Annotated in this window: 51 protein-coding genes, 1 tRNA gene and 1 pseudogene (2 of these 53 cut by a window edge); 21 read left to right on the top strand and 32 right to left on the bottom strand. The window is 69.7% G+C overall.

Annotation, left to right across the window (positions count from 1 at the left end):
- The 3 genes from ACW7G5_RS07785 to ACW7G5_RS07775 form a co-directional block, all read left to right on the top strand.
- Positions 1-1,068 carry the 3' portion of a hypothetical protein gene (locus ACW7G5_RS07785; protein WP_457003322.1) on the top strand. It extends 360 nt beyond the left edge of the window, so the window shows 1,068 of its 1,428 coding nt (coding positions 361-1,428); its start codon lies beyond the left edge, outside the window; its stop codon occupies positions 1,066-1,068.
- A gap of 113 nt (positions 1,069-1,181) precedes the next feature.
- The gene (locus ACW7G5_RS07780) at positions 1,182-1,751 is read left to right on the top strand and encodes a bactofilin family protein (RefSeq protein ID WP_457003320.1); all 570 of its coding nucleotides are present in this window, start codon (positions 1,182-1,184) and stop codon (positions 1,749-1,751) included.
- Positions 1,752-1,804: 53 nt separating this feature from the next.
- Positions 1,805-2,122: a hypothetical protein gene (locus ACW7G5_RS07775; RefSeq protein ID WP_457003974.1), complete on the top strand. Its 318-nt coding sequence runs from the start codon at positions 1,805-1,807 to the stop codon at positions 2,120-2,122.
- Between the two features lie 4 nt (positions 2,123-2,126).
- Here the strand turns inward: ACW7G5_RS07775 and ACW7G5_RS07770 are convergent, their stop codons facing one another.
- Genes ACW7G5_RS07770 through ACW7G5_RS07760 form a run of 3 tightly spaced genes read right to left on the bottom strand, consistent with a single transcriptional unit; the run spans position 2,127 to position 4,497 of the window.
- Complete coding sequence (locus ACW7G5_RS07770; RefSeq protein ID WP_457003318.1) at positions 2,127-2,360, bottom strand: DUF6587 family protein; 234 nt, start codon at positions 2,358-2,360, stop codon at positions 2,127-2,129.
- Complete coding sequence (feoB, locus tag ACW7G5_RS07765; RefSeq protein WP_457003316.1) at positions 2,360-4,240, bottom strand: ferrous iron transporter B; 1,881 nt, start codon at positions 4,238-4,240, stop codon at positions 2,360-2,362. Before feoB ends, ACW7G5_RS07770 begins: the two co-directional genes overlap by 1 nt.
- Entirely contained in the window at positions 4,237-4,497 is a 261-nt protein-coding gene (locus ACW7G5_RS07760; RefSeq protein ID WP_457003314.1) for a FeoA family protein, read from the bottom strand. Before ACW7G5_RS07760 ends, feoB begins: the two co-directional genes overlap by 4 nt.
- A gap of 85 nt (positions 4,498-4,582) precedes the next feature.
- On the opposite strand from ACW7G5_RS07760, the gene ACW7G5_RS07755 reads away from it, so the two are divergent.
- The 7 genes and pseudogenes from ACW7G5_RS07755 (at position 4,583) to yeiP (ending at position 12,839) form a co-directional block, all read left to right on the top strand.
- Positions 4,583-5,365, top strand: coding sequence for an enoyl-CoA hydratase-related protein (locus tag ACW7G5_RS07755; RefSeq protein ID WP_457003312.1), 783 nt, complete (start codon positions 4,583-4,585; stop codon positions 5,363-5,365).
- A 103-nt stretch (positions 5,366-5,468) separates the two neighbouring features.
- Positions 5,469-5,851: pseudogene (locus tag ACW7G5_RS07750) on the top strand (GxxExxY protein).
- Positions 5,852-5,896: 45 nt separating this feature from the next.
- The gene (locus tag ACW7G5_RS07745; RefSeq protein WP_457003310.1) at positions 5,897-7,903 is read left to right on the top strand and encodes an acetyl/propionyl/methylcrotonyl-CoA carboxylase subunit alpha; all 2,007 of its coding nucleotides are present in this window, start codon (positions 5,897-5,899) and stop codon (positions 7,901-7,903) included.
- Between the two features lie 2 nt (positions 7,904-7,905).
- On the top strand, positions 7,906-8,805 hold the full coding sequence (locus tag ACW7G5_RS07740; protein ID WP_457003308.1) for a hydroxymethylglutaryl-CoA lyase: 900 nt from the start codon (positions 7,906-7,908) through the stop codon (positions 8,803-8,805).
- Positions 8,802-11,375: a sensor domain-containing protein gene (locus ACW7G5_RS07735; protein WP_457003306.1), complete on the top strand. Its 2,574-nt coding sequence runs from the start codon at positions 8,802-8,804 to the stop codon at positions 11,373-11,375. The genes ACW7G5_RS07740 and ACW7G5_RS07735 overlap by 4 nt, the downstream gene beginning before the upstream one ends.
- A gap of 116 nt (positions 11,376-11,491) precedes the next feature.
- Positions 11,492-12,262, top strand: a complete 771-nt coding sequence (locus ACW7G5_RS07730) for an SDR family oxidoreductase (protein WP_457003305.1) — start codon at positions 11,492-11,494, stop codon at positions 12,260-12,262.
- Positions 12,263-12,272: 10 nt separating this feature from the next.
- A complete protein-coding gene (yeiP, locus tag ACW7G5_RS07725) occupies positions 12,273-12,839 on the top strand; it encodes an elongation factor P-like protein YeiP (protein WP_343254090.1) in 567 nt (188 codons plus the stop codon).
- A gap of 123 nt (positions 12,840-12,962) precedes the next feature.
- Here yeiP and ACW7G5_RS07720 read toward each other — a convergent pair whose 3' ends face one another.
- From ACW7G5_RS07720 to ACW7G5_RS07710, 3 genes are all read right to left on the bottom strand, one after another.
- Positions 12,963-15,008 (bottom strand): DUF7844 domain-containing protein, encoded by a 2,046-nt coding sequence (locus ACW7G5_RS07720; RefSeq protein ID WP_457003303.1) that lies wholly within the window; start codon positions 15,006-15,008, stop codon positions 12,963-12,965.
- Between the two features lie 528 nt (positions 15,009-15,536).
- Complete coding sequence (locus ACW7G5_RS07715) at positions 15,537-15,839, bottom strand: DUF2388 domain-containing protein (RefSeq protein WP_457003301.1); 303 nt, start codon at positions 15,837-15,839, stop codon at positions 15,537-15,539.
- Between the two features lie 6 nt (positions 15,840-15,845).
- Positions 15,846-17,240: an FAD-binding oxidoreductase gene (locus tag ACW7G5_RS07710; protein ID WP_457003300.1), complete on the bottom strand. Its 1,395-nt coding sequence runs from the start codon at positions 17,238-17,240 to the stop codon at positions 15,846-15,848.
- A 111-nt stretch (positions 17,241-17,351) separates the two neighbouring features.
- On the opposite strand from ACW7G5_RS07710, the gene serA reads away from it, so the two are divergent.
- Positions 17,352-18,593: a phosphoglycerate dehydrogenase gene (gene serA / locus ACW7G5_RS07705; RefSeq protein WP_457003972.1), complete on the top strand. Its 1,242-nt coding sequence runs from the start codon at positions 17,352-17,354 to the stop codon at positions 18,591-18,593.
- A gap of 61 nt (positions 18,594-18,654) precedes the next feature.
- Here serA and ACW7G5_RS07700 read toward each other — a convergent pair whose 3' ends face one another.
- Positions 18,655-19,212, bottom strand: coding sequence for an NUDIX hydrolase (locus ACW7G5_RS07700; RefSeq protein WP_457003299.1), 558 nt, complete (start codon positions 19,210-19,212; stop codon positions 18,655-18,657).
- 237 nt (positions 19,213-19,449) lie between these two features.
- Here ACW7G5_RS07700 and ACW7G5_RS07695 point away from each other — a divergent pair, with 237 nt between their 5' ends.
- The 5 genes from ACW7G5_RS07695 (at position 19,450) to mtnC (ending at position 24,639) form a co-directional block, all read left to right on the top strand.
- Positions 19,450-20,937, top strand: a complete 1,488-nt coding sequence (locus tag ACW7G5_RS07695) for an amino acid permease (protein ID WP_457003298.1) — start codon at positions 19,450-19,452, stop codon at positions 20,935-20,937.
- Positions 20,938-20,958: 21 nt separating this feature from the next.
- Positions 20,959-22,446: a Na+/H+ antiporter NhaC gene (gene nhaC / locus ACW7G5_RS07690; RefSeq protein ID WP_457003297.1), complete on the top strand. Its 1,488-nt coding sequence runs from the start codon at positions 20,959-20,961 to the stop codon at positions 22,444-22,446.
- Between the two features lie 9 nt (positions 22,447-22,455).
- Positions 22,456-23,100, top strand: a complete 645-nt coding sequence (locus tag ACW7G5_RS07685) for a methylthioribulose 1-phosphate dehydratase (protein ID WP_457003295.1) — start codon at positions 22,456-22,458, stop codon at positions 23,098-23,100.
- A 14-nt stretch (positions 23,101-23,114) separates the two neighbouring features.
- A complete protein-coding gene (locus ACW7G5_RS07680) occupies positions 23,115-23,669 on the top strand; it encodes a 1,2-dihydroxy-3-keto-5-methylthiopentene dioxygenase (RefSeq protein ID WP_457003294.1) in 555 nt (184 codons plus the stop codon).
- 274 nt (positions 23,670-23,943) lie between these two features.
- Positions 23,944-24,639 carry an acireductone synthase gene (gene mtnC / locus ACW7G5_RS07675; RefSeq protein ID WP_457003293.1) on the top strand — a complete coding sequence of 232 codons (696 nt, stop codon included), beginning with the start codon at positions 23,944-23,946 and terminating at the stop codon, positions 24,637-24,639.
- Between the two features lie 46 nt (positions 24,640-24,685).
- Here the strand turns inward: mtnC and yczE are convergent, their stop codons facing one another.
- On the bottom strand, positions 24,686-25,378 hold the full coding sequence (yczE, locus tag ACW7G5_RS07670; protein ID WP_457003292.1) for a membrane protein YczE: 693 nt from the start codon (positions 25,376-25,378) through the stop codon (positions 24,686-24,688).
- A 9-nt stretch (positions 25,379-25,387) separates the two neighbouring features.
- On the bottom strand, positions 25,388-26,956 hold the full coding sequence (locus tag ACW7G5_RS07665; RefSeq protein WP_457003291.1) for a calcineurin-like phosphoesterase C-terminal domain-containing protein: 1,569 nt from the start codon (positions 26,954-26,956) through the stop codon (positions 25,388-25,390).
- A gap of 161 nt (positions 26,957-27,117) precedes the next feature.
- On the opposite strand from ACW7G5_RS07665, the gene ACW7G5_RS07660 reads away from it, so the two are divergent.
- The gene (locus ACW7G5_RS07660; RefSeq protein WP_457003289.1) at positions 27,118-28,938 is read left to right on the top strand and encodes a sensor domain-containing diguanylate cyclase; all 1,821 of its coding nucleotides are present in this window, start codon (positions 27,118-27,120) and stop codon (positions 28,936-28,938) included.
- Between the two features lie 12 nt (positions 28,939-28,950).
- Here ACW7G5_RS07660 and hisIE read toward each other — a convergent pair whose 3' ends face one another.
- The 12 genes from hisIE to hisS all read right to left on the bottom strand — a co-directional run bounded on the left by hisIE (position 28,951) and on the right by hisS (position 40,235).
- Positions 28,951-29,556, bottom strand: a complete 606-nt coding sequence (hisIE, locus tag ACW7G5_RS07655; protein ID WP_457003288.1) for a bifunctional phosphoribosyl-AMP cyclohydrolase/phosphoribosyl-ATP diphosphatase HisIE — start codon at positions 29,554-29,556, stop codon at positions 28,951-28,953.
- A complete protein-coding gene (gene hisF, locus ACW7G5_RS07650) occupies positions 29,549-30,322 on the bottom strand; it encodes an imidazole glycerol phosphate synthase subunit HisF (RefSeq protein WP_457003286.1) in 774 nt (257 codons plus the stop codon). The genes hisIE and hisF overlap by 8 nt, the downstream gene beginning before the upstream one ends.
- Positions 30,316-31,101 carry a HisA/HisF-related TIM barrel protein gene (locus ACW7G5_RS07645; protein WP_457003285.1) on the bottom strand — a complete coding sequence of 262 codons (786 nt, stop codon included), beginning with the start codon at positions 31,099-31,101 and terminating at the stop codon, positions 30,316-30,318. The genes hisF and ACW7G5_RS07645 overlap by 7 nt, the downstream gene beginning before the upstream one ends.
- Complete coding sequence (hisH, locus tag ACW7G5_RS07640) at positions 31,098-31,697, bottom strand: imidazole glycerol phosphate synthase subunit HisH (protein ID WP_457003283.1); 600 nt, start codon at positions 31,695-31,697, stop codon at positions 31,098-31,100. The genes ACW7G5_RS07645 and hisH overlap by 4 nt, the downstream gene beginning before the upstream one ends.
- Positions 31,694-32,764 carry a bifunctional histidinol-phosphatase/imidazoleglycerol-phosphate dehydratase HisB gene (gene hisB, locus ACW7G5_RS07635; RefSeq protein WP_457003282.1) on the bottom strand — a complete coding sequence of 357 codons (1,071 nt, stop codon included), beginning with the start codon at positions 32,762-32,764 and terminating at the stop codon, positions 31,694-31,696. Before hisB ends, hisH begins: the two co-directional genes overlap by 4 nt.
- Complete coding sequence (gene hisC, locus ACW7G5_RS07630) at positions 32,761-33,840, bottom strand: histidinol-phosphate transaminase (protein WP_457003280.1); 1,080 nt, start codon at positions 33,838-33,840, stop codon at positions 32,761-32,763. Before hisC ends, hisB begins: the two co-directional genes overlap by 4 nt.
- Positions 33,837-35,132: a histidinol dehydrogenase gene (gene hisD, locus ACW7G5_RS07625; RefSeq protein WP_457003278.1), complete on the bottom strand. Its 1,296-nt coding sequence runs from the start codon at positions 35,130-35,132 to the stop codon at positions 33,837-33,839. Before hisD ends, hisC begins: the two co-directional genes overlap by 4 nt.
- Positions 35,129-36,043: an ATP phosphoribosyltransferase gene (hisG, locus tag ACW7G5_RS07620; protein ID WP_457003276.1), complete on the bottom strand. Its 915-nt coding sequence runs from the start codon at positions 36,041-36,043 to the stop codon at positions 35,129-35,131. Before hisG ends, hisD begins: the two co-directional genes overlap by 4 nt.
- Positions 36,044-36,053: 10 nt before the next feature.
- Complete coding sequence (locus tag ACW7G5_RS07615; protein ID WP_457003275.1) at positions 36,054-36,380, bottom strand: YerC/YecD family TrpR-related protein; 327 nt, start codon at positions 36,378-36,380, stop codon at positions 36,054-36,056.
- A 140-nt stretch (positions 36,381-36,520) separates the two neighbouring features.
- Entirely contained in the window at positions 36,521-36,877 is a 357-nt protein-coding gene (locus tag ACW7G5_RS07610) for a hypothetical protein (RefSeq protein WP_343278509.1), read from the bottom strand.
- Positions 36,874-38,790, bottom strand: coding sequence for an HAL/PAL/TAL family ammonia-lyase (locus ACW7G5_RS07605; RefSeq protein ID WP_457003273.1), 1,917 nt, complete (start codon positions 38,788-38,790; stop codon positions 36,874-36,876). Before ACW7G5_RS07605 ends, ACW7G5_RS07610 begins: the two co-directional genes overlap by 4 nt.
- A complete protein-coding gene (hisS, locus tag ACW7G5_RS07600) occupies positions 38,787-40,235 on the bottom strand; it encodes a histidine--tRNA ligase (RefSeq protein WP_457003271.1) in 1,449 nt (482 codons plus the stop codon). The genes ACW7G5_RS07605 and hisS overlap by 4 nt, the downstream gene beginning before the upstream one ends.
- A 129-nt stretch (positions 40,236-40,364) precedes the next feature.
- Between hisS and ACW7G5_RS07595 the strand changes: the two genes are divergently transcribed.
- Positions 40,365-40,441, top strand: a tRNA-Pro gene (locus ACW7G5_RS07595).
- A gap of 79 nt (positions 40,442-40,520) precedes the next feature.
- Positions 40,521-41,762 (top strand): CynX/NimT family MFS transporter, encoded by a 1,242-nt coding sequence (locus tag ACW7G5_RS07590; protein WP_457003269.1) that lies wholly within the window; start codon positions 40,521-40,523, stop codon positions 41,760-41,762.
- Here ACW7G5_RS07590 and ACW7G5_RS07585 read toward each other — a convergent pair.
- The 3 genes from ACW7G5_RS07585 to ACW7G5_RS07575 form a co-directional block, all read right to left on the bottom strand.
- A complete protein-coding gene (locus ACW7G5_RS07585; RefSeq protein ID WP_457003267.1) occupies positions 41,759-42,301 on the bottom strand; it encodes a hypothetical protein in 543 nt (180 codons plus the stop codon). The genes ACW7G5_RS07590 and ACW7G5_RS07585 overlap by 4 nt on opposite strands.
- 86 nt (positions 42,302-42,387) lie before the next feature.
- Entirely contained in the window at positions 42,388-42,819 is a 432-nt protein-coding gene (locus ACW7G5_RS07580; protein WP_457003266.1) for a hypothetical protein, read from the bottom strand.
- A complete protein-coding gene (locus tag ACW7G5_RS07575) occupies positions 42,804-45,791 on the bottom strand; it encodes an RHS repeat-associated core domain-containing protein (RefSeq protein ID WP_457003264.1) in 2,988 nt (995 codons plus the stop codon). The genes ACW7G5_RS07580 and ACW7G5_RS07575 overlap by 16 nt, the downstream gene beginning before the upstream one ends.
- On the opposite strand from ACW7G5_RS07575, the gene ACW7G5_RS07570 reads away from it, so the two are divergent.
- A complete protein-coding gene (locus ACW7G5_RS07570) occupies positions 45,778-46,092 on the top strand; it encodes a hypothetical protein (protein ID WP_457003262.1) in 315 nt (104 codons plus the stop codon). The two genes, ACW7G5_RS07575 and ACW7G5_RS07570, sit on opposite strands and share 14 nt — an antisense overlap.
- A 28-nt stretch (positions 46,093-46,120) precedes the next feature.
- Here ACW7G5_RS07570 and ACW7G5_RS07565 read toward each other — a convergent pair whose 3' ends face one another.
- From ACW7G5_RS07565 to ACW7G5_RS07530, 8 genes are all read right to left on the bottom strand, one after another.
- Positions 46,121-47,107 (bottom strand): patatin-like phospholipase family protein, encoded by a 987-nt coding sequence (locus tag ACW7G5_RS07565; RefSeq protein WP_457003260.1) that lies wholly within the window; start codon positions 47,105-47,107, stop codon positions 46,121-46,123.
- 120 nt (positions 47,108-47,227) lie between these two features.
- Positions 47,228-48,523 (bottom strand): argininosuccinate lyase, encoded by a 1,296-nt coding sequence (gene argH / locus ACW7G5_RS07560; RefSeq protein ID WP_457003258.1) that lies wholly within the window; start codon positions 48,521-48,523, stop codon positions 47,228-47,230.
- 118 nt (positions 48,524-48,641) lie between these two features.
- Complete coding sequence (argC, locus tag ACW7G5_RS07555; protein WP_457003257.1) at positions 48,642-49,631, bottom strand: N-acetyl-gamma-glutamyl-phosphate reductase; 990 nt, start codon at positions 49,629-49,631, stop codon at positions 48,642-48,644.
- Positions 49,624-50,970: an acetylglutamate kinase gene (locus tag ACW7G5_RS07550; protein ID WP_457003254.1), complete on the bottom strand. Its 1,347-nt coding sequence runs from the start codon at positions 50,968-50,970 to the stop codon at positions 49,624-49,626. Before ACW7G5_RS07550 ends, argC begins: the two co-directional genes overlap by 8 nt.
- Positions 50,971-51,284: 314 nt before the next feature.
- On the bottom strand, positions 51,285-52,394 hold the full coding sequence (locus ACW7G5_RS07545) for an acetylornithine deacetylase (protein WP_457003253.1): 1,110 nt from the start codon (positions 52,392-52,394) through the stop codon (positions 51,285-51,287).
- Positions 52,395-52,434: 40 nt separating this feature from the next.
- A complete protein-coding gene (locus ACW7G5_RS07540; RefSeq protein WP_457003252.1) occupies positions 52,435-53,646 on the bottom strand; it encodes an argininosuccinate synthase in 1,212 nt (403 codons plus the stop codon).
- 109 nt (positions 53,647-53,755) lie between these two features.
- Positions 53,756-54,775: an N-acetylornithine carbamoyltransferase gene (locus ACW7G5_RS07535; RefSeq protein WP_457003250.1), complete on the bottom strand. Its 1,020-nt coding sequence runs from the start codon at positions 54,773-54,775 to the stop codon at positions 53,756-53,758.
- 229 nt (positions 54,776-55,004) lie between these two features.
- On the bottom strand, positions 55,005-55,514 hold the full coding sequence (locus ACW7G5_RS07530) for a hypothetical protein (RefSeq protein WP_457003249.1): 510 nt from the start codon (positions 55,512-55,514) through the stop codon (positions 55,005-55,007).
- A 101-nt stretch (positions 55,515-55,615) separates the two neighbouring features.
- Here ACW7G5_RS07530 and cysS point away from each other — a divergent pair, with 101 nt between their 5' ends.
- Positions 55,616-56,453, top strand: the 5' portion of a protein-coding gene (cysS, locus tag ACW7G5_RS07525; RefSeq protein WP_457003248.1) for a cysteine--tRNA ligase. Its footprint extends 605 nt past the window's final position; only the first 838 of its 1,443 coding nucleotides appear in the window; it begins with the start codon at positions 55,616-55,618; the stop codon falls past the right edge of the window.

Raw genomic sequence — 56,453 nt, 5'->3', positions numbered from 1 at the left:
GTGCGCTGCCACCAAAGGCATCCCGCGGAGTTGTTCGACTGGCTGCATGCGATCGAAGCCCTGTACGACATCGGGTTCAAGCAGGAGGTCGCTGCGATCCTCCATGACTGGCTGGTCCACGACAGCCAGGCACCGATGCTGCGCTCGGGCTGGTACGAGGACCTGGACCGCTTCTTTTCCTTCGACTTCAGCAGCCGGCTGGTGCCCTTGAACGCGGCCCGCTGGGCCGTGGCCAGCGAGAAGACCACGCGCTACGGCGAACGCAGGCCGTTCGCGATCCGGCAGCTGAAACGACCCTTCGCACAGGTGCGCGAGCTGTTGCTGGGCGCCATGCCGGGCATGAACCGGAGGCTGGGCCTGCTGGCATGGGGCCTGGCGCGCGATTTCGGTGGGCTTCCACCCGGGATCGACCAGCGCCAGTACGAGTGGTACACCCGGCTCGCAGATCCGCAGTTCATGGGCCGCGAGCGCTGGCTTTCGATCGCGGTAACGGCCCCGGTCTGGGGCGTCATCATCGCCGGCGCCACCATCGCGGTGCTGGCCATGACCGGTAGCGAGACCCCGGCCGGCCTGATCGCGGGAGTGGGCGCGATCACCGCCGTGGTCGCGGCGGCGCTGCTGGCGGTGCTCGCGCTCAACCGCTGGCTGCGGGGAAACATGATGACCAGCGAGAAGCTCGACTGGTGGCTGGGCGCGGGAGTGCCGCTGGCCTTGGCGGTGCTGACCGTACCGGCGGCGCGGCTGCCCAATCCGGTTCCCGCGTGGCTGCTCGGCGGCTCCGCACTGCTGCTGGCGATGCGCCACCGCTCGCGCATCTTCGACGCCGTGCGCATGTATCTGGCTTCGTCGTGGTCGCTGCTGGCGCTGCTCCCGCCCGACGGCCAGGCGCCGGTACTGGGGACGGCTCTGGCCGCGACGGCCTTCCTGGCCCTCGACGCGGCCTATGCCTGGCGCCACTCGCTGCCGTTCAGGTCCACGCTCGGCAACCGCTGGACCCGCATCGGATCCTACGTCGCATTCTTGACCGTCCTGCTGGTGTCTTTCGCGCTTCCCGTATTGCACCCGTAAGTCCTTGTCGGACTTCGAATTTGGTGAGCCTTGTCACAGGCGCGCGAAGGCGCCTGCATGCTATGTTCGGCCTCCACGAATCCCCCGACCGTCCCTGAGGAACCCCCCGCGCCATGGCCATCTTCCCGCAAGGCTCCGCCAAGAAAGACAGCTCCCTGCCCTTCGGCAAGGATGCTTCCCCCGCACCGCGCGAGCCCAACCCCGCCGTGGCCGATTTCCAGCCGGTCGAACCGCCCTTCCAGCAGCAGGCCGCCAGCCGGCCGGCGCCCGCTCCGGCCGCGCCGCAGGCCAGGGAATCGATCATCGCCTCCGACCTCACCATCGAAGGCAAGATCTCCGGCAGCGGCCACGTCCGCATCGCCGGCAAGTTCAAGGGCGACGTCAACGTCGAGGGCGACCTGACCATCGATGGCGGCGCCCGCCTCAACGGAGGCGTCCGCGCCAAGCGCGTGACCGTGGCCGGCGAGCTCGAAGGCAATATCGAATCCGCCGACCGCGTCGAGCTGCAGCCCTCCGCCGTGGTCATCGGCGACATCTCCGCCGGCACCCTGACGGTCGCCGCAGGCTCGCGCATCCGTGGCAACGTGGAGTGCGGCTGGGACGACGGCGCCACCCCGGGCAAGGGCAAGGACGACAAGTCGCAGAAGGACAAGGACAAGGCCGGCCTCGACCTGGTCTCGTGAGTTCACGCCCCGGCGCGGCAGGTGCCACGCGCACCTGCCCGCACTGCAAGACCATGATCCTGGAGAGCGCGACGGTCTGCCCGTCGTGCCGCCATTACCTGCGCTTCGACGACAAGTCCGAGCCCAGCCAGGTCACCCGTGCGCTGCAGGTGGAGGGCGAGATCCGACACCCAGCCGAAGGCGGCGCCTGGGAGTACTCGGTGGTGCTGACCATCCGCGATGATGAAGGCACCGAGGTCTCGCACCAGGTGGTTGGCGTCGGCGCCATCCACCCCGGCGACGCCCGCACCTTCACCCTGGCGGTGGAGCTCATGCCCACCAACGACATGCGCCGCACGCCAAAGAAGCCCAACTCCCGCTCGCGGCACTGACCGCTCAGTCGCAGCCTCCACACGTCCCGCACCCCTGCCCGCCGTGCGTCACCGGCGGCGCGATCCGCCGGCCCATCGTCCGCATCCACTCCGGCCTCCCGTCGCGCACCAGCGGGATCGCCAGGGCCATGCGCAATCGCCGCGTGGCGGCCGGGAACTGCCGGCGCAGCACCATCCACGCGCTGAGCGCGACCACCGCCGCGACCACCACGTACTGCAGCATCAGCCCGGCATCCATCAGCCCGCCCCCAGCGCCGCGGCGAGCTGGTAGGTGAGCAGCGACGCCAGGTAGGCCAGCGCGAACAGGGCCGCCGCATTGCCCGCCATCAGCGCCCACGATCCGGTCTCGCGCCGGATCGCCGCCCAGGTCGCGATGCACTGCGGCGCGTAGATGAACCACACCAGCAGCGACAGCCCGGTGGCGAGCGACCAGCCGTCGCTGATGATCGGCAGCAGGGCCTCGCTGGCGGCGTCATCGTTCGCCGCCGACAGCGCATACACCGTGGCCAGCGACGACACCGCGACCTCGCGCGCCGCCAGCCCCGGGATCAGCGCGATGCAGATCTGCCAGTTGAAGCCGATCGGCGCGAACACCACCGCCAGCGCATGCCCGATGCGGCCGGCAAAGCTGTAGTCGATCGCCGGTCCCACCGCGTCCGCCGGCGCCGCCGGGAACGACAGCAGCACCCACAGCAGCACCGTCAGCGCGAAGATGATGCTGCCCACGCGCTTGAGGAAGATCATCCCGCGCTCGTGCAGCCCGATCAGCAGGTCGCGCGGGTGCGGCAGCCGGTACGAGGGCAGCTCGAGCATCAGCGGGTGTTCGCGCTGGTCGCGGCGCCAGCGCTTCATCGCCCAGGACACCCCCAGCGCGCTCAGGATCCCGGCCACGTACAGGCCGAACAGCACCAGGCCCTGCATGTTGAACAGCCCATCCACCTGCCGCTGCGGGATGAAGGCGCCGATCAGCAGCGCATACACCGGCAGCCGCGCCGAGCAGGTCATCAGCGGCGCCACCATGATCGTGGCGATGCGGTCGCGCGGGTCCTGGATGGAGCGCGTGGACATGATGCCCGGCACCGCGCAGGCGAAGCTCGACAGCAGCGGGATGAAGGAGCGCCCGGACAGGCCCGCCGCCGCCATCATGCGATCGAGCAGGAAGGCCGCGCGCGGCAGGTAGCCGGATTCCTCCAGCGCCAGGATGAAGGCGAACAGCACCAGGATCTGCGGCAGGAACACGACCACGCCGCCCAGGCCGGCGATGATGCCGTCGACCAGCAGGCTGCGCAGCGGCCCCTCGGGCATGGCGCCGCCCACGGTCGTGCCGAGCCACGCGGTGCCGGCCTCGATCAGGTCCATCGCCGGCGTCGCCCAGGCGTAGACCGCCTGGAAGATCAGGAACATCACCACTGCCAGCGTCAGCAGCCCGAACACCGGGTGCAGCAGCCAGCGGTCAAGCGTGTCGTCGATGTGCGCGGTGCGCGTGGGCATGCTGACGGCCAGCGCCAGCAGGCGGCGGGTCTCGGCGTGCAGCGCGTCCTCGCCAGCTGCCGCGTCCGCGCCACCCAGGTGCTTGCCGGGGGCGTGCGGGGCCTGCGCCATGGCCTCGATCCGCTCGACCAGCGCGGTCGTGCCGTCCTGGCGCACGGCGACCGTCTCGACCACCGGCACGCCAAGCTCGGCCTCCAGCGCGGCGCCGTCGATGTGCACGCCGCGGCGCTTGGCGACATCGACCATGTTCAGCGCCAGCACCATCGGCACGCCCAGCTCGCGCACTTCGAGCGCGAAGCGCAGGTGCAGGCGCAGGTTGGTGGCGTCGACCACGCAGACGATGACATCGGGCGCGGGCTCGCCGGGATAGAAGCCGCGGCAGAGATCGCGCGTGATCGCCTCGTCCAGGCTCGAAGGCGCCAGGCTGTAGGCGCCGGGCAGGTCCAGCACCGCGTAGGCACGGCCGGACGGTCCGAGCAGACGGCCCTCCTTGCGCTCGACGGTGACGCCGGCGTAATTGGCCACCTTCTGCCGGCTGCCGGTGAGCTGGTTGAACAGCGCGGTCTTGCCGCAGTTGGGGTTGCCGACCAGGGCCAGCCGCGGCACCGCCTGCGCGGGGGGGCTCATGCCGACGCGTCCGCGTCCGTGCCGATATCGGCCAGCACCACGCGCGCGGCCTCCTCGCGCCTCAGCGCGAATCGCGTGTAGCCGACCTGCACCAGCAGCGGTTCGGCGCCGAACGGGCCGGTCGCGGTGATCCTGACCTCCTCGCCCGCGACGAATCCGAGGTCGCGCAGGCGGCGTGCGGTGGCGTCGTTGTCCGAGCGCGCCTCGACGCGATCAACCACGCCACGGACCCGGCGCGGGAGTTCTGTCAGCCTCAAGGGCGGGTCCAAATGGGAACTGTTCTCATCATAACGCAGCCGCGGGCCACGGCTATCATTTGTTTTTGCCCTTGGGGACCCACCGATGCCATCCAGCCTGATCCTTGCCCGCGAAGGCGCGATCGCCCGCCTGTGCCTGGACCGCCCGGCCCTGCACAACGCCTTCGACGACGTCCTGATCGCCGACCTGACCGCGACCTTGGAAGGCCTGGCCGGCGACCATTCGGTGCGCGCCGTGGTCCTTGAAGGCTCCGGTGCCTCGTTCTCCGCAGGCGCCGACCTCAACTGGATGCGCGGCATGGCCGCCGCGGGCGAAGCCGCCAACCGCGAGGATTCGCTGCGCCTGGCCAGGCTGATGCGCACGCTGGACGAGTTGCCCAAGCCGACCGTCGCCCGCGTGCACGGTGCGGCCTTCGGCGGCGGCGTCGGCCTGGTGGCCTGCTGCGACATCGCGATCGGCGTGCCGGAGGCGAAATTCGGCCTGACCGAAAGCCGCCTCGGCCTGCTGCCGGCGGTGATCTCGCCCTACGTCATCACCGCGATCGGCGCGCGCAATGCACGGCGCTACTTCGCCACGGCGGAGGTGTTCGACGCGGCCGAGGCGCTGCGCATCGCCCTGCTGCATGAAGTCGTCGCCGCGGAAGACCTCGACGCCGCGGTCGACCGCCAGCTCGCCCTGCTGCTCAAGGCCGCGCCGCACGCCTCCGCCGATGCCAAGCGCCTGGTCCGCGAAGCCGCCGCCGCCACCGACCGCGACCGCCTGGACCAGGACAACGCCGCACTCATCGCCGCACTGCGGGTTTCCGCCGAAGGCCAGGAAGGCCTGGGCGCGTTTCTCGACAAGCGGAAGGCTTCGTGGGTGGAGTGAATCAAGAGCATTTTTGCCACGGATTTGCGCGGATAAACGCGGATAGGGCAAGAGCAGGAGAAAGAACCAAGAACCAAGAACCAAGAACCAAGGATGGGTGCGCATGGATGCGAGTGGGAAGGGATTGGTGCTTCGGGGGCTCAGTGAACGGGTCATTGGGGCGTTCTTTGATACGTACAACGAGTTGGGGCATGGGTTTCTGGAGAGCGTGTACGAGTCGGCGCTCGCGATACGGCTCAATGAGTGTGGGCGCCGAGTCGAGAGGCAGGTGGCCATTGCAGTCCGCTTCCACGATCAGGTCGTGGGCGAGTTCCGCGCCGACATGCTGGTTGAGGGTTGCCTGCTCGTCGAAATCAAGGCCGCCCGCCACCTGACCCCGACCCACGACGCGCACTCCTGAACTACCTCAAGGCCACCCGCATCCGCGTGGGCCTCCTCCTCAACTTCGGCCCCCGTCCCGGGTTCCGCCGCCGCGTTTTCTCCTAGACTCTGCTCTATCCGCGTTTATCCGCGTAAATCCGTGGCCAAAAAATGCTCTCCAAAATCCTGATCGCCAACCGCGGCGAAATCGCCTGCCGCGTCATCCGCACCGCCCGCCGCATGGGCATCGCCACGGTCGCCGTGTACTCGGAGGCCGATGCCGATGCGCAGCACGTGAAGCTGGCCGACGAGGCGCATCCGATCGGGGGGCCGCGGCCGCAGGACAGCTACCTGCGCGGCGACGCCATCATCGAGGCAGCGCTTGCCAGCGGCGCGCAGGCGATCCATCCGGGCTACGGCTTCCTGAGCGAGAACGCGGACTTCGCCGATGCGGTCGAGGCGGCGGGCATGGTGTTCATCGGGCCGAAGGCGGAGTCGATGCGGCGCATGGGCAGCAAGGCCGGCGCCAAGGACCTGATGGCCGCGGCGGGCGTGCCGGTCGTGCCGGGCTACACCGGCGAGGACCAGTCGCCGGAGCTGCTGGCGCGCGAGGCCGGGCGCGTGGGCTTCCCGCTGATGATCAAGGCCGCGTTCGGCGGCGGCGGCAAGGGCATGCGCATCGTGCGCGCGGCCGATGAGTTCCTGCCGGCGCTGGAAAGCTGCCAGCGCGAGGCGCGCAACGCCTTCGGCCGCGACCGGGTGCTGCTGGAGCGCTATATCGAATCGCCGCGGCACATCGAGATCCAGGTGTTCGCGGATTCGCAGGGCAACACGATCCACCTCAACGAGCGCGAGTGCTCGGCGCAGCGCCGCTACCAGAAGGTGCTGGAAGAGGCGCCCTCGCCCTTCCTGACCCCCGAGCTGCGCGCGCGCATGGGCGATGCCGCGGTGCTGGCCGCGCGCGCGATCGGCTACCAGAACGCGGGCACGGTGGAGTTCATCGTCGCGCCTTCGGGCGAGTTCTTCTTCATGGAGATCAACACGCGACTGCAGGTCGAACACCCGGTGACCGAGATGGTCACCGGGCTCGATCTCGTCGAATGGCAGCTGCGCGTGGCCGCCGGCGAGCCGCTGCCGCTGGCGCAGGACGCGGTGCCACGGCGCGGCCATGCGATCGAGGTGCGCCTGTACGCGGAGGATCCCGACGCCGGCTTCCTGCCGGGCTCCGGCCGCCTGCAGCGCCTGCGCCTGCCGCGCGACGCCGAGGGCGTGCGCATCGACTCGGGCGTGGTCGAGGGGGACGTGGTCACGATCTTCTACGACCCGATGATCGCCAAGCTGATCGTCCACGCCGCCGACCGCGATGGTGCGCTGGCGCGGCTGCGCGCGGCGCTGGCGGCCTGCGTGATCGAGGGGCCGAAGTCGAACATCGCCTTCCTCGAGCGCCTGGCGCGGCATCCGGCCGTGGTCGAGGGGCGCATCGACACCGGCTACCTGGACCGGCACCTGGACGAGTTCATCGGCGACGACGGCGACGTCCAGGGCCACGCCGACGCCCGCGCCGCGGCGGCGGTGGCGATGCTGCTGGGCGCCGAGGCCGGGGCCTGCCGTGCCGCCACCGGCAGTAGCGACCCGGGCTCGCCCTGGGCGATCGCCGACGGCTGGCGCCTGGGCCATGCCGGCCTGCGCCGGCTGGTGCTGGGCGAAGGCGATGCGCGCCACGTTGCGATCGCACACGGCGCCGCCGGCGACTACCGGATCGGATTCGAGGATGCCGGGACGCTGGAAGTCGAAGGCGCGACGATGGCCTCTGGAATCCTGCAGGCACGTTTCAACGGCCGGGGCCTGCGTTTCCCGGTCGATATCGATGGCGCTGCCGTGCTCGTCCATGACGGGCGCCGGCGCTGGCGCTTCGAGCGGATCGCCGCCTATGAGGCCACGCGCGGCGGTGAAACCGGCGGTGGCAACCGGGTTGCGGCACCGATGCCCGGGCGTATCGTGGTCACCAGGGTGAAGCCCGGGGAACACGTCAGCGAGGGACAGGAATTGCTGGTGATGGAAGCGATGAAAATGGAGCTTGCGCTCAAGGCCCCGCGCGATGGCGTGGTCGCGGAGCTGCTTGCCGGCGAAGGCGACTTCGTCGAGGCCGACGCCGTCCTGGTCACCCTGGAAGACTGAGGGTGACGCTCCCCCGGCAGGTACGCATCGTCGAGGTGGGGCCGCGCGACGGCCTCCAGAACGAGTCCGCGATGGTCTCCACCGCGGACAAGGTCGAGCTGATCGACCGCCTTTCCGCCACCGGATTGCAGACCGTCGAGGCGACCAGCTTCGTCAGCCCGAAATGGGTCCCGCAGCTGGCCGATGCCGCCGAGGTCTACGCCGGGATCACGCGCCGCGCCGGCGTGCGCTACCCGGTGCTGGTGCCCAATCTGCAGGGCTATGAACGCGCCTACGCCGCCGGGGCCGACGAGGTAGCGGTGTTCACCGCGGCCTCGGAGGCGTTCAACCGGCGCAACACCAACGCCGGCATCGATGAGTCGCTTGCGCGCTTCGCCCCGGTGCTCGAGCGCGCCCGCGCCGACGGCGTGCGCGTGCGCGGCTACGTGTCCACAGTGCTCGGCTGCCCCTACCAGGGAGAGGTGCCCCTGGCCGACGTGGTGCGGGTGGCGCGCGCGCTGCACGGCATGGGCTGCTACGAAATCTCGCTGGGCGACACCATCGGCGTCGGCACGCCGGGCAAGGCGCGCGAGATGCTGCTGGCGGTGGCCGCCGAGGTGCCGATGCCGGCGCTGGCCGTGCACTTCCACGACACCTGGGGACAGGCGCTGGCCAACGTGCTGGCCTGCCTCGAAGAAGGCGTGGCGGTGGTCGACGCCGCGGTCTCCGGCACGGGTGGCTGCCCGTATGCCAGGGGCGCCAGCGGCAACCTGGCCACCGAGGACCTGGTCTACATGCTGCAGGGGCTTGGCGTGGAAACGGGGGTCGACCTCGATGCGCTGGCCGACACCGGGGCCTGGCTGTCCGCCATCCTCGGCCGTGATACCGGCAGCAAAGTGACTAGGGCGCTGTCCGCGCGGTGAACAGGTCGCGGCCGCCGGACCCGCCCCTGCAGCCATCAGCCGATGGTGCCAATTCGCAGGTCCTGGACGCGCTCGATGCCGCCGCCGGCGACCCCCTGATCCCCGAACGCGTGCGCGCACTGCTGTGCGAGGCCGCCGCGGCGCTGCGCGCGGCCAGCGCCGACGCCCAGCATGCGCAGCTGCGCTATCACGCCCTCTTCGACGCCGTGCCGGATCCGGTCAGCCTGATCAGCGCCGACGGCATCGTGGTCGACCTCAACAAGGCCGGCATGGCGGCCTACCGCCGTCCGCGCCACGAGATCGTGGGCCAGCCGATCCACGTCCTCAACCCGGACCTGCCCGAAGACCACATGACGCCGGTGCTGGAGGCGCTCGACCGCGGCGAGACCTTCGTCATCGAGGTCAGCAACATGCGCGCCGACGGCACGCGCTTCCCGGTGGAGGTGCACTCGGCCGGCTTCGACCACGGCGGCCAGCGCTGCGTCGTGGCCGTGGCGCGCGACCTCAGCCGGCGCCGCGAGGCGGAGGCGCGCTACCACGACCTGATGGAGGTGATGGACAAGGGCATCGTCATCCAGGCGGCGAACGCGGCAGTGCTGCACGCCAACACCGCCGCGCTGCGGATACTGTCCCTGAACCAGGGCGAGCGGGTCCCGCGCGACGGCAGCCTGCCGCAGCACTGGATGCTGCTGCGCGCCGACGGCAGCGAGATGCCGATGTCGGAATTCCCCGCGATGCGCGCGCTGCGCGAGGGGCGCCTGGTGGGCAGTACCCTGATCGGCCTCTACCACCGCGTGCGCCGGCGCCTGCTGTGGCTGGCGGTGACCGCGGTGCCGCACTTCGCCGCCGGAGCCGACAGCCCCGACCAGGTGCTGTCGATGTTTTCCGACGTCACCGAACTCAAGCGCGACAGCGCCCTCTTCGACCGCGTGCAGTCCCTGGCCAGCATCGGCGGCTGGGAATGGGATCGCGCAAGCGGCCGGCTCTACCTCACCGACGAGGCCGCGCACATCCTGTCGCAGGCGCAGCGCCCTGCGTCCATGGACGCGGTGATGGAGTGCCTGCAGCCGGCCGACGCAGACCGTTTGCGCAGCGCGCTGGACACCTCCAGCGACGGCACCGGGTTCGAACTCGACCTGGAGGGCGCGCGTGCGAACGGCGCGGCGTTCTGGGTGCGCGTGATCGGCGAGAGCGGTTCCGGCGTAGCCGGCAAGGCGCGGGTCACCGGCACCCTGCAGGACATCACCACCAGCAAGCACGGCGAGCAGACCCTGCGCGTGCTGGCGCGCAGCGATCCGCTCACCGGGCTGCTCAACCGCGACGCCATGCTGGAGGAGATCGCCACGCACCTCGGCGGCGCCGACCTGGCGCCGGTGGCGGTGCTGTACATCGACCTGGACCGCTTCAAGCTGGTCAACGACGTGCTTGGCCATGCCGCCGGCGACAGCCTGCTGGCCGCGGCCGCCGGACGCCTGCGTGCGGCGGTGGGCGACCAGGGCCTGATCGCGCGCTTCGGCGGCGACGAGTTCCTGGTCGCCTGCGACTGCGGCGGCGACCAGGGGCGCCCCGAGCGCCTGGCCGACGCGATCCTCGAGGCCTTCTCGGTGGGCTTCGGCTTCGACAAGGACGAGTTCGTGGTCACGGCCAGCATCGGCATCGCGCGCTCGCCGCAGGACGGCACCGACACGCAATCGCTGATCCAGCACGCCGACGCCGCGATGTATGAAAGCAAGCGGCGCACGCGCAACGGCCGGCTGTCGTACACGCCGGCGCTGGCGCAATCGCAGCGCGAGCGGCTGCAGTTCGAGACCCAGCTGCGCCACGCCGCCGACAACGACGAGTTCCATCTGGTCTACCAGCCGCAGGTGGAGCTTTACAGCGGCCGCATCGTCGGCGCCGAGGCGCTGATCCGCTGGCGCAACCAGCGCCTGGGCGAAATGCGCCCGGACCATTTCATCGCCCAGGCCGAGGGCACCGGCGACATCGTGCGCATCGGCCACTGGGTGCTGCGCGAAGCCTGCCGGCAGGTCGCGGCCTGGCGCGACGATGGCCTCGGCATCGTGCGCCTGGCGGTGAACGTGTCGTACCGGCAGCTGCTGGGCAGTGACCTCGTGGCGTCCGTGAAGGGCCTGCTGCGCGAATTCGGGCTGCCCGGGTCGGCGCTTGAGCTGGAGTTCACCGAGCGGGTGCTGATCGAGGACGCGCCGGAAACGCTGGGCAACTTCGCGGCCCTGCGCGCGCTGGGCGTGAGCCTGGCCATCGATGATTTCGGCGAGGGCTACAGCGCGCTCAACTACCTGCGCCGCCTGCCGATCCAGGGCCTGAAGCTGAGCCAGCTGTTCGTGGCCGGCGTGCCGCGCAACCAGTCCGACGTTGCCGTTTGCCAGGCGGTGGCCGGCATCGCCCGCAGCCTCGGCCTGGGGCTGGTTGCCGAAGGCATCGAGACCACGGAGCAGCGCAGCTTCCTGCTCGACCTCGGCGTGCAGGTGGGCCAGGGCTTCCTGTTCGCCCCGGGGCTGCCGCCGGAAGACCTCGCCAAGCGCCTCCGCACCGATCCACCGCTTTTGTAGGAGCGGGCACCGATCCCCTGTGGGAGCGGCTATAGCCGCTCCCACAAAATGCGGGGCCCGTCGTGACTTGCCGCAGTCCGGTAAAATCCACGGTTTCCGCTATCTTCGGACCCGCCATGCAAGCAGATTCGATCCGCGCCGTCGTCACCGGCGGTGTCTCCGGCCTCGGCCTCGCCGTCGCCACCCGCATCGTCGCCGACGGCGGCAAGGTCGCCCTGTTCGACGTCAACGACGACAAGGGCGCGGCCGCGATCGCATCGCTTGGCGAGGCCAATGCGCGCTACTTCAGCACCGACGTCACCAGCGAAGACACCGTGGTCGCAAACGTCGATGCGGCCAAGGCGTTACTCGGCGGCCTGAACATGGTCGTCAACTGCGCCGGCATCCTCGGTGCCGGCCGCGTGCTCGGCCGCGACGGGGCGATGCCGCTGGGCCGCTTCCAGTCGACGGTGATGGTCAACCTGGTCGGCAGCTTCAACGTCGCCAAGGCCGGCGCCGCGCTGATGCAGCACAACGATTCCGGCGAGGACGGCGAGCGCGGCGTGATCATCAACACCGCCTCAGTCGCGGCCTACGAAGGCCAGGTCGGCCAGGCCGCGTACTCGGCGTCGAAGGGCGGCGTGGTCGGCATGACCCTGCCGATGGCGCGCGAGCTCGCCCGCTTCGGCATCCGCGTCAACACCATCGCCCCGGGCATCTTCTGGACGCCGATGATGGAAGGCATGCCCGAAGAGGTGCAGCAGTCGCTGTCGGCCTCGATCCCGTTCCCCTCGCGCTTGGGCCGCCCGGAAGAATTCGCCGACGTGGTCGCGTACCTCGCCCGCAACCGCTACATCAACGGCGAGACCATCCGCCTCGACGGGGCCGTGCGCCTCGCACCCCGATAAGGATCCGGCAATGAAGGCTTACGACGTCAAGAAGGGCAACGTGGTCGAGCACAACGGCACCGTCTACCAGGTGCGCGACATCGACCGCAGCTCGCCGCAGGGCCGCGGCGGCAACGTTCGCTTCCGCTTCACCATGTACAGCGTGCCCGGCGGCAACAAGACCGACGCCTCGTTCGACGGCGACGACGAGTTGAAGGAAGTCGAGCTGCTGCGCCGCCAGGCCAGCTTCTCGTACAGGGACGGCGAGGCCTTCGTGTTCATGGACGACGAAGACTTCACGCCCTACACCCTCGACCCCGACGTGGTCGGCGACGACGCGGGCTACATCAGCGACGGACTCGGCGGCTGCTTCGTGCAGATCATCGACGACATGCCGATCGCCGTGCAGCTGCCGCAGACGGTGGCGCTGGAAGTCGTTGAAACCCCGCCCGAGCTCAAGGGCGGCACTGCGACCAAGCGCCCGAAGCCGGCGCGGCTGTCGACCGGGCTGGAAATCCAGGTGCCCGAGTACATCGCCAACGGCGAGCGCGTGCTGGTCAACACCACCAGCGGCGAGTTCTCCGGCCGCGCCGACTGAGCGCCGCCGCTCTCACCTGTACGCCAAGGCAAAGCGAAGACACAAGCGGCTTTTACAGGAGCGGCAATAGCCGCTCCCACAGGTGGAGGGCGTGGACTGGCCGGGTCGCAGCTATAGCTGCTCCTACAGGTCGAGGCCGCCTTCGGCCTGGTGAAGCTCGCGCAGATGCGCGCCGAGGGCGGCGACGTTGGCTTCGGTCTGTTCCAGTGATTCGCGCGCCGTGGGCGGCAACCAATCGCGTGCGGCCGCGTGCAGGCGCGTGTCCAGGTCACGCAGGCGGGCGGCGCGTTCTCCGGCACTGTCGCGAGCCTGCTCGCGCTCCGCAGCCTGCGGCAGGCCGTAGCCCGGGAGCGACAGCAGTCCCGCGGGGCTTGCGAGCACGCCGCCCTCGCGCAGCGCCTCGGTCAGCAGGGGCAGCATTTCTCCCGCACCTGCACTCGCACTCGCACGTGCACTTGCATCCGCGTCCACACCCGCCTCCGTGGCGCCGGCCGCACGCTGGCTTCCGGCCTGGAACATGCGACGCTTGAGCGCATCACGCGCGCCCTGCTCCTCGCGCCGCAGCGCGGCTTCCTCCAGGAGCAAGAGCGCCGCCGAGACACGCATGTCGCCCCGCTGTAACCACCGCGCACGTTGCGCAGGATCGGTGCGCAGCCAGCCCTCCACGTTGGCCTCCTCCAGCCCCAGACCTTCGCGCGCGGTGTCGTACAACGCCTGGTAGTGCGCACTCCAGGGTTCGAAGCGATACCCCAGCCTGCGCGCCTCACCGGGATCGGCCGGCACTTGCGCGTCATCCACCAGGCCCTCGCGGCGCAGCCGCCGCAGCAGGCCTTTGGGCGTGATGCTGTCGAGGTCCGCCGCGGCCGCGCGCGGCAGGCCGTCATGCAGCAGCTTCCACGTTTCGACTGCGCAGTTGTTGCCCACGAAGCGATACCGCCCGTCATAGCTCCAGTGCACGCGTGCCGCGCGCTCGAGCAGTGCGGTGATCTCGTCGGCGGACAGGCGCAACGGGATCGAATCCAGCGGCCGCAGCTCCACGCGCGTGTACTCGTCCACCACCTGCTGCAGCGGCAGCACGAACAGCCGCGACGGATAGCCACCCGTCAGCCCCCGCCAGCTGGACAGCTGCAGATCGTCGACGAACGCCCGGAACGACAGCACCCGATGATGCTCGAGATCCAGGCGACAGTCCGGCCCGGGCGCCCGGCCCGGCGCACAGACCACCAGGCGCAGCATCGTGTGCCCCCAGCGGCTCATCATCGCCTCGCCGTTGCCGGCCAACAGGTAGTCCACCGCCACCACGCGTGCAGGATCGAGTTCCAGCAGCGGCTCCGCGTCCGCATCGGCCAGCGCGCCCGCATCGACGTAGGGCAGCGTGGCCGCGCAGTCCTGCCTCTCAGGCGCCCACTCGAAATGCGCAGCGAAATGCGCGTGCAACGCCGGCCGCCGACAGGCGTAGCCGGGATCGAGCAGGAAGTATTCGAGGTTCACCGCCACGAATTCCGCCGGCGAGTGCAGCTCGTAGGCATCCGGACTGCGCTCACCGAAGGCATTGGCCGCACTGCGCCCCGGCCACAGCGGACGCACCTGCCAGCCCGCCAGATCAAGCAGCCTCGGATCCCGTGACAGCCCCTGCTCCCGGTCCCAGTCGTGTGCAAGCTCGTGCACGAGCGCCGCCACGGCCGCGCGCGGCACGACATCGCTGCCCTTTCCCCCGACAGTGGCCTGTTCATCGACCCAGTCCCGGGCGATCAGCATGTCGTCGGGCAGCCTGCTGTCAGGCGGAATGCTGTCGACCAGCAAGCCGTCAAGCAGCGCCCGCGACAGCGCGATGCGGTCGCCCCGGATCCGCCCGTGCACATCCACCGGCAGGTCATCGCGCCAGGACAGCCGCAGCGCACGCTCGCGCGCACGCCAACGCGGCGGCAGCAGCCCCAGCACCTCGACCACCAGCATCTCCGTGGCGGCAGCCTCCGACACCGACAGCGCCGACACCGGCTCGATCCCGAGCCCAGCCGCGTGCTGCCTCGTGCCTTCCAACTGCACGTCCACCGGCTGCGCCACTGCCGGCTCCAAGCTCACCGACTGCGCGTACACGGGCATTGCCACCAGCAACAGCAAACCCGCTGCCACCAGCGCGGCTGCGGCTTCGACGAGACGTCGCGTCATGTGGAAAGCGCAGCTACAGCTGCTCCTGCAAAGGCAGGGGAAGCGATCCGGGCTGTTGCTTCCCAGCGGCCCGCGGGAAGGCGCCGCAAGGCGGGTTGGGGGGTGCGCAGTGGGCATAAAGGCCCGCGCAGCGGGGCAGCCCACGGAGTACCCACCGGCCCGCCGTACCGCGCGGCTTCGGCGAGACGTCGCGTCATGTGGGAATCGCAGCTATAGCTGCTCCTACAAAGGCAGACCACAAAGGCAGGGGCGATGTTGGAGGCAGGGGCGATGCCGGCTGTTGCCTTCCGGCGGCCCGCGGGAAGGCGCTGCAAGGCGGGTTGGGGGGTGCGCAGTGGGCATAAAGGCCCGCGCAGCGGGGCAGCCCACGGAGTACCCACCGACCCGCCGTACCGCGCGCCTTTGGCGAGACGTCGCGTCATGTGGGAATCGCAGCTATAGCTGCTCCCACAAAGGCGGACCACAAAGGCAGGGGCGATGCTGGATGCAGGGGCGATGCCGGCTGTTGCTTTCCAGCGGGCCGCCAAATCAACGCGCCAGAATCGCCCGCGCCAGCTCGAGATCACCGGCCGCCCGCGCCTCGACCGAATGCTCGCGCAGATGGCGCAATGCCGCCTCCAGCCGCGCCCCGCGGATCCGCCCATCACTGGCGACGAAGCCCGCCGCATCCTCGCGCGCCTGCAGCACGACCTTGTCGTTGCCCGAAGTCGACCCGGACGAAGCCCCACTGGACGCAGAGCCAGCACCCGCCGACGTACCGGCGAAACTGGACCCGTGGACGGGAGCGGCGATGGCGAGCGCGAACGCGCAGGCAAGTGCGATACGGATCATGCGTGGTTACCTGGATGGGGGATCGAAAAGTTTTCCGGGGTTGAGGATACCTGCCGGGTCAAGTGCTGCACGCAGCGCACGCATCACCGCGATCTCCGCCGTGCTGCGCGTGGAACCCAGGTACGACTTCTTGACCAGGCCGATACCGTGTTCCGCCGAGATGGTGCCCTCGTGGCGCTGAACCAGCCCTGCCAGATGCGCGGTGACATCGCCGCAGCGCGCGACGAACGTGTCCTGGTCCAGAGCGGCCGGCTTCAGCACGTTGATATGCAGGTTGCCATCGCCGATGTGCCCGAACCAGACGACCTCGAACTCCGGATACTCCGCCGCCAGCAGCCCCCGTGCCTCGTCCAGGAAGGCCGGCATCGCCGACACCCGCACCGCGACGTCGTTCTTGTAGGGCACGAAGGGCGCCAGCGCCTCGGTGATGCCCTCGCGCAGGCGCCACAGCTGCGCTGCCTGCGCCTGCGACTGCGCGACCACGCCATCCTCCACCCAGCCCTGCTCCGCACAGTGCGCGAACGCCTCGAGCAACTGCGCGTCATCCGGCCCCGTGGCCGCCGCATCCAGCACCACGTAATACGGATACCCGCGCTCGAACGGCACCTGCGCCCCGTGCGCTGCCACGTGCCGCAGCGCCACGTCGGTGAAGAACTCGAACGCCTCCAGCGCCAGCCGCCCGCGCAGCGCCTGGAACACCTGCAGCAGCACCTCGAACGAGGGCAGCGCCAGCAGCAGCGTGGCCACCGGCGGCGGCGGCGGCGCAAGCTTCAGCGTGGCCTCGACCACCACGCCGAGCGTGCCTTCCGAGGCGATCGCCAGGTGCCGCAGGTCGTAGCCGCTGGAGTTCTTGACCAGCCCGCGGTTGAGATCGAGCAGCTCGCCGCCGGCAGTGACCAGCTTCAGCCCCGCCACCCACTCGCGGGTGTTGCCGTAGCGCAGCACGCGGATGCCGCCGGCATTGGTGGCGATGTTGCCGCCGATGGTGCAGGAGCCGCGCGCGGCGAAGTCGACCGGGTACTGCAGGCCATGTTCGCGCGCGGCCTCCTGCACGGCCTCCAGCGCCGCGCCGGCCTCGACGGTGAGCGTGCGATCGACCGGGTCGAAGGCCAGCACCCGGCGCATGCGCTCAAGACTCAGCACCAGCTCGCCGCTGGCCGCGACCGCACCACCGGACAGGCCCGTGCGGCCGCCCGAGGGCACCACCGCCACGCCTTCCGCGCTGGCCCATCGCAGCACGGCCTGCACCTGTCCGACATCGCCGGGCAGCGCAATCGCCAAAGGTGCCGGCGTCCAGCGCCGCGTCCAGTCGCGTCCGTAGTGCAGCAGTTCGTCGGGCGCGACGAGCACCCGCAAGCCGGGCACCGCCATGCGCAGGGATTCGAGTTTCGCGTCGCTCATCGCAAACCGCCCGGGTAGGAACTGCAGCCTGCCAGCGGGACCGGCCAGCGTCCAGCGCTGCAGTGCAGCATGGCCCTGCCGCTGGCACACTGAGGGCCCGCCCACGGCCTGCTGCCCCCGATGAAGACCTCCTATCCCCGCAAGGACATCCGCGTGCTGCTGCTGGAGGGCCTGAGCCCGAGCGCAGTGGCCGCGTTCCGCGACGCCGGCTATTCCGACATCGAAACCCACGCCGGCTCGCTGCCAGAGGCGATGCTGCGCGAGCGCATCCGCGAGGCGCACATCGTCGGCATCCGCTCGCGCACGCAGCTGAGCGCCGATGTGCTGGGCGAAGCGCGGCGGCTGATGGCGGTGGGCTGCTTCTGCATCGGCACCAACCAGGTGGACCTGGAGGCCGCCGCCCGCCAGGGCGTGCCGGTGTTCAACGCGCCCTACTCCAACACCCGCAGCGTGGCCGAGCTGGTGCTGGCCGAAGTCATCATGCTGATGCGCGGCGTGCCCGCGCGCCACGCCGCCTGCCTGCGCGGCGGCTGGCTGAAGTCGGCCACCGGCAGCCACGAGGTGCGCGGCAAGACGCTTGGCATCATCGGCTACGGCCACATCGGCACCCAGGTGGGCCTGCTGGCCGAGGGCCTGGGGATGCGGGTGCTGTTCCACGACGTCGAAGCCAAGCTGTCGCTGGGCAACGCGCGCGCCGCCGCCGGCCTGGACGACCTGTTCGCGCGCGCCGACGTGGTCACCCTGCACGTGCCCGAGACCGCGGCCACGCGGATGATGATCGGCGCCACCGAGCTTGCGGCGATGAAGCCCGGCGTGCACCTGGTCAACGCGTCGCGCGGTACCGTGGTCGACATCGACGCGCTGGCCGCGGCGCTTGAAAGCGGGCACGTGGGCGGCGCCGCGGTCGATGTGTTCCCGGTCGAGCCCAAGGGCAACGACGAGGCCTTCCAATCCCCGCTGACCCGCTTCGACAACGTGCTGCTGACCCCGCACGTCGGCGGCAGCACCCTGGAGGCGCAGGACAACATCGGCCTGGAGGTCGCGGCCAAGCTGGTGCGCTACAGCGACAACGGCAGCACGCTGTCGGCGGTCAACTTCCCCGAAGTCACCCTGCCGGGCCATGAGGGCAGCCAGCGCATCCTGCACATCCACCGCAACGTGCCGGGCGTGCTGTCGCAGGTGAACGAAGTGTTTTCGCAGGCCGGGCTCAACATCGACGGCCAGTACCTGCGCACCGATGCCAACGTCGGCTACGTGGTGATCGACGTCGCGGCGACGCCCGAGCAGGCCCGGGCGCTGCGCGCGCAGCTGGCCGAAGTCACCGGCACGCTGCGCACGCGGATCCTCTACTAGCCTGAAGGAGCGGCTGCGGCGGTGGCCGCGCCAAAAGCTTTCTCGCCACGGGCGCAACCTTCTACGGAGATGTGCACGCAAGCCATTTGCGCGCCATCCGGCGCAGCGAAGGGTCCATCGTTTCGTCGGCGGCGATCACTTCAACCTCCAGCCAGGCCAGCGCGTGTGATTCCTCGCTGACCACGAAGTCTTCATGGCTTCCGGCGCGCACCACGTAGCGGACATCGTGGTGCCAGTGTCCTGGGACCTCCTTGCGCTCGGGGATCCAGTGGCGATCCAGGTCGAAGATGCCGCCTTCGATCCGCAGGCCCTGCAGTCCGCTCTCCTCGCCGGCCTCGCGCAGCGCCACCCGCGCCAGGTCGACGTCGCCGTCGGCATGGCCGCCGGGCTGCAGCCAGCGGTCGAGCTTGCGGTGGTGCGTGAGCAGCGCGCGCCGGCCATCGGCGCTGACCAGCCAGGCGGAGGCGGTGAAATGGCCGTCGAGCCGGTCGCGCACGAAGGGGTCGCCGAGGTCGCGCAGCAATTCGATGAACAGGCGCGCCTCGCCCGCTTCGCCGGGGCAGGCCGCGGCGTGGATCATGAATGCGGATTCGAGCGAAGCCAGTGCCTGGTGCGTCATTCTGCACACCGCATCCGCGGCGCCATGGGAAGAAGCGGCACCCATTATGGGCTCCCGCGAATCGTTCGCGCCCCATCCCCACCGGCCGGCCCGGCCGAAGCATTCGCGCTGCACTGCCGCTTGTGTGTGCGCAAGCGCTTTGGCAAGGTACGGCGGCTACGGCGCGCTGCGCCTCCATAGCGGAACGGCTCCCGGGGATGCCGTTCCGGCAACAACCAACGAGGGGAGAAGCTGCGCATGCTGAAAGGGCTCATGAGGGTCAAGCCGGTCGAGGCCGCGCCACACGTCGATGCGGGTGAACCGGTCGAAGGCAGCCTCGATGGCGAGGCCACCCTCAAACGGACCCTGACCGCGCGCCACCTGATCCTGCTTGGCGTGGGCGCGGTGATCGGCGCCGGCATCTTCGTGCTGACCGGCCAGGCCGCCGCCAACCATGCCGGCCCGGCCATCATGCTCAGCTTCATGCTTGCCGGCTTCGCCTGCGCACTGGCCGGCCTGTGCTACGCCGAATTCTCGGCGATGATGCCGGTCTCCGGCAGCGCCTACTCCTACTCCTACGCCACGCTTGGCGAATTCACCGCCTGGTTCATCGGCTGGTGCCTGGTGCTTGAATACCTGTTCGCATCCGCGACGGTCGCGGTCGGCTGGTCCGGCTATCTCGTGAGCTTCCTGACCACCACCCTGGGGCTGCCGTTCCCGGCGGAGCTCGCCACGGCACCCATCACCTGGGCCGACGGCGGGTTCGTGCGCACTGCAGGCGTCATCAACCTGCCCGCGGTCATGATCGTCGCCGCGGTCACCGGCCTGTGCTACGTCGGCATGACCCAGTCGGCGTTCGTGAACGCGATCGTGGTCGCGATCAAGGTCACGGTCATCGCCGCCTTCCTGGCCTTCGGATTCCAGTACATCAACCCCGCCAACTTCACGCCGTTCATTCCGGAGAACGTCGGGCCGGGCCAGTTCGGCATGGATGGCGTGTTCCGCGCCGCGACCATCGTATTCTTCGCCTACATCGGCTTCGACGCCGTCTCCACCGCGGCGGGCGAAGCCAAGAACCCGCAGCGCGACATGCCCATCGGCATCCTCGGCTCGCTGGTGATCTGCACCGTGATCTACATCGCCGTGTGCGCGGTGCTGGTGGGCATGGCGCCCTACGCGGAACTCGGCACCAGCAAGCCGGTGGCGACCGCGCTGGAGCTCGCCATGCGCGACAACCCCGGCGCCAACCTGGGATGGCTCAAGACCGCGGTCGAGATCGGTGCCATCGCCGGCCTGTCGTCGGTGATCCTGGTGATGCTGATGGCGCAGCCGCGCATCTTCTATTCGATGGCACGCGACGGCCTGTTGCCCAAGGTGCTCGGCAAGGTGCATCCGAAGTTCCACACCCCGTACGTCGGCACGATCCTCGTCGGCATCGTCGCCAGCCTGCTGGCCGGCTTCATGCCGCTCAGCGTGCTTGGCGAGCTGGTGTCCATGGGCACGCTGATCGCGTTCGCCACCGTGTGCCTGGGCGTGCTGGTGCTGCGCTACACGCGCCCCGACCTGCATCGTCCGTTCCGGGTGCCGCTGTTCTGGCTGGTCTGCCCGCTGGGCGTGGTCGCCTGCCTGTTCCTGTTCATGCAGTCGTTCATGGAGCACTGGAAGATCTTCGTGCTGTGGACGGTCATCGGCCAGGTGATCTATTTCGGCTACGGCTACCGCAACAGCAAGCTCAACAAGGCCTGAGGCCGCACGGGAACAAGGCAGATGACGACCGAGCGTCCACACGGCTCCGCCCCACGCGAGCCCAGCCTGCTGCAGGCACTCACTCCGCTGCTGTTCCTGGTGGCGGCGCTGGTTTGCGCGGTCTACCTGTACGCCGACGACGCGTCCTACGGCGCCAACCAGGTCGCGCTGATGCTGGCCAGCGGCGTAGCCGCGATCGTCGGGCTGCGCAACGGCATCGCATGGGACGACATCCAGGGCAGCCTGGTCCACGGCGTGGCGCTGGCGGTGGTGCCTATCTTCATCCTGCTCTCGGTGGGCGCGCTGATCGGCACCTGGATCCTGAGCGGCACGGTGCCGACGCTGATCGTCTACGGCATGCACCTGATGCATCCGGCGTACTTCTACCCGGCCGCGTGCCTGATCTGCGCCATCGTCGCGCTCGCGATCGGCAGTTCGTGGACGGTCGCAGGCACCCTCGGCGTGGCCCTGATCGGCGTGGCCCAGGGCATGGACATGTCGCTGCCGATCACGGCCGGCGCGATCATCTCCGGCGCCTACTTCGGCGACAAGATGTCGCCGATCTCCGATACCACGATCATCGCGCCGGCCGCGGCCGGTGCCGAGCTGTTCGCGCACATCCGCCACCTGACCTGGACCACGATCCCCAGCCTGGCCGTGGCCCTGGTGCTGTTCACCGTGATCGGCCTGGCTGGCGGCAGCGGCGGCGGCACGGGCGAGGCCGGCTTCGGCAACCTGCCGGAGCTGCTGGGCGCCCACTTCACGCTTGGCTGGTACCTGCTGATCCCGATGGTGGTGGTGTTCGCGCTGGCGGTGCTGCGCTTCCCGGCCTACCCCACGATCATGGTCGGCGCGCTGCTGGGCGGCGTGTTCGCTTTGATCTTCCAGCCCGGCCTCACTGTGGCGCTGGCCGACAACGCGGAGATCTCGCGGCCGATGGCGCTGCTGTCGGGCGCATGGAAGGCGATGTTCGAAGGCTACAAGGCCGCCACCGGCAACCCGGCCGTCGACGACCTGCTGACCCGCGGCGGCATGGTCAGCATGCTCAACACCGTGTGGCTGATCGTCTCCGCGCTGGGCTTTGGCGCGGTGATGGAGCGCACCGGCCTGCTTGAACGCATGATCCGCAGCGTGGTGGGCGCGGCCAAGTCGACCGGTTCGCTGATCGCCGCGACCATCGCCACCGCCTTCGGCACGAACATCGTGGCCGCCGACCAGTACATGGCCATCGTGCTGCCGGGCCGCCTGTACCAGCCGGAGTACCGCCGCCGCGGCCTGGCACCGGAAAACCTGTCGCGGGCGCTGGAGGACGGCGGCACCATCACCTCGCCGCTGGTGCCCTGGAATACCTGCGGCGCCTACATGGCGGCCACGCTCGGCGTCGCCACGCTGGACTACCTGCCCTACGCCTTCTTCAACCTCGTGGGGCCGCTGATCGCGCTCGGCATGGCCTACGCGGGCTTCAAGATCCTGCCGCTGAAGACCGCCCCTGTCGCCCGGCAGCGCTAAACTCGCGGGATGAACGATGCCCTGCCCTATGACAGCCACCGGCTGCGCGAGCTTGCCGGCGAGCTCATCGTCAACGTGCGTGAGCTGGCCGCGCTCGGCTGGACGCCGGCGACCAGCAGCAACTTCTCGCACCGGCTGGACGAGCGCCATGCCGCGATCACCGTGTCCGGCCGCGACAAGGGCAAGCTGTGCGAGGGCGACATCATGGTCGTCGACATGGATGGGCAAGCCGTTGGCAGCGACCATCGCCCTTCGGCAGAGACCCTGCTGCACACGCAGCTGTACGCCCGCTTCCCGGAAGTCGGCTGCGTACTGCATACCCATTCGCGCGCGCAGACCATCGCATCCCGGCTGTATGCCGGCGTCGGCCACGTGCGCCTGGAGGGCTACGAACTGCTCAAGGCCTTCCGCGGAAACGCCACCCACGAAGCTGCGATCGACGTGCCGGTGCTGCCCAACTCGCAGGACATGCCGACGCTCGCCGCCCAGGTGGATGCCCTGCTCGACCGCGGCCCGATGTGGGGCTACCTGATCGATGGCCACGGCCTGTACGCCTGGGGCCGCGATATGGCCGAGGCGCGCCGCCATCTGGAAGCCTTCGAATTCCTGCTCGGCTGCGAGCTTGAGCTGCGCCGGCTGACCGCCGGCCACTGACTGGAGACCCCGCCATGAGCCGCCTGCGCATCTTCGCCGACGACGCCCCCGGCGCCGCCCTGCTCGACACCTCCGACGGTGACGCCATCGCCCGCGAACTCGGCGCCATCGGCGTCACCTTCGAACGCTGGCAGGCCAACCGGCCGATCGCCGCCGGCGCGTCGCAGGACGAGGTCCTGGCCGCCTACCGCGAGGACATCGACCGCATCAGCGCCGAGCGCGGCTTCACCACGGTCGACGTGATCAGCATCGCGCCGGACAACCCGAAGCGCGAGCAGATGCGCGCGACCTTCCTCGACGAACACTTCCACAAGGAAGACGAAGTCCGCCTGTTCGTCGCCGGCTCCGGCCTGTTCACCCTGCACGTGGACAAGCGCGTGTACGAGATCGAGTGCGTCAAGGACGACCTGATCGCCGTCCCCGACGGCACCACGCACTGGTTCGACATGGGTCCGGACCCCGAATTCGTCGCCATCCGCTTCTTCCAGCAGCCCGACGGCTGGGTCGGCCATTTCACCGGTACCGACATCGCACAGAAATTCCCGCGCTACGAGAAAGGCGCTCGCTGAAAGCCAAGAAGCTTTTTTGCCACGGATTTACGCGGATGAACGCGGATAAGGCGAAAAAGCATTCTTTGCCACGGATTACGCGGATCACGCGGATCACGCGGATAAAGGCAGATAGGACATTGCCACATGAAACCATTTTCCATCTGCTCCTATCCGCGTGATCCGTGGCAAAAAGCTCTTCCTCCAATCTTCAACACCGCACGGTTCCCGACGCTCGCGGCTTTGGCTTGATCCGCGTCCATCCGCGTAAATCCGTGGCAAAAAATGGCTCTCCATGAAACCGACAATCCTCACCGACATCGAAGGCACCGCCGGCAGCATCTCGTTCGTGCGCGACGTGCTGTTTCCCTACGCTCGCCGCGAGCTGCCGCGCTTCGTTCGCGAGCATGGCAAGGACCCCGAGGTACGGCGCTGGCTGGACCAGGTGGCGACCGAACACGGCGCAATGTGCGATGACGCGATGATTGTCGAGGTGCTGCAGGGCTGGATCGACGAGGACCGCAAGCACACCGCGCTCAAGGCGCTGCAGGGGCTGATGTGGAGCGGCGGCTACCGCAATGCCGACTTCACCGCGCATGTGTATCCGGACGCGGTCGACGCGCTGCAGGGCTGGCACGCAGCGGGCCATCCGCTGGCGGTGTATTCCTCGGGTTCGGTGCCGGCGCAGCACCTGTTCTTCGGCCACTCCGACGCCGGCGACCTGCGCCCGCTGTTCTCGGCATTCTTCGACACTGCGGTCGGCGGCAAGCGCGAGGCCGCAAGCTACGCGAACATCGCCGGCGAACTGGGCCGCCAGGCCCGCGACATCGTGTTCCTGTCCGATGTCGTCGAGGAACTGGACGCTGCGCGCGAAGCAGGCCTGCGCACCGTGCTGGTCGACCGCCGCGAGGACTACCCCGACGCGCGCACCGGTGAAGCCGCCAACGGCCACCCGCGCGCGGAATCCTTCGCCGACGTCGACGCCGCCTGAGCCATCAGCGCGGGCGCCGATCCGGCAGCCCGCGGCGGCCCGGCGCTCAGCCCCGCTCCCGCGGCAGCGGCCGCGGCCGGTCCACCGGCGGATGCAGGGGCACCATCAGCCGCTGCATGAAGAACTGGGTCACCGGACCGACGCCGAGCGCGAACACGATGGTGCCGACGCCGAAGACGCCACCCAGCAGCACGCCGGCGGCCAGCACCGCAAGCTCGATGAGGGTGCGCACCAGGCGGATCGAACGGCCGCTGCGGCGCGCCAGCCCGGTCATCAGGCCGTCGCGCGGGCCGGGCCCGAGCTGCGCACCGATATAGAGGCCGGTCGCGAACGCGCATACCAGCACTCCGGCGAGCATCAACAGGCAGCGCGGCAGCAGGCCGTCCGGGGTCGCGATCAGCCGCAGGTTGAGGTCCGCGAACGGCCCGACCAGGAGCGCGTTGGCCACGGTGCCCAGTCCCGGCATCTGCCGCAGCGGGATCCACGCCAGCAGCACCACGACCGACGTCAGGATCATGACCACGCCGAATGACATCGGCAGGTGCAGCGCCGCACCCTGGTGGAACACGTCCCAGGGCGCCGCGCCGAGCGCGCCCCGGATCATCAGCGCGACGGAAAGGCCATACAGCCACAGGCCGACCGCGAGCCGCAGCAGGCGCTCGGGCATCTTTCCGGCCCTGAGCTGATCAAGCGGGCCGAGATTGGCCGGCCCGGCCGGAAGAGGTCGCTTGTTGGGCATGCGATCGACTCAGCCGGCGTCCAGGCGGTACCCGGTGCCGGCGCGCTGCTCGCCCTGCCAGCGGTCGAAGGCGCGGACCTCGATGCGATGCTCGCCCGGCGCAAGGTCGGTCGGCAGCGCACCGCGCCAGAGGTGCACGGACGGTTCGGCTTCGGGCGAGCGGTCACGGCCGCGCAGCGCGGGCGCGGCATCGTCGCGTGCGTTCTCGGCCATGAGCCAGGGGTCGGGCCGTTCCACGCGCACCATCGCACGCCATTCGCCCCCGTCCACCCGGTACTCCACGCGCGTGTCCGCCTCGCCCATGTAGACGTTGGCGTACACGGCCCACGCCGGGTACGCGCCCTGCCGCAGCACGCGCGGCGCGTGCAGGTGCATGGCCTGCGTGCGCGCCGGGTCATCGGCCGCGAGACGCGCCGGATGCCATGACAGGCGGTAACCGCCGTCGGCATCGACCTCCAGCAGGGCGTGGCCGTTGGGCGTGCCGTCGGCCATGGTCGCGTCGGGGATGCCTTCGGCATCAGGTGCGCCCGACCAGAACGCGCCGCTGGCGGCACCGACGTTGAACTCGTGCAAGGGCGTTGATCCGTGCCAGCCTTCGGCGACGCCGTGGCGATGGTGGCGCTGCGTATGGCGATGGCCGCTGAGCACCAGCAGCTTCGGGAACGGACGCAGCAGGGCGAACAGGCGCTCGCGGTCGGCGCTGCGGAAGGTCTCCGCGCGCCCGGGGGCAGCGGTATCGAACAGCGGGATGTGCACGCCAAGCACCAGCAGGCGATCCTTCGGCACGCTCGGCAGCCAGGCTTCGAGGAACGCGAACTGGTCTTCGCGCAGGCCGCCGACATAGCCCGGCCGCTCGCCCGGCAGCTGTACCACGTCATCAAGCACGACGAAGCTCGCGGCACCCTCTTCCCAGGCGAACGTGTCGGGGCCGTAGCTGGCGCGGAACGCCGACAGCGAGGCGTCGTCGCCCAGCGCATCCGGATCGATGTCGTGGTTGCCAGGCACGTGAAGCCACGGCACGCCCAGGCGCGTGGTCACTGCGTTGATCCCCGGGTACAGATCGACCACGTCGTCGACGATGTCGCCGAGGCTGATGCCGAAGTCGGCGCCATGCGCATCGCCACCCAGCAGCGGCGCGACGATATCGCGCGCGTAATAGTCGATGTCGGCGACCGACTTCACCTGCGGATCCGCGAACAGCAGTACGGACAGCGCGTCATCACCCATGCCGGTGTCGCGCAGCAGCGCGAAATCGCCCCCCTGCACGCCGAGCCCGGCCTGCGGCGCAAGCCAGGCCGCGGGCAGCCCGTCCGTGCGCAGCGGCATGCGCCAGCCCGCGGGCTTGACCACGAACACCGGCGCGCCGTCTTCCGCATCCAGGCGGTAGCGGCCTTCGCCATCGGTCCGCGCCAACGACCTGCCATCGGACACGATGACCCCCGCGATGCCCGCTTCGCCCGGGGCGGCGATACCGTCCCCATCGCGATCATCGAAAACCTGCCCCTGCCATTGCGCCGCGCCGGCAACTCCGGTGGCCAAAAGCAGCAGCATCGCGGCAAGGCATCGGATCCTTTGCATCAACACACCCGGCGGATTGAGATGGCCCATTATGCCGTCGTCCCCCGTTTACCCTGCGAGGTCCTGCAGGCATATGATTGGCCTGCGATGCTTTCCGTTGCAGTCATGGACGCGGTAGAGGGGACGTCTGGATGAACGTCGTGGTATCGGGAATGACGCGAATGGCCGTGCTTCTGGCGCTGCTGATGCTGTTCGCCCTGCCGCTCACCGCCAGCGCCAGCGCCAGCGCCAGCAGCGTGATCGAACTCTCCGCCGATACCGGCGAAATCGCGCTCTCGCCACATGTCACCTATCGCCACGACACCGCCGCGACGGACGCCCTGGCCGACGCATGGCGCGCGCTTGAGGCTGGCGGCTTCAAGCCCTTGCCCGGTGGCAACCCGGCCTTCGGCTTCCAGGACGGCGCCTTCTGGGTCCATGCGCGCGTGGTCAATCGCAATCCGGACGAACCTCGCTGGCTGATGGTGCAGACCTATCCGCTCAGCGACCACCTCGACGTCTACCTGCGCTACCCCGACGGCCACGTCGAGCACCACGCCGGCGGCGACACCCTGCCCTTCAGCGAACGCGCCATCCGCTACCGGCATCCCAACTTCATGCTCGACCTGCCCGCGGGCCAGCCGGTGGACATCCTGTTCCGGGTGCAAAGCCAGAGTTCGATGCAGGTGCCGCTGGTGCTGTACACGCCAGGCGCGTTCACCGAACTCTCGCGCGACGCGCAGCTGGCGATCGGCCTGTACTACGGCATCCTGCTGGCGCTGTTCTTCTACAACCTGGTGCTGTGGCTGGTGCTGCGCGACGCCAGCTACTTCTGGTACCTGTTCCACATCAGCGCCTTCGGCCTGGTGCTGTTCTGCCTCAACGGGCTGGGCTTCGAATACCTGTGGCCCAACAACGTCTGGCTGGCCGACAAATCGGTGCCGCTGTCGATCAGCCTGGCGCTGATCGGCATGCACCAGTTCGCGCGCGTGTTCCTGGGGCTGGGCGACCGCTGGCCGACGGGCAACCGGGTGAGCATCATCGCCATCTCCGCCTTCGCCTGCTTCGGCATCGCGGCGGTGTTCGTGCCCTACCGCCTGATCACCCCGGCGGTGTCGCTGGCGGTGCTGGCGAGCATCGTCTGGATCACCGTGGTCAGCGTGGTGGCACTGCGCAAGGGCTACCGGCCGGCGCGGCTGTTCCTGCTGTCGTGGTCGATGTTCCTCGCCGGCACGGCGGTCTTCACCCTGGTCGCCTTCGGGGTGATCCCCAAGACCTTCTACACCGAGTACGGCGTGCAGATCGGCTCCGCCCTGGAGATGCTGTTCCTCTCGGTCGCGCTCAGCTACCGCTACGCTTCGCTGCGCAACGAGAACGAACGCATCGTCAGCCAGGCCAACGTGCAGCTCGAGCGCACGGTGGCCACGCGGACGCGCGAACTGCAGCGCACGCTCGACCAGCTGGAGCAGGCACATTCGCGCCTGCGCGAGTCCTCGCGCCGCGACGGCCTGACCGGCCTGTACAACCGCTCGCACTTCCACGACGCCTTCGAACGCCTGCTGGTGGCCTGCAACCAGGACCGTCGGCCGCTGTCGCTGCTGATGGTCGACCTGGACTTCTTCAAGGCCATCAACGACGAACACGGCCACCTGGTGGGCGATGACGTGCTGCGCGCGGCGGCCCGGCGGATCGGCCAGGCGCTGCGGCCCCACGAGGCGCTTCTCGCGCGCTTCGGCGGCGAGGAATTCGTGATCGTGCTGCCCGGCATCGACCTGCGCGCGGCGGTCGCCGTGGCCGAGGAGGTGCGGCGCGCCATCTCCTCCGCGCCCTGCGAGTCGCAGCAGGGCCCGAACGTACGCATCTCCGGGAGCGTGGGGGTGCACACCGTGGTCCCGGGCACCATCGACGACATCGACGACGCGCTGCAGGTCGCCGACCAGGCGCTGTACGCGGCCAAGGCCAACGGCCGCGACTGCGTGCGCACTTCGATCTCGGCGGCCTGAGCAAGCGGCGCCTCAGGCCGCGCGCTCCGCCAGCACGCGCTCGACGTCGGCCAGGCCCAGGCCACGGGCGCGTAGCAGCACCAGCAGGTGGTAGGCCAGGTCGGCGGCCTCGCCCAGCAGCGCCGCGTCGTGCTGGGCCACGGCGGCGAGCGCGGTCTCCACGCCTTCCTCGCCGACCTTCTGCGCCACGCGGTGGACGCCGGCGGCCAGCAGATTCGTCGTGTAGTGGCCCTCGGGCATCGTGCGTGCGCGCTCGGCGACCACGGCATCCAGCGCGCCCAGCCCGCTGCCGGCGGCGCCGGGGAAACAGCTGCTGCGGCCGAGGTGGCAGGTGGGACCCGCGGGCACCACGCGCAGCAGCAGCGCGTCGGCGTCGCAGTCGGTCTCCAGCGCGATCACGCGCAGGTGGTGGCCGCTGGTCTCGCCCTTGGTCCAGAGCCGCTGCCGGCTGCGGCTGTGGAACGTGGCAAAGCCGGTGGCGAGCGTGTGTTGCAGCGATTCCGGGCTCATGTAGCCCAGCATCAGCACGCGGTGGCTGCCCGCGTCCTGCACCACGGCCGGCACCAGGCCGCCCTGCTTGCCCCAGTCGAGCGTCGGCATGGCGAGCGGTTCAGTCATCGCGCACCTCGATTCCGCGGGCGCGCAGCCCGCGCTTGAGTTCCGGGATCCGGACCTCGCCGGAGTGGAAGACGCTGGCGGCGAGCGCCCCGTCCACGTCCGCCTCTTCGAACACGGCTGCGAAGTGTCCGATCGCGCCCGCGCCGCCGGACGCCACCAATGGCACGTCGCAGCGCGCGCGCGCGGCGCGCAGCTGCGCGATGTCGTAGCCGGCGCGCACGCCGTCGCTGCCCATGCAGTTGAGGACGATCTCGCCCGCGCCCAGCGCCTGCAGCTCGTCGATCCAGTCGAGCGTGGGCCGGCCGCTGTCGCGCATCACGGCGGCGTCGCCGGTGTGGCTGCGCACACGCCACTGGCCGTCGGCGTCGCGCAGCGAATCGACGCCGGCGACCACGCACTGCCGGCCAAAGGCGGCGGCCAGCTCGGACACCAGCGCCGGGCGCTCCAGCGCGGGCGTGTTGACCGAGACCTTATCGGCGCCGGCCTGCAGCACGCTGCGCGCATCCGCCACGCTGCGGATGCCGCCGGCGACGCAAAACGGGATGTCGAGCAGGCGCCCGAGGCGCTCGACCCAGGCGACGTCGACCGTCCGCCCCGCGGGGCTGGCGGTGATGTCGTAGAACACGAGTTCGTCGGCGCCTTCGCGCGCGTACAGCGTGGCCAGCTCGACGATGTCGCCGGCGTCGACGTGGTCGCGGAAGCGCACGCCCTTGACCACGCGGCCGTCGCGCACGTCGAGGCAGGCAATGATGCGGCGGCTCAGCACGGCGGCCGCCCGAAGCCGGCGTCGCGGCCGACGGTGGCGGGCGCACCCGCGGCCAGCGCCTCCGCCAGGTCGACGCGGCCTTCCAGCAGCGCCTTGCCCAGCACGATGCCCGCGCAGCCGGCGCGGCGCGCGGCGGCGACGTCGGCGGCGTCGCGGGCGCCGCCGCTCGCCTGCACCTGCAACCCCGGCACGCAGGCGCGAAGCGTGTCGTACAACGCGAGGTTGGGTCCGGCCAGCATGCCGTCGCGTCCTATGTCGGTGCACAGCAGGTGGCGCAGTCCCGCCCGGGCATGGAAACCGGCGAGGTCCTCCAGCCGCTCCGTGCCCTCTTCCGTCCAGCCGTGCACGCCCGGGCGCCAAGCGCCGTCGGCACCGCGGCGCACGTCGAGCGCGACCACGATGCGCTCGGCGCCGAAGCGCTCGATCCAGCCGGCGACGCGCTCGCGCTCGCGCACGGCCAGCGACCCCACCACCACGCGCGCGGCGCCGGCGTCGAGGATCGCGGCGACGTCGTCCTCGTGGCGCACGCCGCCACCGGTCTGCACCTGCAGCGCGCTGTCGGCGCGGATGGCGCGCAGCAGCGGCGCCTGCGTGTAGCCGCCCGCGCGCGCAGCGTCGAGGTCGACCAGGTGCAGCCAGCGCGCGCCGCGGCCGGCATAGGCCAGCGCCTGCGCCAGCGGGTCTGCCGGATAGCGCGACTCGCGCGCATAGTCGCCCTGCGCCAGGCGCACCACGCGGCCTTCGCGCACGTCGATGGCGGGATAGACGGTGAAGCTCATGCGGCCTCCAGGAAATTGCGCAGCAGTCGCGCGCCGGCGGTGGCCGACCGCTCCGGGTGGAACTGCGCGCCAGCGACGCGGCCACGTTCGACGACTGCGGCGAAGGCGGACCCGTGCATCGCATAGGCGACGCAGTCGGCACCCGGCGCGGCCGCATAGCCGTGCACGAAGTAAGCCCAGGCGCCGTCGTCGATGCCTGCCATGAGCGGCGAGGCGCGGCGCGCGCACAGGCGATTCCAGCCGATGTGCGGCACGCGCAGGCCCGGCGCCGGCCGCATGCGGCGCACCACGCCCGGCAGCAGACCGAGGCACTCCACGTCGCCTTCCGCGGAGTGTTCGAACAGCAGCTGCATGCCCAGGCAGATGCCGAGCAACGGGACCTCGAGCGCAGGCAGCGCCTCGACGAAGCCCTGGTCGCGCAGCAGGCGCATCGCCGGCGCGGCGGCGCCAACCCCCGGCAGGATCACGCGCGCCGCGCCGCGCAGGCCATCCGCGTCGCGCACGATGCGCGGCATCGCGCCCAGGCGCTCCAGCGCGTAGCAGACCGAGCCGAGGTTGGCGCCGCCGGCGTCGATCACCGCGACCGGCGCGCTCACAGGGCGCCCTTGGTGCTGGGCAGGTCGCGGCCGGTGCGGGCGACGGCTTGGCGCAGCGCGCGCGCAAAGGCCTTGAAGCAGGCCTCGACCATATGGTGGTCGTTCTCGCCGCGGACCTCGATATGCAGGTTGAGCGCAGCGGAATCGCACAACGAGCGGAAGAAGTGCGGCACGAGCTCGGTCGGCAGGTCGCCCACGCGCTCGCGGCGGAAGCTGCCGGTGAACTGCAGCCAGGGCCGGCCACCGAAGTCGAGCGCGGCGCTGGCCAGGGCGTCGTCCATCGGCAAGGTGAAGCCGTAGCGGCCGATGCCGCGCTTGTCGCCCAGCGCCTCGCGCAAGGCCTGGCCCAGCGCCAGCGCCGTGTCCTCGACGGTGTGGTGCTCGTCGACGTGCAGGTCGCCGTCGGCCTCGATGGCCAGCGCGATGCCGCCGTGGGTGCCGATCTGTTCGAGCATGTGGTCGAAGAAGGCCAGCCCGGTGCGGATGCGCGGCGGCGCGGCGGCGTCGAGGTCGAGTTCGACGCGGATGCGGGTCTCGCGCGTCTCGCGTTCCACGCGCGCCTGGCGCGGCGCGTCGACCAGCGCGTGCGCGATTGCCGGCCAGTCCCAATCGCCGCCGAAGCGGCCGCGCAGCTTGAAGCCGCGGATGCCGAGGTTCCCGGCGAACTCGAGGTCGGTGTCGCGATCGCCGACCATCGCCGAGCGCGCCCAGTCGATGCCGCGGTCGCGCAGCAGCGGCACCACCAGGCCCAGTCCCGGCTTGCGGGTGGGCGCGTTGTCACCTGGCAGGCTGCGGTCGATGAGGACCTCGCGGAAGCTGATGCCCTGGCTCTCGAACACCTGCAGCATCAGCGCCTGCGGGCCATCGAAGTCCGCCTGCGGATACGCCGGCGTGCCGAGGCCGTCCTGGTTGCTGACGATCACGAAGGCATAGCCGGCATCGCGCAGCCTGAGCAGGGCCGGGACCACGTCGCGGCAGAAGCGCAGCTTGTCCAGCGCATCGACCTGGAAGTCCTCGGGCTCCTCGATCAGGGTGCCGTCGCGATCGATGAAGAGGATCGGGGTCATGCCGCCACCTCCAGCGCCGACAGTGCGGCGAGCACGCGCGCGTTCTCCGCGGCCGTGCCCACGGTGATGCGCAGCGCGTCATCGAGGCCAGGCGCAGCGCGCTGGTCGCGCACCACCACGCCGGCGGCCAGCAGCGCCTTGAGCGCCGCGCCGGCGTCGGCGAAGCGCAGCAGCAGGAAGTTGCCCTGTGACGGATACACCCGGCGCACGTTCGGCAGCGCTGCCAGCGCCGAGCGCATCGGCTCGCGCTCCGCCACGGCCTCCGCGGCGCGCGCGCGCGTGGCGGCGAGCGCATCGGGCGCAAGCGCGGCCAGCGCCAGCGCGGCGCAGGGCGCCGGCACGGGATACGGCGCCTGGCAGGCGCGCAACGCGGCGACCAGGGCCGCGTCCGCGATCACGCAGCCGATGCGGGCCGCGGCGAGCGCGTGCGCCTTGGACAGCGTCCTCAGCACGGCCAGGTTTGGCAGGCGTGACAGCAGCGCCACCGCCGACGGCTGATCCGTGTATTCGACGTAGGCTTCGTCGACCACCACCAGCGCGCGCCCGTCCAGCGCGCGTGCGATGGTCTCGATGTCCACGTGCGACACCAGTCCGCCGGTGGGGTTGGACGGCGAGCAGAGGAAGACGATGCGCGCGCCCGAGCGCAGCGCCTTGCCGATGACCGCGCCAGGGTCGAGCACGAAATCGCCGCCGGCCTCCTCCAGCGGCACCTCGACCAGGCGCGCGCCCTGCAGCCGCGCGCTGACCGCGTACATGCCGAACACCGGCGGCGTCACCAGCACCGCGTCCTCGCCCGGGCGGCACAGCGCGCGCACCAGCAGGTCGATGGCCTCGTCGCTGCCGCGGCCGACCAGCAGCTGCCCGGGCGCGCAGCCATACAGCGCTGCCAGCACGGCGCGCAGGACGTCGGACTGCGGCTCCGGATAGCGCTGGCAGCGCCCCGCGGGATCGGCGGCGTTGGGCCAGGCCGACTCGTTGGCGTTGAGCCACACCTCGCCTCGAACGATGTCCGAGCGCGCGGAGCGGTAGCCGGCGAACCCGCGCAGGTCCGGGCGCAGCAGTCCGAGCGCGCTCATGCCGCCCGCTCCAGGCGCAGGCGCACGGCGCTGGCGTGCGCCTCGAGGCCCTCGGCGGTGGCCATGGCGAGCGCGTCCGGGCCGATGGCCGCGATGCCCTCGGCCGTCGCCTCCTGCACGCTGATGAAGTTCTGGAAGCTCGAGACCGACACGCCGCTGGTCGCGACCGCGGCGCCGGCCGTGGGCAGCACGTGGTTGGTGCCGCTGCAGTAGTCGCCCAGCGCCTCGGGCGTGTGGTCGCCGAGGAACACCGAGCCCGCCACCTGCACGCGGTCCAGCCACGCGCGCGGTTCGCGCAGGGCGAGGATCAGGTGTTCGGGCGCGTACGCGTTGCTGACGTCGAAGGCCTGCGCAAGTCCGTCGACCTTGAGCAGCCGCGAGCGCGACAGCGCCTCGCGCGCGATGGCCGCCCGCGGCAGGCGCTCGAGCTGCGCGGCAATCGCCACGGCCACGGCGTCGAGCAGCGCGTCGCTGTCGGACACCAGCAGCACCTGGGAGTCCGGCCCGTGCTCGGCCTGCGACAGCAGGTCGGCGGCGACCCAGGCCGGGTTCGCGCCCGCATCAGCGACCACCAGCACCTCGGACGGCCCGGCGGGCATGTCGATCGACGCCAACCCGCGCTGCGCGACCTGGCGCTTGGCCTCGGTCACCCAGGCATTGCCGGGCCCGAACAGCTTGTCGCAGGCCGGGAAGGTGGCGGTGCCGCAGGCCATCGCCGCGATCGCCTGCGCACCGCCAACGCGGTGCACGCGCGTGATCCCGCACAGGCGCGCAGCGGCGAGCACGGTCGGGTCCACGCTGCCGTCGGCGCGCGGCGGCGTGCACATCACCACCCCGGCGCAGCCCGCCAGCCGCGCCGGCACGCCCAGCATCAGCACCGTCGACGGCAGCGGCGCGCTGCCCGCGGGCACGTACAGGCCGACGCGGCGGATCGGCCGCGCCATGCGCGCGCAGCGCACGCCCGGCGCCGTCTCCACCGCGTAGTCGGCCTGCATGCCGGCGCGGTGGAAGGCCTCGATGCGCGAGGCGGCGGCGCGCAGCGCATCCAGCAGGGCCGGCGGCACGGCTGCCATCGCGGCCTCGAACGCGTCCGCGCCGACGCGGGCATCCTCGAGGTCGACGCCGTCGAACCTGCGGCCCAGGTCGCGCACGGCCGCGTCGCCGCCGTCGACCACCGCATCGATGATCCGGGCCACGGTCGCGGTCACTTCGACCGCCATGTCCTGCACCGGCCGCCGCAGCGCCTCCGCGCGCCCGATCGAATCGAGCGCATTCCAGTCCAACCGCTTCATGCCAGCGTCCTCTCGATCGGCAGCACCATCAGTCCGCGTGCACCGGCCAGCTTCAGGTCCTCCAGGCGCTGCCAGCCCATCGCGCCGTGGCACAGCGCCTGCAGCGCGAGCGTGTCCTTGCCGTCGACCTGCATCACCGTGGGCGGTTCGGCGTCCGGCAGCAGCGCCAGCAGGCCGGGGAGCGCACTGCGGGAGGCCTGGAACATCAGCAGGCGGCTGTCGCGCAGCTTCAGCACGCCGTCCAGGCGTCGCCGCAACATCTGCGCGAGGTCGTCGCGGGCGTCGCCGAAGGCGTGCAGCGGTCCGGCCAGCACCGCCTCGCTGCGCAACAGGGTCATCACCGGCACCAGCCGGTTGGCCGCCAGCGTCGCGCCGCTCGACACCAGGTCGCAGACCGCGTCCGCCTGGCCCAGCCTCGGCGCGATCTCGACCGAGCCCGACAGCGTCACCACGCCCGCAACGATGCCCCGCACGTCCAGCCACTGCTTCAGGAGCGCCGGATAGCTGGTGGCGATGCGCAGCCCGGCGAGCTGCTCCGGCCCGGTCCACTCGACGCCATCGGGGATGGCGATGTCGAGCCGGCAGTCGCCGAAGCCCAGCGGTCGCAGCTCGCTCGCCGCGGCGGCCGCACCCAGCGCCTCACGGCCGGCATTGGTCTCGTCGAGCACGTTGCGCCCGACGATGCCGAGGTCGCAGACGCCGTCGGCGATCAGGCCGGGGATGTCGTCGTCGCGCACCAGCAGCAGGTCGACCGGCAGCGATTCGCCGTGGCAGAACAAGCGGTCGCGGCCCTCGCGCCAGGACAGGCCGCAGGACGCCAGCAGGGCGCGCGCGGGTTCGCCCAGGCGGCCGGATTTCTGGATGGCAATGCGCAGCCGCTCGCGCGGTGCCGCGGAGGAGATCGGACTCATGGCGGGGACTTCAGTGTCGGTCGAGGAGGCGCGGGAACTGCTCGCGGACGGCGGCCGCGTAGCCGCCTTCGCCGTGCTCCAGGGTGCGGGCGACGCGGCCCACGGTGGTGACGCTGACGCCGGTGCGCTGGTGGATCTCGCGGTAGGGCACGCCCTCGAGCAGCAGCGGCACCACGCGCCAGCGGTCGGTCATGGCCTCGAGTTCGGCCGGGGTGCACAGGTCGCGCAGGAACGCCGCGACCTCGGCAGGGTCCTGCAGGGACGCAAGCGCCTTGGCCAAGGCCTTGAAGCCGGCATCGGCATCCTTCTTCGGCACGGGAGCGGGGCGCTGCTTCATCTGGACTAATGTATTAATGCGTTAGCACATTAACGCACGTCGATCGCGGGCGCGCAACCCCTCCCGGCGCGGGCGGGCAGCCAAGACAGGTAACGGGTTCAAGGGACCGGCGGCCTCGGCGGACGCGGCGGTCGCGGCCCTCAGGCCCGGCGGCGCTCCGCCAACATCCAGCCCAGGGCGACACCGGCCAGGGCGCCGATGACTTCCATCAGCACGCGGATGCCAAGCCCGTCGGGGTCATGGATCTTCGACAGCGCGATGCGCGCGTACACCGGCGACTCGAGCTTGACCACGCCCATGTAGAACAGGTGCCAGGTGTCGATGCCGGCGCTGATCGCGATCGCGGCCAGGCAGGCCCAGCCGATCGCATGCCCCTCCGGCCAACGCGCACGCAGGCCGATGGCGTGGAACAGCGCGTAGGCCAACAGGCCGACCAGCAGTGCGATCAGGCCCGCTTCCAGTGCACCCGGCCAGCCCAGGTGCAGGGGCAGGTTCAAGCGCCCTGCCCGGCGTCGCGCACGGCGGCCAGCAGCACGCCGTCGCAGACCAGGCGCACGGCCTCGGCCACGTCGCCGTCCATCGCGCGGTCGCGCTCCATGCTCGCGATGCGGCCGCGGATCACGCCGTGCGCCACATCGACGGCGCGGCCGGGATGGAAGGGTTCGCTCTCCGCGAGCTCCACGCGCAGCGCTTCGACTTCCTCCATGAAGCATGCGTGGTCCGGCGTGCCCGCGGCCGGCGCGCCCGACACCTTGGCCGCCAGCGCCGCCGCATCGCCGCGCCGCGCCAGGTCGCGCGCGGCGTTGATCATGTCGCGGCGCAGGTCCAGCGCCTGCGCGGCGGTGTAGAGCTCCAGGCCCAGAACCTTGCCCAGGTCGTCGGCCATGGCCAGCACGTGGCGCGCCTCGTTGGCGCCCATCGACACGTGGTCTTCCGCGTTCGCGCTGGTCGGCACCGAGTAGACGCTGGCCGGATGCGCGCGGCTGGCGAGGTCGTTGACGATCGCCGCGGCGGTGTACTGCACGATCATGAAGCCCGACTCGGTGCCGTCCTCGTTGCCGATCAGGAAGGCCGGCAGGCCGTCGCTGGTGGCGGGGTCGACCAGCTTGTTGAGCCGGCGCTCGCTGATCGAGGCCAACACCGGAAGGGCGGCCTTGAGGTAGCTCATCGCCAGCGCCAGCGGCATGCCGTGGAAGTGCCCGGCGGAGATCACCGTGCTTTCAACGAACGCGCCTCCGACGTGCCCGGCGGCCTTGTCGGGGAACACCAGCGGATTGTCGGTGACCGCGTTGAGCTCGACCTCGAGCACGCGCGCGGCCTGGGCCGCGGCGTCGCGCACCGCGCCGTGCACCTGCGGCACGCAGCGCAGCGAATAGCTGTCCTGCGGCTGGTGCTTCTTGCCGCCGCGGAAGGGCTTGAAGCGCTGGTAGAACTTCTCGCGGCCGTGGCGCTGGCTGGTCGGCACCCAGTCCCAGCCGATGTCGAAGGGCAGTGCCTGCGCGGCGGGCTCGTCCCAGCTGCCCGGCAACCACTGCCGGAAGCGCGGCACCAGGTGGTAGGCGATGTCGGCCAGCGTCGAACCGCCCAGCAGCGCGCGCAGCTGCGCGGCGGCCGCGACCTGGCCCGGATGCGGGCGCAGCGCGTGCACGTCCTCGGCGTAGGCGCCCAGGCGGCCGGCGAAGGCGTCGAGCGTCATCGCCGCGGCAAGGTCCGCGGTGTCGAGCAGGTCCTCCAGCTTCGCCAGTGCCAGCACGCCCATCGCCAGCATCTGCGCGGTGCCGTTGTTGAGGGCCAGGCCTTCCTTGTAGGAGAGTTCGACCGGCGCCAGACCCACGCGCTGGAGCGCATCGGTGCCCGGCATGCGCTCGCCCTCGACGAAGGCTTCGCCGCCGCCCAGCAACACGATCGCGAGGTGCGACAGCGGCGCCAGGTCGCCCGAGGCACCGACCGAGCCCAGCTGTGGCACGACCGGCACCACGCCGGCGTTGAGCAGCTGAGCCATCGCCTGCAGCGTGGACACGCGGATGCCCGAGTGCCCGCGCAGCAGCGTGTTGACGCGAATGCACATCATCGCGCGCACCACCGGCGCCGACATCGGCTCGCCCACGCAGACGGCGTGGGTGATGATCAGGTTGCGCTGCAGCTCGGCGTGCAGGGAGCGGCCGGAAGGCGCGCCACCCGGCAGTTCATCGCGCAGCGGATGGGCGCCGAGCAGCTTGTCGGCGTTGCTGCCGAAGCCGGTGGACACGCCATAGATCGGCTCTTCGCGCCGCACCTGCTCGGCGAGGAAATCGGCGGCGCGCGCCACTGCGCGCAGCGCGCCTTCGTCCAGCGACACCTGGGCGCCGTGGGCCACGGCCACCAGCTGCGGGCGGGTCAGCGACAGTCCGTCAAGAAGTACGGGCTTCATCGTGCGTCTCCTTTGGCGGATGCGATCGCCGGACCCGCGGCGGTCCCGGCAAGCGCCCCGACGACGGCGTTGGCTTCATCCACCCGGCATCGCGCGAGCAGCGCATCGGCCAGCCCTTCCAGCGTGACCTCGACCTGCTCGCCGTTGAGCAGGTCCTTCACCGTCGCCACGCCGCGCGCGACCTCGTCCGCGCCGCGCACCACCACGTGGCGGATGCCGGCGCGGTCGGCGTACTGGAACTGCTTGCCGAGCTTGCGCGGCTCGAACTGGGTCTCCACGTTCAGGCCCGCCGCGCGCAGCCGCTGCGAGAGCGCCAGCGCATCGTCCAGGCCGGCGTCGTCGAACAGCGCCACCAGCACGTCCACCGGACTGCGCTCCGCGGCCACCAGGCCGGCTTCGCGCAGCTGCCAGAACAGGCGCGTCAGGCCGATGGAGATGCCGACGCCGGGGAGCTTCGACTTGGTGTAGTGACCGGCCAGGTCGTCGTAGCGGCCGCCGGAACAGATCGAGCCGATGCCCGGGTTCGCGTCCAGCGTGGTCTCGTAGACCATGCCGGTGTAGTAGTCCAGGCCACGCGCGATGGAGAGGTTGATCGCGTAGCGCGACTCCGGCACGCCCATCGCCTTAAGCATGCCGAGCAGCGCGCGCAGCTCGTCGCGTCCCTCCTCGAACTGCGGCGTGCCGGCGCCGAGCGCATCGAGCTTCGCGAGCGCATCGCCATGGCCGTTGGAACGGATGCGCGAGAAGGCCAGCAGCCGCTCGGCCACCTCCGGCAACAGGCCGAAGCCCTCGCCCTCCAGCGTCGCGCGCACGGCCTCTTCGCCGCGCTTGTCGAGCTTGTCGATCTCGCGCAGCACCAGCGGCTGCGCCGCGTCATCGATGCCCTGCCCGGCGAAGAACCCGCGCAGCAGCTTGCGATGGTTGAGCTGGATGGTGAATTCACCGATGCCCAGCGCATCGAACACGGCGTTGATCACCGCCGGTACCTCGGCCTCGAAGCGCGGCGACAGCGTGTCCTTGCCGATCACGTCGATGTCGCACTGGCAGAACTCGCGGAAGCGGCCGCGCTGCGCGCGCTCGCCGCGGTACACGCGCTGCATCTGGTAGCGGCGGAACGGGAAGGCGAGGTGGTGCTCGTGCTCGGCCACGTAGCGGGCCAGCGGCACCGTCAGGTCGAAGCGCAGCGCCATTTCCGGCACGTCCTGCCCGCCGCCGCCCTGGGCTTTCTCCAGCGCGCCGGTGGACTGCACGAAATACACCTGGCGCTCGGTCTCGCCACCGGTCTTGGTCAGCAGCACCTCGGAGAGCTCGAATACCGGCGTTTCCACCGGCAGGAAGCCCCATGCCTCGAAGGTGCGGCGGATGGTGTCGAGCATGCGCTGGAAGGCGACCTGCTCGCGCGGCAGCAGTTCGAGGACGCCCGGGGGCGTGCGTGGCTTGATCAAGGCGGGCTCCGGTGCAGGCCATGCGGATTGGCCCGCCATTCTAGCGACTGGCGCCGCCGCCCCGGCCGCCGGCGCACGCAAGGCTTGCCCTTCCGGCCCCGGAGTCCCTAAAATGCGCAGCTCACCTGTCGGGGTGTAGCTCAGCCTGGTAGAGCGCTACGTTCGGGACGTAGAAGTCGCAGGTTCAAATCCTGTCTCCCCGACCACTTGGTGACCACGCAAAAACCGGCCCCACGGCCGGTTTTCTGCTTTCAGCGCCTCCCGGGCGCGCCTGGACACTGCAGCATGCCGGCTTCCCACGCCGCCACCGGCGGCCCCCACGCACGCGGCTGGCTGCTGGCGCTTGCCGGCATCACGCTTGCGGCCTTCAACCTGCGCACGGCCGTCACCTCGATCACGCCGCTGCTCGATGTCGTGGGCCGGGAGTTTGGCTTCGGCGCCAGCATGGCCGGCTTCATCGGCATGCTGCCCGCCGCGGCGTTCGCGGCCTTCGGCGCCGGCACGCCGGCGATCACCCGCCGCATCGGACTCGAGCGCACCGTGCTGCTGGCCATGGCGCTGGCCGCGGCGGGCCTGGTGCTGCGCTCGCTGGCCGGCGGCATGCCCCTGCTCATCGGCGGTTCGCTGCTGGCGCTGGCGGGCATGGGCATCGGCAACGTGGTGCTGCCGCCGCTGGTGAAACGCCATTTCCCGCACCGTGTGGGCTCGCTGAGCGTGGTCTACATCACCGCGCTCCAGGCGGGCACGATCATGGCGGCCCTGCTCGCGGTTCCGCTGGCGGATGCCTTCGGCTGGCGGCTGTCGATGGGCTTCTGGGCGCTGCTGGCAGTGCTGGCGATGCTGCCGTGGTTGGTGTTGCTGCGGCACGGATCCACGGCACCCTCCGACGCGACGTCCTCCGCCGGCGCCACCGGGCTCGAATCCACCCCGGGTTCGCGCAGCCGGGTCTGGCACACGTCCCTGGGCTGGGGCATGGCGCTGATGTTCGGCATGACCTCGCTGGCGACCTACGCCATGTTCACCTGGATGCCCCGGATCTTCACCGATGCCGGCGCCTCGCCGGCCTACGGCGGCGCGATGGTGGCGCTCTACACCGGCTTCAGCCTGCTTGGCGGGCTGGTGATACCCGGCCTTGCGGTGCGCATGCCCAACACCTTCGCGCTGGCGGTGCTCTGCGCGCTAGCGCAGTTCGCAGGCTTCACGGGCCTCTGGCTGGCCCCGATGGCGGCACCTTGGCTGTGGGCGATCCTGGTCGGGATCGGCGGCTGCACCTTTCCGCTCGGCCTGACCCTGATCAACCTGCGCACGCGCACGCCCGCGGGGTCAGCGGCGCTGTCGGGCTTCACCCAAGGCCTGGGCTACACGCTGGCCTGCCTCGGGCCGCTGCTGTTCGGCATCCTCAAGGACGCGACGGGGGGGCTTGCCTGGCCATTCGCAATGCTGGCGACAAGCGTGGTGCTGATGCTGCTGGGTGCGTGGCAGGCCTGTCGGCCGCGTTTCCTGGAGGATGTCGGACGTACGAGCTAGTCCCGACCGGTCGTCGTGACACAGCGCCCCGTAACGCGTTCATTCATTCCCCAAGGGCTCATGCTGCGCCGGGCGCCGGCCGGGATGTAGTTCAGCGACGCCTGGACAACGCCTGCGGCATCGGTGATCCGCGCCACGCTGCCCAGTTGGTCGTGGAACAGGTAGCGGCTGGTCGTGGTCGACCCCACGATGGTCTGCAGCACTACCCCGGCGATATGTCGCTTGATCGTGGTCACCGCCCCTTGCGTCACGATCTCCACGTTGCCCAGGTAAAGCGTCCGCTTGCCGCCTACGTCTTCGCGCTTGTAGCGCTGGCCGTCAGGGCCGTACCAGAACCGCAGCGTCTGCAGCGGCGCGCTGGTGGTCCCGCGCATGATCGCGTAGGCCTTGTTGTCGGCCGAGTAGCGGATGGTGCGGGCTTGGGCCGTCCCGGCCGCGTTGCGCACGGTCTGGTTGCCCTGGCTGTCGTAGGCGTAGCTGGTCGTGCCCACGCTGCTCACCCGGTGCGCGCCCACGGTACTGCTGGTGACCACTGCCACCCAGCGGTGAACCTCCCAAAAAGCTATAACTGATTCGTGACTTGTACGTTCATGACCTTACTACCGCCCAGCTTCTACCCGCGACTTCATTTCCATATTGGCACTTCTCCCGGAGACTTGGTCAAACTTATTTCACTCCACCAGCCATCTTTATTCAACCCCAACTTGCCGACAACAATGACGTTCTGACCAATTAACCTGTCCGAATCCTCATAAAACCCACCCGCACTGATCAGAACCGCAGCCTCGCGCCCACCCATAGCTGCGGAAACGTGATTTTCATAAAGAACAAATTCATCATTCTCTTTGATCAAGTAACCGCGAATCCCGACCTCCCGGCCTACGAGATCGTTTCGGCTTGAAAACAGCAATGAATATGGAATTCGACAAAGATCACCACTGGAAAGAACGCAAATCTGATCAACCGGGATCGCTCGACCAGCTTCAGGGCTACACGCAACTAGCATAGGAACTAAAGCAAGAAACGCAGCACCAATCATCCTCATCTCTTCCTCCAAGTAAAATGCTCCGCGTCGATGAAGGCGCCGCCGCCTTCGAAGTGGGCCTCGCGGAACTGCAAGTAATCGAACTGCCAAACTGCTCTATCACCTGCCCTCCCAACCATAGCCCCACGAAGCACGGCCGAATACTGCGCATGCTCCCACGTCATCGCATAATCCTCTCCACGTGAAGCAGATATTTCACCGGAAACAGAGCGCAAGTAACCGCTAAATCCTGAAGCGGCTCCTATAGGATGAGTATGCACCTCAAGCACCGTTAATTGATTCACGGGCACATGGACGCCCGTCGCAGTACCACGTGTTATATCCGCGACACTGTACCGCCCCCACTTTATTATATTGGCACCAACTTCCAAACCATATTTTTCTGTGAACGGAAAAAATGCATCAAAGAAAGCCATTTCGGCTCCGCCAGAGAACAAGAAGGTTCGGCCCGAAAATCCGTCTGCAATCCTGTTGAATTCGCGCTGTGCTTCTGGAGTGATAACTGTCGCCACACCGCCTGCCGCACTTGCGCGTCGCAAAGTACGCTTGCCGCCCGCCATCGCCGCCTGAATCGCCCCCATCACCGCGCCATTCGCGAACTTCCCTCCCGTCGCCCGCGAGATCGTGCCACCCACAATCGCCCCCGTCATGGTTCGCGCCACCGGATTCGGAATCTGGCCGCGGTCAGGCGTGAATGCCGCCGACAGCCCTGCGCTCGCGAATGCGTGTCCGAAGTTCCCGCCGCGCAGCGATTCCGTCACGCCGCCGGTGAACGTCTGCACGCCCCAGCCCGCCACGCCGCCATCAACGGTCGCGATGCGCACGCCCGCCGTGATCAGCGCCGTCATCGCCCCCATCAGCCCGCCCCGCCAGCTCTGCGTCGCCACAGCCCCCGAAACAAACCCCACGCCGGCATAGACCCCCGCCGTCATTGCAGCGCCATATGTGCCGGTAAAACCAGCCGCCCAATACTGCTGGGTCACCGCCGCCGCGAGCATGATGATCGCCCCCAGCCACCCCCGCTCCGACTGTCCCAGCATCCCGGTCGGGTCCGTATACCGCAGCGGGTTGTTGAACACGTACGTGTACGCATTCCAGCTCTGCGCGCTGCCCGGCGCCTGCACGAACGGATCCGGCTGCAGGAACCGCCCAAGCCCTGGGTCGTAGATCCTTCCGTTCATGTGGATCACGCCCACGCCGTCCAGGTGCTCGTGACCGGTGAACCCGCGGTCGCTCAGCGCGGGCGAGTCCTCCTCCACCTGCATCGGGTCGCTCATGCTGCGCCGGGCACCCGCAGGGATGTAGTCCAGCGACGCTTGGACGACGCCCGCGGCATCGGTGATCCGCGCCACGCTGCCCAGCTGGTCGTGAAACAGGTAGCGGCTGGTCGTGCTCGTGCCCACGATCGTCTGCAGCACCGCTCCGGCGATGTGCCGCTTGACGGTCGTCACCGCCCCTTGCGTCACGATTTCCACGTTGCCCAGGTAAAGCGTCCGCTTGCCGCCTACGTCTTCTCGCTTGTAGCGCTGGCCATCTGGGCCGTACCAGAACCGCAGCGTCTGCAGCGGCGCGCTGGTGGTCCCGCGCATGATTGCGTAGGCCTTGTTGTCGGCGGAGTAGCGGATGGTGCGGTCCTGCGCCGTCCCGGCCGCGTTGCGCACGGTCTGGTTGCCCCGGCTGTCGTAGGCGTAGCTGGTCGTGCCCACGCTGCTCACCCGGTGCGCGCCCACGGTGCTGCTGGTGCCACTGCCGTGCGTGGTGCTCGCTCCACAGCCGGCCCGGCCGGCATAGTCGATCGTCTGTCCGGTGCCGTCGATGGTCCGCGCGCAGACGTTGCCCACCGCGTCGTACACCGCCCAGTGGCCGGTCTTCTCGTAGGGCGCGTAGCTGGTCGCGCCGATCTGCAGGAAGTAACTGTTGCTCAGCCGGTGCAGGTCGTCATACACGAATCCCTCGACGTATCGCCCTCCCTTCTGCTGCGTGTGCAGGTTGCCCGACTTGTCCCAGCCGTAGGCCTCGTCCACCAGTTCACAGTCAGGGCCACCTGACTTGTCCGCACAGATTCGCAATACCCGGCCGGTCAGGGGATCGTGCTCGCGAGCGATGGTCATCTGGCCGTTGGCGCCGCGCTCCTCGTGGACCACGTTGCCCCAGGCGTCGGTCTCAAGCGTGCGTGCGTATTGCGACGCAGAGGAGCAGGCCGGAACCGCGTTGGATTCGTAATGGCAGGTCGCCCGCAGGGCACCGCGACTGCTGTACTCGTGCTTGACCCATTGTCCTGACGCGTCCTGGGCCAGGAATGGGCGGCCCTTGGTGTCGTAGACCGTCTGCGAGGAGTAGCTGACGCCATCGATCGTCGTGATCATGGACTGCGGGCGACCAAGTCCGTCGTAGACGTAGACGCGGCTCATGTCCAGGAACTTGTCCGTTTGCCCGCGCCAGCTGCTGTAGGCTCCGCCGATCATCTCGCTGGCCAACTGTCCGACGCCACCCGGCGCACTGTCATACTCGAACACCGACTGCGATTCGATGATGCCGCTGTCCAGGCGCACCGTACGCTCCCAGACACGACCGCGAGCATCGTAACGCTGCTCGGTACGCTGCAGGCCGGCATCCTGCTGCGCAATCAATTCGCCCAGCGCGTTGTACTCGAACGTCATGTAGCCGCTGTCAGGATCGTTTTGGGCCACCTTTCGCCCGAGCGCGTCATAGGCGAACTCGTTCAGGATCGTGCCGCGGCCCGCATCCCGTCGGACCTGGACTATGTTGCCAGCCGCGTCAAACCGGTTTTCCAGCACGAGCCCCGTGGCATCGATGGTCTGCACCACCTCGCCCAGACCGTTTCGCACTCCGATGGTGCTTTTGTTGCGCTGATCCGTAACCGTGGTCCGGTTGCCCGCATAGCTGGTGGAGACCTCCCCCGCGTCCGGCGTGAGCACCTGAAGCGGGCGCCCGAGCACGTCGTAGCTGGTGACCGTCCACATCCGCGCGGTACTGGTGCATGCCGAAGCCAAGCCGGTTGGTCCGTCGCTGCCCCCTGTGCCTGAAAGGAAGAACGGGTTCGAGACGAGCTCCGGATTGCCTGCCGCTGGCGCAATGTACCTGCCTCAGGAACAGCAGTTGGACTCGATCGCTGCAACCACGGGCATGCTGGTCGACGATGACTTCGAGTTGCGGCTGTTGCGCTGCTTCCGGAGGGCGCCTGTCCGTGCAAGGGTGCTGTTCCTTGAGATGGTGGAGTTGATCGCTCCGGATACCCGAAGACAGCGAACGCAGGCAGGCTGAAGGACGCAACAAGGCTCGTCCCTTGGCTTCAGCGGAAGCTGGCGATATCCACCGTCGAGCGCTTCCCCACCTCGGCCGCGTGTGCGTCCAGCCATTCCCGCGCCCGGGCGCGGCCGTGGTCGCGCAGGGTTTCAAGGAACGGCAGGCTGGTGGTCGACTTCGAATCGTCGTCGAGCCGCGCCATCAGTTCATCGTCGGCGACCATGTGCATGCGCTTGCGACGCACCGGATGCTCCTTCACCAGCCACGGCACGATCGAGCGGCGCACGAACTCGCGCATCCGGACCAGGCTGCGCATCTCGGCGAGGAAGGCGGCGTTGAACGCCAGCGCCTGGGTGCGGCCGCGGATGTCCGCGGCCGAACGCGGCAGTTCGCCGTGGCTGACCGGGCTCAGCAGCACCAGCAGCACGTCGTCGACCCTGCACTCCGCCAGCAGCGGAAGCACCGGCGGGTTGGCGGCGAAGGCGCCGTCCCAGTAGGGCTCGCCGTCGATCTCCACCGCGGCATACAGCGCAGGCAGGCAGGACGAGGCAAGCACCACGTCGGCGCTCAGCTCCGGCGTGCGGAACAGGCGCAGCCGGCCGGTATTGGCATGGGTCGCGGCGATGAATAGATCGAACTTGCGCTGCGCGCGCAGGCGCTCGAAATCGACCTGCGCCTCGACGATGTCGCGCAGCGGGTCGTAGCCCAGCGGGTTGAACTGCGACGGAGCCAGGAAGCCGCTCCACTGCAGCATCAGCGACGCCATGGGCGAGGGCCGGCCATCGGCGGATCCTGCCCCCGCCTGCAGCAGCGGCGCACTGCCGCCGACCGCGGCCCAGAAGCGGGCCAAGGCTTCGCGCGCGGCTTCGGGGCCGCCTTCGAGCAGGCCATGGGCCAGCACGACTGCGTTCATCGCGCCGGCGCTGGTGCCGCTGGCGCCGCGGAGATCCAGGCGCCCGTCCTCGAGCAATGCGTCGAGGACACCCCAGGTGAATGCGCCATGCGCGCCGCCGCCCTGCAGGGCGAGGCTCACGCTGCGCTTTCGGGCACTGGTCCTGGCATTACTCACTGCGTCGGCTCCACGTAAGGCTTCCTTGGCTGCAACCCGGTGGGGGCTGACGCAACAGCATCACACGCCAGCCGCGTCGGCACGCTACACGGTGCCCGATGCTTCAAGTCGCGCGCGCAGCATTTCCAGCCGCAGATCGCCCGCAGCGCCGGGAGACGTGCGCGCGGCAAGGCTCGCGGCGGGATCACCTTCAGCCCAGCGCACCGGATCGGCGGCTTGGCGATAGGCCTCGCGGAACGGCAGGCCGTCGCGCGCCATATCGACGGCGAGATCGGTCGCATACATCGACGGCTCCAGCGCGGCGCGCATGCGCTCCGTGTCCCAGTCGAGGTTGCGCAGCAGGTCGGGCAAGAGCGCCAGCGCCTGCAAGCCCTTGCCGAAGCCGTGGAACAGCGCGCCCTTGGACAGCTGCAGATCGCGGTGGTAGCCGGACGGCAGCGACAGCAGCTGCTCGATCTCGGTGCGCGCGGCGGCGACACTGGCATAGGTCGCGCGCATCAGCTCGATGACGTCGGGATTGCGCTTGTTGGGCATGATCGAGCTGCCCGTGGTGTATTGCGCCGGTAGCCTGGCGAAGCCGTACTCGCCCGAGGTGAACAGGCTCAGGTCCCAGGCCAGGCGGCGCAGGTCGAGCATGGCGCTGGACAGGGCTTCCAGCGCGGCCATCTCGAACTTGCCGCGCGAAAGCTGCGCATAGGTCGCCGCCACCTGCAGGCGACCGAAGCCGAGGGCCGCGGTGGTGTGGTCGCGCTCCAGCGGCAGATTGACGCCATAGCCGGCGGCGCTTCCAAGCGGGTTGGCGTCGATCCAGGCCAGGGTGTCGCCGGCGCGTGCGGCGTTGTCGATGAAGGCCTCCGCCCAGGCCGACCACCACATGCCAAGCGAGGACACGACGGCGCGCTGCAGGTGGGTGTAGCCGGGCAGAGGAACGTCGGCCTCGGCGTGTGCGCGCTCCAGCGCGATAGTGGCGGTCTCGATGCACAGCGCGCGGGTCCGTGCCAGCTTCTCCTTCAGCCACAGCCGCGTGGCCACCAGCACCTGGTCGTTGCGGCTGCGGCCGGTGTGGATGCGGCGGCCGGCGTCGCCGAGGCGTTCGGTCAGGCGCGCTTCGATGGCGGAGTGGCCATCCTCGTAGCGTGCATCGAGCACGAAGCCGCCGCTTTGGAAGTCGTCGGCCAGCGCGTCGAGTTCGCGCGCGATGCCGGCCAGTTCGTCCGCGGCCAGGATGCCGATGCGCGCGAGGCCTTCGGCGTGGGCACGGCTGGCCTGGATGTCGTGCAGGAAGAAGTCGCGGTCGAGGATGACGTCGTCACCGGCCAGGAAGGCCTGGATGTCGCTGTCGACGGTGACACCGGGCTTCTGCCAGAGGAGGTCGGTCATGTCGTTCTCCATTTTTACTGCTGTTGTAGGAGCGGCTATAGCCGCTCCCACAGGGGGGCTGATGGTGGTCTCGGTGGTGAGGGCGTGGGCGTGGGGCGGTGGTCAGCGGTATGGGTGATCAGTCGAACGGGATGCCCTGGGTCTCGGGGTAGCCGAAGGCGAGGTTGAGGTTTTGCAACGCCTGGGTGGCGGCGCCCTTGAGCAGGTTGTCGAGCGTGGACACCACCACCAGCCGGCGACCGTCGGCCGACAGCGTGAAGCCGCCGACTTCGACGCCGTGGCGGCCGGCGATGGCGCTGACCCAGGGTGCGTCGTCGGTGACGCGCAGCAGCGGTTCGGCGTTGTAGCGCGCGTGGTAGCGGGCCGCGACCGCGTCGAGGGCGATCGGCTCGCGCAGGTGCATGTTCGCGGTCAGGGTGATGCCGCGGAAGTGCGCCGCGACGTGCGGCATGAACTCGACCGGCGTGCCCAGGTGGTGGGTGACCTCGCGCTCGTGCAGGTGGTCCACCAGCGCGTAAGGCATGAGGTTGTCGCGGAGCTTGTCGGCGTTGTTGCGGTCCGACGGCGTGGTGCCGGCGCCGGAGTAGCCGGACACGCCGAAGCACTGCACCGGGCCCTCGATCAGGCCGAGCATCGGCGCCACCGCAAGCTGCATGGCACTGGCGTAGCAACCGGGATTGGCGATGCGACGCTGGCCCGCGTACGTGCCGCGCGTGAGTTCCGGCAAGCCGTAGTACCAGGCGTCACTGAAGCGGTGATCGGCCGAAAGGTCGACGATCACCGGGCCATCGGCGTCGACGGCATCGGCCTGGACATCGACGTCGGCGTGAGCGCCTGCCGTGCCCAGCGATGCGATGCAGGCCTCCGACTTGCCGTTCGGCAGCGCCAGTATCCAGGCATCGAGCCCGAGGCCACCGAGTTCCTCATGCGCGAGGCTCCGGTAGCGCAGCTCGCCGCGATACTCGGGTACATGGTCGGACACGCGCTGCCCGTCGAGCTCACGCGATGACACCGCCGCGAGCTCGAAGCCGGGATGCGCGGCCAGCAGCCGGATCAGTTCGGCGCCGGTGTGCCCGCGCGCGCCCACGATGCCAACGGTCCTAGCCATCGAAGCCCTCCTCCTTCTCTTTCACATCCACCAGGGTGGCCGGACGCGTGGCGCAGTGGGCGACCGCGCGCTCGATCTCCGGGAACTTGTCCATGCCGTACCAGAACACCTTCCACATGTCCTGCTTGAAGCATCCGTCGGACTCGGAATAGTAGAAGGCATTCGCCGCGTTGCCGTTGCGCGAGCGCCAGAACAGGCTCGGTGTTTCTTCGCGCATCACCTGCCAGACGGCGCGCCCCAGGCCTTCGCCCTGGGCATCGTCGAGCACGGCGAACTTGTCGAGATAGGGCACGCCGTCGACTTCGGTCAGGATCACGGCGGTACGGTAGTTCTCGCTGACATAGGCCCGCAGCAGCGGCGTGCGCTCGAAATAGTCCGGCAGCAGGCTGCGGCCAAAGGCCGACTCGATCAGCATCCGCAGCCGCGACAGGTCGAGCTCACTCCAGGCGGCCGCACGCAGCACGCGCTCGCCGCGACGCACCAGGGTGCCGGAGCCCTTGTGGGTGAACAGCTCGCGCGCCAGCTGGTCGGGCCGGGTGATCGACACCGACGATGACGGCGGCAGCACCATCAGCAGGTCGTGGATCTGCTCGATCTTCAGGCGCATGCCGGAGTGCAGCCAGGGCTGTGCCAGCAGCTCCCCGTACTCGGTGCTGAGGTTGATCGAATCGATCACCTTGTCATCCGGACCCAGCAGGCCGCCGGTGCCGGTGAGGAAGACGATCTTGTAGGGCTGGATGGCCTTGATCAGCTCGTTGGCGGCCCAGTCGGCGTTGACGTTGACGATCTGGCCTTCGGCGGTCTCGCCAAGCGACGTGATCACCGGGATCGAACCGGCCTTGATCGCCGCGCCGATGCCGTCGGTGTCCACGCGCACCACCTGGCCCACCAGGCCGTAGCGCTCGCGGTCGAGGAAGCTGCACTCGAACACGCCCGACTGGATCGAGGTCGCGCGCACGCCCTCCACCTGCAGTGCCTCGACCAGGCGCAGGTTCTGCTGCCGCATCACCCGGCGCACGATCGCCAGCCCCGCGGCATCGGTATGCCGCAGGTTGTCGATGGTGCGCTTCTCGATGCCGGCCTCGCGCATCGCCTGGTCGAGCTGCGGCCCGGCGCCGTGGACCACGATCGGCGTCAGCCCCACCTGCTGCAGGAAGGCCAGCGACGAGGTCAGCGCCTCGAGGTCGTCGCGCAGCACCGCGCCGCCGACCTTCACCACCGCGAAGCGCTTCGCATCCAGCTGCGAAAAGCGCTTCAGGTACTGGCTGATCTCTTTCGCGCTGCCCATCCCCGACAACAGTCGAACGATGGTCTGGCGGGTCTGTACGTGTGCTTGCATGGGTTGCTGCTTCGTGGGGCTGGGAGAGAGGCAAAAGCTTTTTTGCCACGGATTTGCGCGGATGAACGCGGATAGAGCAACGGCCTTTATGCCACGGATCGTGCGGATGAACGCGGGTGGAGCAAGAGCCCTTTTTGCCGCGAATTTGCGCGGATTACGCGGATCATGGCGAGGCCAGCCGAATTATCGCGCCCTGCCCCACAACACATGTTTCACAGGGATTTCCTCTTCGAACTCGCCTTGACCCAATCCGCGTAATCCGCGCGAATCCGTGGCAAAAGAGCGCTCCTTTTCTGTCTTTGCTTTATCCGCGTTCATCCGCGCAAATCCGTGGCTGAAATGCTCTGGCTTTTAATGATCCCCACCACCGCCGCGGCATAGGTGCGCAGTTGGTCAAGCGCGACCCATTCGTCCGCGGTGTGGGCCTGGGCGATGTGGCCGGGTCCGAAGACGATGGCGTCGAGGCCGGCGGCGGAGAACAGCGAGGCTTCGGTCCAGAAGTCGACGGCGTTGCCGATGGGCAGGTCGAAGCCTTCCGCCAGGTCGCGGGCGGCCAGGCGGCGTTCTTCGGCGGCTGCGGTGTCGCCCGCGGGCAGCGAAGGGCCGTGGAAGGTGGCGGTGTAGTCGCTGCCTTCCGGCGCCAGGGCTTGGAAGCGCGCGTGCAGCTGCGCCACATCGTGCGAAGGCAGCGGACGAAAGCCGAAGCGCACTTCGGCCGCGGGCGCGATCACGTTGGCCTTGATGCCGCCTTCGACGCGACCGATGTTGAAGCGCAAGCCGGTCAGGCCGCCGAAGCGCTGGTGGACCTCGGCTTCGGCAAGCGCCAATGCATCCACGCCCCAGCGCATCGCCTTGTGCACGGCGCTCGCCGAGAGCGCCTGCGCGCCCGAGGCATGGCCGGCCTCGCCGTGGAAACGCAGCTGCACGGCGGCGATGCCGCGATGGGCGAGCACGGCCTCGCAACCGGTGGGCTCGGCCACCAGCACCTGGCGGAAGCCGTGGTCGGTGGCCAGGAAGGCAGCGATGCAGCGCGGGTCGTTGGCCTCCTCATCGCTGGAAAAAAGGAAGGCGGCATCGCCGTCCACGGCCTGCGCAGCCGCGACCAGGCACGCGGCCGCGCCCTTGATGTCGCAGGCGCCGAGGCCGATCGCACGGTCGCCTTCGACGCGCAGCACGTGCGGATCGGCCGTCCACGCCGGCGAATCCGGCACCGTGTCCAGGTGCACGTTGAACAGCAGCGACGGAGCGCCGCGGCGCGCGAACAGCGACACCGCGCCGGCGCCGTGGTCGGTCACGGTCACTTCGAAGTCCGGCAGCTGCGCGCGGATGTAGTCGAAGATGCCGCCGGTGCCGATCGCCCGCGGCGGATTGCGGGTATCGAAAGACACCAGCGCGGCCAGGTGTTCAAGAACCCTGTCGATCACGACGCCAGACTCCTGTGGGAAGCGCTGCCAGAGAATCCGGTCACGACCTGTTGACCTCGGCCCACAGGGTGCTGCTCATGCCAAACAGCTTGATGAAGCCTTCGGCCTCTTCCACGCCCCAGTCGGCGGACTGCGCATAGGTGGCACCGCTGGCGTTGAGGATGTGCGGCGAACGCACGGCCACGGCGTCGACCCGCCCGCCGCGGGTTTCCAGCATCACCTCGCCGTTGACCATGCGTTGCGACGAGGCCAGGAAGGCCTCGAGGTCGGTCTTCAGCGGGTCGTGGTAGAAGCCTTCGTACACCAGCTCCACCCACTTGCGGCCGACGTCGGGCTTGAAGCGGTTCTGCTGCTTGCTGAGCACGGCTTCCTCGAGCGCGCGATGCGCGACCAGCAGCGCGGCCAATCCCGGCGCTTCGTACACGATGCGGCCCTTCAGGCCGATGGTGGTGTCGCCGGTATACATGCCGCGCCCGACGCCATAGGAGGCGAACATGCGGTTGAGCCGGGCCAGGATCTGTTCGCCCGGCATGTCCTGGCCATCGATCGCCACTGCTTCGCCACCGATGAAGCGCAGCGCGACCTGCAGCGGCTCGGCCGGCCAGGCGCTGCGCGGCGCGCACCAGCCGCGCGCGCCCTCACCCGGCGCTTCCCAGCGATCGATCTCGCCGCCGGACATGGTGATGCCCAGCAGGTTCTCGTTGATGGTGTAGGCCTTCTGCCTGGACTGCACGCCGAAGCCCCGCGCTTCCAGGTAGGCCTGTTCGTAGGCGCGCGTCTGCGTGTGTTCCTTCTGGATCTCGCGGATCGGCGCCACGATGCGGTAGTCGCCGCTGGCCTTGACCGCGAGGTCGAAGCGCACCTGGTCGTTGCCCATGCCGGTGCAGCCGTGGGCGATCGCGTTGGTGCCGAGGTCCTTCGCGCGCGCCAGCGCGGCGTCGACGATCAGGTAGCGGTCGGAGACCAGCAGCGGGTACTGGCCCTGGTAGGCCTCGCCGGCGTGGACGAAGGGCTTCACGAAGCCCTCCCAGATCGCCGGGCCGCCGTCGATGGTGACGTGGCTGGCCACGCCCAACTCGGCCGCCCGCGCTTCGATCGCCTCGCGCTCGGCCGCGTCCACGCCGCCGGTGTCGGCGAAGACGGTGTGCACGGCCCAGCCGCGCTCCTGCAGCCACGGCACGCAGAAGCTGGTGTCGAGGCCGCCGGAGAAGGCGAGGACGATGTCTTTGGATTCGGAAGCGGAAGCGGTCATGTCGGATCTCTGGATGGGGGAACTGTGGGAGCGGCTACAGCCGCGATCGTTGTCGCCGGATCGCGGCTATAGCCGCTCCCATAAGAGTCGGGGGATGGTGGGTAGACCGTCAGCGCGCGCCCACCAGCGTGCGCATCACCGCCTTCTGCACGTGCAGCCGGTTCCCCGCCTCCTGCACGGCGATGCAGGCCGGCGAGTCCATCACCGCGTCGCTGGCCTTGACGTTGCGGCGCAGCGGCAGGCAGTGGCTGAAGACGGCACCGTTGGTGCGCGCCATCTTGGCCTCGTCGACCATGAAGTGCCGGTACTGGTCGCGGACCGGCTTCTCCGGGGCCCAGTTGCCGAAGTACGGCAGCGCGCCCCAGCTCTTGGCGTAGACCACGTCGGCGCCGGCGTAGGCGGATTCGATGTCGTGGCTGACGGCCAGCGAGCCGCCGCTTTCGGCCACGTTGGCTTCGGCCCAATCCATGTAGCGCCCGTCCAGCACGTACTCCGGCGTCGGGCACAGCAGGGTCACGTCCATGCCCATCCGCGTGGCGATGGTCAGCGCAGAATTGGCGACCGCGGTGTTGAGCGGCTTCGGGTGATACGTCCAGGTCAGCACGTACTTCTTCCCGCGCAGGTCGCTGGTGCCGAAGTGCTCCTGCAGCGCCAGCGCATGCGCCAGCTCCTGGCAGGGATGGGTGATGGTCTCCATGTTGATGACCGGCACCGTGGCGTACTTCGCGAAGCCTTTCAGCACCCGGTCCTCGCGGTCCACCGCCCAGTCGATGAACTTCGGGAAGGCGCGCACGCCGATCATGTCGACGTACTGGCTCAGCACGCGCGCGACCTCGGCGATGTGTTCCTCGGTCTCGCCGTCCATCACCGTGCCCAGCTCGAACTCGATCGGCCAGGCATCCTTGCCCGGCTGCAGCACCACCGCGTGCGCGCCGAGCTGGAAGGCGCCGAGCTCGAAGCTGGTGCGGGTGCGCATCGATGGATTGAAGAACACCAGGGCGATCGACTTGCCCTTCAGCGCATCGCCGATCGGCTCGCGCTTCATGCGCGCGGCCTCGGCGAGCACGGCGTCGAGTTGGGCGCGGGTCCAGTCCTGGGTGTTGAGGAAGTGCTGCGGCGTGGGAGTCATGGCTTGGTCCATGGGAAACGGAAACGAAAAAGCCCGGCTCGGGCCGGGCTTCGAACGACGGAACACAGCTGCGGTCCGGTCTAACCCAGGGAAAGGTCGGATTCCGGTCGACGCGCGCGCGAGGTCATGCCTGCCGCCATGCGGGCGGAGGTCAGGAGGTCGTGGACTCGGGCGTCGGCGTGTTGCATTGCAGCGATCTTCCCATGCCGGCCAGCAGCGGGCAAGGCCTTCAGTCGTCGTTGCCTTCGGGCACGACCGGGGTGACCGCCACCTTCACCCGGAGCCGGTTGCCCGGGTCGCGCGGCAGCCGCGAGCGGTACTTCACCCCGCGGACCACGTAGTCGACGTCATAGGCGATCGGGCGGCGGAACTCGCGCTCCACCGGCACCATGCGGCAGTCGCCCTCGCCGTCACCGTCGGTATCCGGCGCCGCATCGCGGCGGTTCCCGGGGGTCAACACGTCGCGGACGGCGCCGACCACGCGCGACAAGCCGCGCCGCTCCTCGCTGTCCTCGGGCTGGACCAGGCTCGACTGCTCGCAGCGCTCGACCATGCTGGTGGCGCGCAGTGTCTGGTAGACCGGCTCCGCGCGCAGTACCTGGGCGTACTCGTAGCGCACGTTCTCGTCCTGGATCACCGTGTGCTGCGCCCACGCGGGTTGCGCCGCGAACACCGGGACCAGGAGCGCGGGGGCCAGAAGCAGCGGCAGCCACCGCTTTGCGGGAAAGTAGGCAGGCATGGTGAACGCGGAGTGTAGGCGCTGGGCCTGCCGGAGGGCTGAATCGTGGCTGTCACGGCGCCCCGCCGGTAGAATCCCGGGTCTGCCAAGCGGCCCGCGAAATGACCCTCCGACTCTTCAACAGCCTCAGCCGCACGCTCGAGGCCTTCCAGCCACGCGACCCCGCCCGCACCACGATGTATGTCTGCGGGCCCACGGTCTACAACTACGTGCACATCGGCAACGCCCGCGGGCCGGTGGTGTTCGACGTGCTGGCCGGCGTCCTGCGCCGCCGCTTCGGCGCGCTGGCCTACGCCCGCAACATCACCGACGTCGACGACAAGATCAACGCCGCCGCCGCCGCGCAGGGCGTGCCGATCTCGGCCATCACCGACCGCTTCGCCGCCGCCTACCGCGAAGACATGGCCGCCCTGGGCGTGGCACCGCCGGACATCGAACCCGAAGCCACGGCGCACATCGCCGAGATCATCGCCATGATCGAACGGCTGGTCGAAAGCGGCCACGCCTATGCCGCCGAAAGCCACGTGCTGTTCGCGGTCGCCAGCTTCGACGGCTACGGCAAGCTCTCCCGCCGCGAGCTCGATGACATGCTCGCCGGCGCGCGCGTGGACGTGGCGCCGTACAAGCGCGACCCGGGCGACTTCGTGCTCTGGAAGCCCTCCACCGGCGACCTGCCCGGCTGGGACTCGCCCTGGGGCCGCGGCCGCCCTGGCTGGCACATCGAATGCTCGGCGATGGCCGCCGCCCACCTGGGCGAGACCATCGACATCCACGCCGGCGGCGTCGACCTGCAGTTCCCCCACCACGAGAACGAGATCGCGCAGAGCGAGTGCGCCCACGGTGGCGCGCCCTTCGCGCGCTTCTGGCTGCACAACGGCATGCTCAACTTCGGCGGCGCCAAGATGTCGAAGTCGGTGGGCAACATCGAGAAGGTCCACG

This window comes from Luteimonas sp. A501 (assembly GCF_054052085.1).
This window is presented reverse-complemented; position numbering and strand designations above follow the sequence as displayed.

What these genes read in the sequence shown, in the direction of transcription:
- ACW7G5_RS07775 (WP_457003974.1), top strand. Translation starts at nt 1,805, where the DNA reads ATGATCCTGGAGAGCGCGACGGTCTGCCCGTCGTGCCGCCATTACCTG.
- ACW7G5_RS07535 (WP_457003250.1), bottom strand. Translation starts at nt 54,775, where the DNA reads ATGACTCCCACGCCGCAGCACTTCCTCAACACCCAGGACTGGACCCGC.
- ACW7G5_RS07575 (WP_457003264.1), bottom strand. Translation starts at nt 45,791, where the DNA reads ATGTGGACGGTCACCAGCTACGACGTGCTCGGGCGCCCGCTTCAGGTG.
- ACW7G5_RS07780 (WP_457003320.1), top strand. Translation starts at nt 1,182, where the DNA reads ATGGCCATCTTCCCGCAAGGCTCCGCCAAGAAAGACAGCTCCCTGCCC.
- yczE (WP_457003292.1), bottom strand. Translation starts at nt 25,378, where the DNA reads ATGCCCAACAAGCGACCTCTTCCGGCCGGGCCGGCCAATCTCGGCCCG.
- argH (WP_457003258.1), bottom strand. Translation starts at nt 48,523, where the DNA reads ATGACCGACCTCCTCTGGCAGAAGCCCGGTGTCACCGTCGACAGCGAC.
- yeiP (WP_343254090.1), top strand. Translation starts at nt 12,273, where the DNA reads ATGAAGGCTTACGACGTCAAGAAGGGCAACGTGGTCGAGCACAACGGC.
- ACW7G5_RS07745 (WP_457003310.1), top strand. Translation starts at nt 5,897, where the DNA reads ATGCTCTCCAAAATCCTGATCGCCAACCGCGGCGAAATCGCCTGCCGC.
- ACW7G5_RS07550 (WP_457003254.1), bottom strand. Translation starts at nt 50,970, where the DNA reads ATGCAAGCACACGTACAGACCCGCCAGACCATCGTTCGACTGTTGTCG.
- ACW7G5_RS07715 (WP_457003301.1), bottom strand. Translation starts at nt 15,839, where the DNA reads ATGATCCGTATCGCACTTGCCTGCGCGTTCGCGCTCGCCATCGCCGCT.
- ACW7G5_RS07590 (WP_457003269.1), top strand. Translation starts at nt 40,521, where the DNA reads ATGCCGGCTTCCCACGCCGCCACCGGCGGCCCCCACGCACGCGGCTGG.
- ACW7G5_RS07605 (WP_457003273.1), bottom strand. Translation starts at nt 38,790, where the DNA reads ATGAAGCCCGTACTTCTTGACGGACTGTCGCTGACCCGCCCGCAGCTG.
- ACW7G5_RS07680 (WP_457003294.1), top strand. Translation starts at nt 23,115, where the DNA reads ATGAGCCGCCTGCGCATCTTCGCCGACGACGCCCCCGGCGCCGCCCTG.
- argC (WP_457003257.1), bottom strand. Translation starts at nt 49,631, where the DNA reads ATGGCTAGGACCGTTGGCATCGTGGGCGCGCGCGGGCACACCGGCGCC.
- ACW7G5_RS07730 (WP_457003305.1), top strand. Translation starts at nt 11,492, where the DNA reads ATGCAAGCAGATTCGATCCGCGCCGTCGTCACCGGCGGTGTCTCCGGC.
- hisD (WP_457003278.1), bottom strand. Translation starts at nt 35,132, where the DNA reads ATGAAGCGGTTGGACTGGAATGCGCTCGATTCGATCGGGCGCGCGGAG.
- ACW7G5_RS07660 (WP_457003289.1), top strand. Translation starts at nt 27,118, where the DNA reads ATGGCCGTGCTTCTGGCGCTGCTGATGCTGTTCGCCCTGCCGCTCACC.
- ACW7G5_RS07710 (WP_457003300.1), bottom strand. Translation starts at nt 17,240, where the DNA reads ATGAGCGACGCGAAACTCGAATCCCTGCGCATGGCGGTGCCCGGCTTG.
- hisIE (WP_457003288.1), bottom strand. Translation starts at nt 29,556, where the DNA reads ATGACTGAACCGCTCGCCATGCCGACGCTCGACTGGGGCAAGCAGGGC.
- ACW7G5_RS07685 (WP_457003295.1), top strand. Translation starts at nt 22,456, where the DNA reads ATGAACGATGCCCTGCCCTATGACAGCCACCGGCTGCGCGAGCTTGCC.
- ACW7G5_RS07615 (WP_457003275.1), bottom strand. Translation starts at nt 36,380, where the DNA reads ATGAAGCAGCGCCCCGCTCCCGTGCCGAAGAAGGATGCCGATGCCGGC.
- nhaC (WP_457003297.1), top strand. Translation starts at nt 20,959, where the DNA reads ATGACGACCGAGCGTCCACACGGCTCCGCCCCACGCGAGCCCAGCCTG.
- hisC (WP_457003280.1), bottom strand. Translation starts at nt 33,840, where the DNA reads ATGAGCGCGCTCGGACTGCTGCGCCCGGACCTGCGCGGGTTCGCCGGC.
- ACW7G5_RS07540 (WP_457003252.1), bottom strand. Translation starts at nt 53,646, where the DNA reads ATGACCGCTTCCGCTTCCGAATCCAAAGACATCGTCCTCGCCTTCTCC.
- ACW7G5_RS07665 (WP_457003291.1), bottom strand. Translation starts at nt 26,956, where the DNA reads ATGCAAAGGATCCGATGCCTTGCCGCGATGCTGCTGCTTTTGGCCACC.
- ACW7G5_RS07720 (WP_457003303.1), bottom strand. Translation starts at nt 15,008, where the DNA reads ATGACGCGACGTCTCGTCGAAGCCGCAGCCGCGCTGGTGGCAGCGGGT.
- hisB (WP_457003282.1), bottom strand. Translation starts at nt 32,764, where the DNA reads ATGACCCCGATCCTCTTCATCGATCGCGACGGCACCCTGATCGAGGAG.
- ACW7G5_RS07700 (WP_457003299.1), bottom strand. Translation starts at nt 19,212, where the DNA reads ATGACGCACCAGGCACTGGCTTCGCTCGAATCCGCATTCATGATCCAC.
- ACW7G5_RS07695 (WP_457003298.1), top strand. Translation starts at nt 19,450, where the DNA reads ATGCTGAAAGGGCTCATGAGGGTCAAGCCGGTCGAGGCCGCGCCACAC.
- hisG (WP_457003276.1), bottom strand. Translation starts at nt 36,043, where the DNA reads ATGAGTCCGATCTCCTCCGCGGCACCGCGCGAGCGGCTGCGCATTGCC.
- ACW7G5_RS07645 (WP_457003285.1), bottom strand. Translation starts at nt 31,101, where the DNA reads ATGAGCTTCACCGTCTATCCCGCCATCGACGTGCGCGAAGGCCGCGTG.
- ACW7G5_RS07770 (WP_457003318.1), bottom strand. Translation starts at nt 2,360, where the DNA reads ATGGATGCCGGGCTGATGCTGCAGTACGTGGTGGTCGCGGCGGTGGTC.
- mtnC (WP_457003293.1), top strand. Translation starts at nt 23,944, where the DNA reads ATGAAACCGACAATCCTCACCGACATCGAAGGCACCGCCGGCAGCATC.
- ACW7G5_RS07755 (WP_457003312.1), top strand. Translation starts at nt 4,583, where the DNA reads ATGCCATCCAGCCTGATCCTTGCCCGCGAAGGCGCGATCGCCCGCCTG.
- ACW7G5_RS07530 (WP_457003249.1), bottom strand. Translation starts at nt 55,514, where the DNA reads ATGCCTGCCTACTTTCCCGCAAAGCGGTGGCTGCCGCTGCTTCTGGCC.
- feoB (WP_457003316.1), bottom strand. Translation starts at nt 4,240, where the DNA reads ATGAGCCCCCCCGCGCAGGCGGTGCCGCGGCTGGCCCTGGTCGGCAAC.